This is a genomic window from Pseudomonas sp. LW8, from assembly GCF_041956865.1.
Lineage (GTDB): Bacteria > Pseudomonadota > Gammaproteobacteria > Pseudomonadales > Pseudomonadaceae > Aquipseudomonas > Aquipseudomonas siliginis.
Window position 1 is genome coordinate 635,157 of sequence record NZ_CP168138.1, and the last position, 42,344, is coordinate 677,500.

At 61.8% G+C, this 42,344-nt stretch carries 38 protein-coding genes (2 of these 38 cut by a window edge); 13 read left to right on the forward strand and 25 right to left on the reverse strand.

Going from position 1 to position 42,344, the window contains the following annotated elements:
• Both AB9L16_RS02915 and cpaB read right to left on the reverse strand, forming a co-directional pair.
• A protein-coding gene (locus AB9L16_RS02915; protein WP_024011445.1) for a type II and III secretion system protein family protein crosses the window boundary here: on the reverse strand, nucleotides 1-935 show its 5' portion. 283 nt of this gene lie to the left of the window's left edge; the window shows 935 of its 1,218 coding nt (coding positions 1-935); its start codon is at nucleotides 933-935; its stop codon lies off the left edge, out of view.
• A 20-nt stretch (nucleotides 936-955) separates the two neighbouring features.
• Nucleotides 956-1,897, reverse strand: coding sequence for a Flp pilus assembly protein CpaB (cpaB, locus tag AB9L16_RS02920; protein ID WP_375123084.1), 942 nt, complete (start codon nucleotides 1,895-1,897; stop codon nucleotides 956-958).
• Nucleotides 1,898-2,226: 329 nt separating this feature from the next.
• On the opposite strand from cpaB, the gene AB9L16_RS02925 reads away from it, so the two are divergent.
• The 3 genes from AB9L16_RS02925 (at nucleotide 2,227) to AB9L16_RS02935 (ending at nucleotide 3,590) form a co-directional block, all read left to right on the forward strand.
• Nucleotides 2,227-2,442 carry a Flp family type IVb pilin gene (locus tag AB9L16_RS02925; protein ID WP_370593582.1) on the forward strand — a complete coding sequence of 72 codons (216 nt, stop codon included), beginning with the start codon at nucleotides 2,227-2,229 and terminating at the stop codon, nucleotides 2,440-2,442.
• Nucleotides 2,443-2,512: 70 nt separating this feature from the next.
• Nucleotides 2,513-2,920 carry a response regulator gene (locus AB9L16_RS02930; protein ID WP_041480644.1) on the forward strand — a complete coding sequence of 136 codons (408 nt, stop codon included), beginning with the start codon at nucleotides 2,513-2,515 and terminating at the stop codon, nucleotides 2,918-2,920.
• Nucleotides 2,921-3,275: 355 nt separating this feature from the next.
• On the forward strand, nucleotides 3,276-3,590 hold the full coding sequence (locus AB9L16_RS02935; protein ID WP_375123085.1) for a hypothetical protein: 315 nt from the start codon (nucleotides 3,276-3,278) through the stop codon (nucleotides 3,588-3,590).
• Between the two features lie 461 nt (nucleotides 3,591-4,051).
• Here AB9L16_RS02935 and AB9L16_RS02940 read toward each other — a convergent pair whose 3' ends face one another.
• The 5 genes from AB9L16_RS02940 to AB9L16_RS02960 all read right to left on the reverse strand — a co-directional run bounded on the left by AB9L16_RS02940 (nucleotide 4,052) and on the right by AB9L16_RS02960 (nucleotide 10,814).
• Complete coding sequence (locus AB9L16_RS02940; RefSeq protein ID WP_041479635.1) at nucleotides 4,052-4,414, reverse strand: DUF6124 family protein; 363 nt, start codon at nucleotides 4,412-4,414, stop codon at nucleotides 4,052-4,054.
• A gap of 519 nt (nucleotides 4,415-4,933) precedes the next feature.
• Nucleotides 4,934-6,604 (reverse strand): ShlB/FhaC/HecB family hemolysin secretion/activation protein, encoded by a 1,671-nt coding sequence (locus AB9L16_RS02945; RefSeq protein ID WP_375123086.1) that lies wholly within the window; start codon nucleotides 6,602-6,604, stop codon nucleotides 4,934-4,936.
• Nucleotides 6,605-6,738: 134 nt separating this feature from the next.
• Nucleotides 6,739-8,301: a collagen-like triple helix repeat-containing protein gene (locus tag AB9L16_RS02950; RefSeq protein WP_375123087.1), complete on the reverse strand. Its 1,563-nt coding sequence runs from the start codon at nucleotides 8,299-8,301 to the stop codon at nucleotides 6,739-6,741.
• A gap of 303 nt (nucleotides 8,302-8,604) precedes the next feature.
• Nucleotides 8,605-9,459, reverse strand: a complete 855-nt coding sequence (locus tag AB9L16_RS02955; RefSeq protein WP_150638144.1) for a MaoC/PaaZ C-terminal domain-containing protein — start codon at nucleotides 9,457-9,459, stop codon at nucleotides 8,605-8,607.
• Between the two features lie 2 nt (nucleotides 9,460-9,461).
• Complete coding sequence (locus tag AB9L16_RS02960) at nucleotides 9,462-10,814, reverse strand: 3-oxoacyl-ACP reductase (protein ID WP_375123088.1); 1,353 nt, start codon at nucleotides 10,812-10,814, stop codon at nucleotides 9,462-9,464.
• Nucleotides 10,815-11,051: 237 nt separating this feature from the next.
• Between AB9L16_RS02960 and AB9L16_RS02965 the strand changes: the two genes are divergently transcribed.
• The 3 genes from AB9L16_RS02965 (at nucleotide 11,052) to AB9L16_RS02975 (ending at nucleotide 15,424) form a co-directional block, all read left to right on the forward strand.
• Nucleotides 11,052-12,329, forward strand: coding sequence for an acetyl-CoA C-acetyltransferase (locus tag AB9L16_RS02965; protein ID WP_236169692.1), 1,278 nt, complete (start codon nucleotides 11,052-11,054; stop codon nucleotides 12,327-12,329).
• A 430-nt stretch (nucleotides 12,330-12,759) separates the two neighbouring features.
• Nucleotides 12,760-13,656, forward strand: coding sequence for a PA4780 family RIO1-like protein kinase (locus tag AB9L16_RS02970; protein WP_016771829.1), 897 nt, complete (start codon nucleotides 12,760-12,762; stop codon nucleotides 13,654-13,656).
• 559 nt (nucleotides 13,657-14,215) lie between these two features.
• Nucleotides 14,216-15,424, forward strand: a complete 1,209-nt coding sequence (locus AB9L16_RS02975) for an MFS transporter (protein WP_375123089.1) — start codon at nucleotides 14,216-14,218, stop codon at nucleotides 15,422-15,424.
• On the opposite strand, the gene cueR is transcribed toward AB9L16_RS02975, so the two are convergent.
• The 3 genes from cueR to AB9L16_RS02990 form a co-directional block, all read right to left on the reverse strand.
• Entirely contained in the window at nucleotides 15,378-15,791 is a 414-nt protein-coding gene (gene cueR, locus AB9L16_RS02980; RefSeq protein WP_016771827.1) for a Cu(I)-responsive transcriptional regulator, read from the reverse strand. The two genes, AB9L16_RS02975 and cueR, sit on opposite strands and share 47 nt — an antisense overlap.
• Nucleotides 15,788-18,181, reverse strand: coding sequence for a copper resistance metal-translocating P1-type ATPase CueA (gene cueA / locus AB9L16_RS02985; RefSeq protein ID WP_375123090.1), 2,394 nt, complete (start codon nucleotides 18,179-18,181; stop codon nucleotides 15,788-15,790). The genes cueR and cueA overlap by 4 nt, the downstream gene beginning before the upstream one ends.
• Before the next feature lie 175 nt (nucleotides 18,182-18,356).
• On the reverse strand, nucleotides 18,357-18,740 hold the full coding sequence (locus AB9L16_RS02990; RefSeq protein WP_024011458.1) for a hypothetical protein: 384 nt from the start codon (nucleotides 18,738-18,740) through the stop codon (nucleotides 18,357-18,359).
• A 148-nt stretch (nucleotides 18,741-18,888) separates the two neighbouring features.
• Between AB9L16_RS02990 and AB9L16_RS02995 the strand changes: the two genes are divergently transcribed.
• Entirely contained in the window at nucleotides 18,889-19,086 is a 198-nt protein-coding gene (locus AB9L16_RS02995; protein ID WP_056787762.1) for a cation transporter, read from the forward strand.
• 87 nt (nucleotides 19,087-19,173) lie between these two features.
• A complete protein-coding gene (locus AB9L16_RS03000) occupies nucleotides 19,174-20,370 on the forward strand; it encodes a multidrug effflux MFS transporter (protein WP_024011460.1) in 1,197 nt (398 codons plus the stop codon).
• Nucleotides 20,371-20,387: 17 nt separating this feature from the next.
• Here AB9L16_RS03000 and AB9L16_RS03005 read toward each other — a convergent pair whose 3' ends face one another.
• From AB9L16_RS03005 to AB9L16_RS03015, 3 genes are all read right to left on the reverse strand, one after another.
• Nucleotides 20,388-20,561 carry a hypothetical protein gene (locus tag AB9L16_RS03005; RefSeq protein WP_016771823.1) on the reverse strand — a complete coding sequence of 58 codons (174 nt, stop codon included), beginning with the start codon at nucleotides 20,559-20,561 and terminating at the stop codon, nucleotides 20,388-20,390.
• A gap of 152 nt (nucleotides 20,562-20,713) precedes the next feature.
• On the reverse strand, nucleotides 20,714-21,727 hold the full coding sequence (locus AB9L16_RS03010; protein WP_252887275.1) for a zinc-binding alcohol dehydrogenase family protein: 1,014 nt from the start codon (nucleotides 21,725-21,727) through the stop codon (nucleotides 20,714-20,716).
• Between the two features lie 32 nt (nucleotides 21,728-21,759).
• Nucleotides 21,760-22,053 (reverse strand): putative quinol monooxygenase, encoded by a 294-nt coding sequence (locus AB9L16_RS03015; RefSeq protein ID WP_125917567.1) that lies wholly within the window; start codon nucleotides 22,051-22,053, stop codon nucleotides 21,760-21,762.
• A gap of 119 nt (nucleotides 22,054-22,172) precedes the next feature.
• Between AB9L16_RS03015 and AB9L16_RS03020 the strand changes: the two genes are divergently transcribed.
• From AB9L16_RS03020 to AB9L16_RS03030, 3 genes are all read left to right on the forward strand, one after another.
• Nucleotides 22,173-23,102, forward strand: coding sequence for a LysR family transcriptional regulator (locus AB9L16_RS03020; RefSeq protein WP_056787769.1), 930 nt, complete (start codon nucleotides 22,173-22,175; stop codon nucleotides 23,100-23,102).
• A 317-nt stretch (nucleotides 23,103-23,419) separates the two neighbouring features.
• Nucleotides 23,420-24,154 carry a helix-turn-helix transcriptional regulator gene (locus AB9L16_RS03025; protein WP_041479646.1) on the forward strand — a complete coding sequence of 245 codons (735 nt, stop codon included), beginning with the start codon at nucleotides 23,420-23,422 and terminating at the stop codon, nucleotides 24,152-24,154.
• Between the two features lie 127 nt (nucleotides 24,155-24,281).
• Complete coding sequence (locus AB9L16_RS03030; protein ID WP_375123091.1) at nucleotides 24,282-25,649, forward strand: MFS transporter; 1,368 nt, start codon at nucleotides 24,282-24,284, stop codon at nucleotides 25,647-25,649.
• Nucleotides 25,650-25,770: 121 nt separating this feature from the next.
• Here AB9L16_RS03030 and AB9L16_RS03035 read toward each other — a convergent pair whose 3' ends face one another.
• The 3 genes from AB9L16_RS03035 to AB9L16_RS03045 form a co-directional block, all read right to left on the reverse strand.
• A complete protein-coding gene (locus AB9L16_RS03035) occupies nucleotides 25,771-26,724 on the reverse strand; it encodes an adenosine deaminase (RefSeq protein WP_024011466.1) in 954 nt (317 codons plus the stop codon).
• A gap of 80 nt (nucleotides 26,725-26,804) precedes the next feature.
• A complete protein-coding gene (locus tag AB9L16_RS03040; RefSeq protein ID WP_375123092.1) occupies nucleotides 26,805-27,770 on the reverse strand; it encodes a 2-oxoglutarate and iron-dependent oxygenase domain-containing protein in 966 nt (321 codons plus the stop codon).
• A gap of 145 nt (nucleotides 27,771-27,915) precedes the next feature.
• A complete protein-coding gene (locus tag AB9L16_RS03045; protein ID WP_095180882.1) occupies nucleotides 27,916-28,989 on the reverse strand; it encodes a BMP family ABC transporter substrate-binding protein in 1,074 nt (357 codons plus the stop codon).
• 286 nt (nucleotides 28,990-29,275) lie between these two features.
• Between AB9L16_RS03045 and AB9L16_RS03050 the strand changes: the two genes are divergently transcribed.
• Complete coding sequence (locus tag AB9L16_RS03050) at nucleotides 29,276-30,367, forward strand: calcium:proton antiporter (RefSeq protein WP_056787779.1); 1,092 nt, start codon at nucleotides 29,276-29,278, stop codon at nucleotides 30,365-30,367.
• 124 nt (nucleotides 30,368-30,491) lie between these two features.
• On the opposite strand, the gene AB9L16_RS03055 is transcribed toward AB9L16_RS03050, so the two are convergent.
• The 9 genes from AB9L16_RS03055 to AB9L16_RS03095 form a co-directional block, all read right to left on the reverse strand.
• Nucleotides 30,492-31,850 (reverse strand): 8-oxoguanine deaminase, encoded by a 1,359-nt coding sequence (locus AB9L16_RS03055; protein WP_073471861.1) that lies wholly within the window; start codon nucleotides 31,848-31,850, stop codon nucleotides 30,492-30,494.
• Nucleotides 31,851-32,107: 257 nt separating this feature from the next.
• Nucleotides 32,108-32,794, reverse strand: a complete 687-nt coding sequence (locus tag AB9L16_RS03060; RefSeq protein WP_016771812.1) for an SDR family oxidoreductase — start codon at nucleotides 32,792-32,794, stop codon at nucleotides 32,108-32,110.
• Nucleotides 32,795-33,070: 276 nt separating this feature from the next.
• Nucleotides 33,071-33,997, reverse strand: a complete 927-nt coding sequence (locus AB9L16_RS03065) for an ABC transporter permease (RefSeq protein WP_150638115.1) — start codon at nucleotides 33,995-33,997, stop codon at nucleotides 33,071-33,073.
• On the reverse strand, nucleotides 33,997-35,103 hold the full coding sequence (locus tag AB9L16_RS03070; protein ID WP_375123093.1) for an ABC transporter permease: 1,107 nt from the start codon (nucleotides 35,101-35,103) through the stop codon (nucleotides 33,997-33,999). Before AB9L16_RS03070 ends, AB9L16_RS03065 begins: the two co-directional genes overlap by 1 nt.
• A 13-nt stretch (nucleotides 35,104-35,116) precedes the next feature.
• Nucleotides 35,117-36,664, reverse strand: coding sequence for an ABC transporter ATP-binding protein (locus AB9L16_RS03075; RefSeq protein ID WP_375123094.1), 1,548 nt, complete (start codon nucleotides 36,662-36,664; stop codon nucleotides 35,117-35,119).
• A gap of 612 nt (nucleotides 36,665-37,276) precedes the next feature.
• On the reverse strand, nucleotides 37,277-37,858 hold the full coding sequence (locus tag AB9L16_RS03080; protein ID WP_125917571.1) for a YigZ family protein: 582 nt from the start codon (nucleotides 37,856-37,858) through the stop codon (nucleotides 37,277-37,279).
• Between the two features lie 7 nt (nucleotides 37,859-37,865).
• Nucleotides 37,866-38,516 (reverse strand): TetR/AcrR family transcriptional regulator, encoded by a 651-nt coding sequence (locus tag AB9L16_RS03085; RefSeq protein WP_016771809.1) that lies wholly within the window; start codon nucleotides 38,514-38,516, stop codon nucleotides 37,866-37,868.
• A gap of 88 nt (nucleotides 38,517-38,604) precedes the next feature.
• On the reverse strand, nucleotides 38,605-39,993 hold the full coding sequence (locus AB9L16_RS03090; protein WP_041479656.1) for a uracil-xanthine permease family protein: 1,389 nt from the start codon (nucleotides 39,991-39,993) through the stop codon (nucleotides 38,605-38,607).
• Nucleotides 39,994-40,112: 119 nt separating this feature from the next.
• Nucleotides 40,113-41,033, reverse strand: coding sequence for a LysR family transcriptional regulator (locus tag AB9L16_RS03095; protein WP_056787796.1), 921 nt, complete (start codon nucleotides 41,031-41,033; stop codon nucleotides 40,113-40,115).
• 137 nt (nucleotides 41,034-41,170) lie between these two features.
• On the opposite strand from AB9L16_RS03095, the gene AB9L16_RS03100 reads away from it, so the two are divergent.
• On the forward strand, nucleotides 41,171-42,344 hold the 5' portion of the coding sequence (locus AB9L16_RS03100; protein WP_016771806.1) for an aspartate aminotransferase family protein. It continues 176 nt past the right edge of the window; the window shows 1,174 of its 1,350 coding nt (coding positions 1-1,174); it begins with the start codon at nucleotides 41,171-41,173; its stop codon lies off the right edge, out of view.

Consider the following 42,344-nt stretch of genomic DNA (forward strand, 5'->3'; position numbering starts at 1 on the left):
ACAAAACTTTCGCCATCACCCAGCGACACGCTGGTGTCGGTGCGGCGAATGGTCAGCGCCGGAACGGTGGTGCCGGCGATGTTCACCGCGTTGGCAAAATCCAGTTCGCTGACCTCCGGGGCGACCTTCAGCGCGATGCGATCGCGGCCGATGATGGTTGGCGTCAGGGTCAGGCGGATGCCGAATTCCTTGTACTCGATCGACACGCTGTCGCTGCCGGAGCTGGGCACCGGAATCGGGATTTCCCCGCCGGCCAGGAAGCTCGCACTCTGCCCGTTCAACGCCACCAGACTTGGTCGCGCCAGGGTGTAGGCGAAGCCGCTGGTTTCCAGGGCGTTGATGATCGCCATGGTCTTGCCGCCGACCCAGGAAAAATTGAACAGCGAGTTATCCACCGGCAGGCGCGGTTGCGGCACGCCGTCGATCGGTGGCAGCGTGCCGGGCGAACCGAACAGGAAATTGCCACGCGTGCCGATCAGCGACGCCGTGGCTTCCTTGAGTTTGGTGCGGCTGACTTCGACGAAGCGGATGTCGGTCTGCACCTGCGATGGCAGGGTCGGATCGTCCGACGGCACGCTGCTGGTCAGCGCCGTGGTCGCCGCACCCTGGACGAAGACCATGGCTTGCTGCGGCTGCGCCGAGCAGGCCGTCCAGACCATCAGGCTGGTTGCGCCGGGGCCGACGCCCGTGAGCAAAAAGGACGAACCGCCATTGGCATGCACGTCGGCAATTTTCGGGTCGCCCACTGCCAGCCGAGTGATTGCCACCGGTGACTGCATGTCCTGCTGGAAGCCTTCACCGATTTCGATCACCGAGGGCAGGCGCGGCAGTGCCGAGCAGTTGCCCACCGCCGCGAAGGCGCTGTCCATCGTCAATCCCAACAACAGCAAGGCCCGGAGCGCCGGTTTCAATGTCGGTCTGAGTCGACTCTGCATGCACGTGAATCCTTGCGCAGTCATGGGGTTTGTTGGCTGATCTGGTTGCCGCGAATGATTTCCACCGCAGGCCTGGGCGCCGCGCCGGCACTGGCGGTGGCAGGTGCTCTTTGGGCGCTGCCGAGGGCAAGTTGGGTGAACTGGAAAAGCTGGCTGTTGGCGCGATCCAGGTGCGCAGGGGACTGCGCTTCGCCGGCCCAGTATTTCGCCAGTCGTTGTTCTTCGCTGCTGCGTACCGCCAGGCGCAAAGTGCCGACTTGAGTGGCCAGCATCAGACGACTGAGCAGTTGTTCCGGCACCGCCAGCACCACGGTGCGTGCGGCGATGCGGCGCTGGTCCTGTTTGAGTTTTTCTTCGGCGCTGAGGCTCGGCGATGCCGGTTGGCCGTCGTTGGTCAGGCCGTACTGATCGCCGACCCCGAGCACGCGCAAGGCCGGAACGGCGATCTGCGCCGACTGCTGCAGATTGCTCGCGTCCTCGCGCAGATACAGCAGCACATCAACGTAATCGCCTGGCAGCAATTGCCCGGCACCACCGATCACTTCATCGACGGCCACGGTGAGCGCGCGCTCGTCGCGGCGAATCATCCGCGCCAGCGCGCCGCCGGCCTGGAAGCTTTCGTCATTGAGCCAGGTGCCAGCGCTGAGGTGGCGCCAAGGCGTGCGGCCGACTGCTTGTTCGATGCTGGTCATGCTGCCGGCCGGTGCGCTGCGCAGTTTTTCCACGGTTACATCGGCGGCGGTCAACGGCGTGAACGGCGGCACATCGTGGAGCAGCACCACCACCGGTTGGCGGGTCTGGTCTTCGGCAATCGCGACAGTCTGTTCAATGCTGACCGCTGGGGCGACGGGCGCCTCGGCGACCGGGGCTGGCTGACGACTGAGCACCAGCCCCCAGTAACCGACAAAAACCGCGCCGAGCAACAGCAACGCTGCTAGGCCCATGGTGACGCGACTGTTCATGACGGCTCTCCCTTTCCTGCTGCACAACCGACTGCATTTGCTTGTGAAAGGCGTACTGATTCGGCAGCTATGAACATGCAACTATTTCGCTATTTCCAAGCTAGCTGATCCAAGCAAAAGCGCCATTAGTGACAGGCAAAATAACCGTACCAAAGTGTGAGTCTGGCCGGTTAACAGCCGGAAATGGCCGAGACACGTTGGGATTAATGCTTTGTGATTAATGCGTTCTTACAGTTGTTGGGCGGGGGTTTGTTGACAATGCTCAGGTGGCACGGTGGAACCTTGCCGCGGTGGTGATGTCGGCGCCAGAGGCGCGAAGGAGTGGACCTATGTTTCGTATGACTTTTGATTATGTGATCGCCAAGGCTCGCGCGTTTGCCCGCAGTGAAGAGGGTGCTTCGGCGATCGAGTATGCGATTGTGGTGGCGATGGTGGCTGTGGTGGTTGTGGCGTTCGTCACTCCGCTTGGAGACAGGGTATTGGCGATCTTCAACAATATTCTGACCTCGCTCGATGGTACGGCTGTGACTCGGCCAACGCCCTGATCTTGTGAACACTGCACCTGGCTGATATCGCACTACACTGGATTTACCTTTCAGTATTCAGGTATTGCCTATGAACGCGTCTTCGTCGCCCCGCCAACAACTGCTTCTGGTTGATGATGAAGAAGACGCGTTGCTGGAGTTGGCGGAGTTGCTGGAGGGGGAGGGGTTTGTCTGTCATACCGCGACGTCGGTGAAGCTCGCGCTGCATCATCTGACCCGGCATCCGGATATTGCTTTGGTGATTACTGATCTGCGTATGCCGGAGGAGTCGGGCATGTCGCTGATCAGGCGGTTGCGTGAGCATACGTCGCGGGCGCATTTGCCGGTGATTGTGATGTCGGGGCATGCGGATATGGAGGATGTCAGCGATATGTTGCGGTTGCAGGTACTGGATCTGTTTCGCAAGCCGATTTATCACGTCAGGTTGTTGGAGACTCTCGATAATCTTTTTCCCAAGCCTAAGGTTCAGGGTGGGTGAACTCGGCGGCCTTTGGGCCGACCGTGTTGGTGGGGTTTTGGGTGAATATCCGTTGCTTCGGGTGCTGCGGCTGGCGGTTTCGCCTGACGGCGACTTACTTTTTTACAAGCGCCTAAAAAAGTAAGCAAAAAACGCTAGCTCCTGCGTTCGGCCCTCGCAGGCTCGGGTTCCTTCGCTCCGGGACTGATCCGGGCGCAGCGGCTCCGGTTTGCTTCGCTGCACCTCCTTCCGCTGTGTCTGGCTGCGCCAGACGGTCGCTACGCTCCCACGCCCGGATCAATCCCTCCGCTCAGCCTTCCGACGTCGCCGGTGGATCAAGATCAAGAGCACTCGAGCTTGCGCTCATTGTTGAGTGGTGCGGCTTCGCCGCGGGCAGCTGCGCTGCTTTGCTTTTGCTTTTGCTTTTGTGGGAGCGAGCCTGCTCGCGAAGGCGGCCTGGCAGCCGACCCATTTCTTCCTGATTTACATCAATCCTGTGGGAGCTGGCTTGCCAGCGAAGGCGGTCTGCCTGCCGACCTGTTTCTCACTGATGTACTCGATTCAAACTGTGGGAGCGAGCCTGCTCGCGAAGGCGGCCTGCCAGCCGACCAATTTCTTCCTGATGTACATCAATCCTGTGGGAGCGAGCCTGCTCGCGAAGGCGCCCTGCCAGCCACCAGTCTCTCACTGAACACCCGCGATCAAAACTGTAGGAGCGAGCCTGCTCGCGAAGGCGCCCTGCCAGCCACCAGTCTCTCACTGAACACCCGCGATCAAAACTGTAGGAGCGAGCCTGCTCGCGATAGCGCCCTGGCAGCCAACCCATTCCTGCCTGATGTACATGAATCCTGTGGGAGCTGGCTTGCCAGCGAAGGCGGCCTGCCAGCCGACCTGTCTCTCACTGATGTACTCGATTCAAACTGTGGGAGCGAGCCTGCTCGCGAAGGCGGCCTGCCAGCCGACCTGTTTCTCACTGAACACCCGCGATCAAAACTGTAGGAGCGAGCCTGCTCGCGATAGCGCCCTGGCAGCCAACCCATTCCTGCCTGATGTACATGAATCCTGTGGGAGCTGGCTTGCCAGCGATGGCGGCCAGTCAGCCAACAACGCTCTGCCTGACTCACCACCTGCGCAATCAACCTCTAGCTCTTGTCACTCCGGCACAAGCCTGTCCAGTACGCGGTTGACCGCCAGTTCGCCCAGCATGATCACCTGTTGTATCCCCAACAGGGAGCTGCGTTGCGGTCCATCGATAAATCCGGCGAGGTCGCTGGCCATGATGCTCGCCGAGGCCAGTGATTCGCAGGCATGCACCAGCAGGGTTTCGTTGTCCGCGGCCGGGTCGACGATGAACAGGGTGCTGGGTTTGCGCGGTGCGGCGGGGTCTTTGATGAGGCGGGGGTTGAGGTAGTAATCGATGGCGCGGTCGGCGGCTTCCTTGAGCTTTTGCGCTTCGACGAGCGGGTCGGCGAAGGTTGGATCGGCAAGGGGGGGATCGGGCGTTATCTTTTTCACGGGCTCAGTCTCCTTGTGGAGTAGGGCCGCAACCGGTTCGCGACTAAACGAAAGGGAGGCAGCTGCACGCAGGTTAGTCGACCGATGAGCCACGAAATCGGCGCGCCCGAAGGCGCCCTGCGCACAGCCACCATCAAGTGCAGGTATGCAATACCTGGCTGACAGGAACCTGTGCGTCGTGGACAAGCGGGCGACTAAACCCGACCACTGATGAGCAGTGGCAGGCAAACGATAGAACCCGCGCCCCAGGCGCACAAGCCGGCGGATTCTGGCGTAGCCGTAGGCAATGGCGCAAGGATTTGTGGGCTGTTGCGAGGTAACGGGGCGTGTGTTTAAACGGCTGGTTTAAGCGCTGCGATAAATCGGTTGAATAGCCGAACGCTTTCGCGAGCAGGCTCGTTCACACAGGGACGGCGGTTGTACTCAGCAACCATGAACACCGCCAAATCTGTGGGAGCGAGCCTGCTCGCGAAGGCGTGCGTCAGTCAAAAAAATCCTGACTGACACATCGCTCGGCCATCACAACTGATAACTGAAACTGATGCTGTAACGCGGCTTGCGATTCAACGTGTCCAGCGCTTCATCGGACATGGCCTTCGCCACTTCCAGGGCGACGTTGTAGTACTTGGCATCGCCGAACCTCAGCCCGACGGCGGTCGATGACAGGTTGTTGGCCTGCACCGGCAGTTGGTTGAACCAGCTGCGCGAGCGGTCGACAACGACGTAGGGTTGCAGGATGCGCACCCAGTTGCCGTCGCGGTTGAAGCTGTAGTTGACCTCGTAGGCCACGCCCCAACCCTTGTCGCCCGAGGCCTGGTCGTCGGGGTAGCCACGGCCGAAGTTCTGTCCGCCGAATACGGCGCGTTCGCTGTCGGGCAAGGTGTCGTCGCTCCAGTACAGCGCCGCCGAGAGCACGCCTTGCCAGTTGTCGAGAAACTTGTCGCTCTGTACGCCGGACAAGCGCACGCGGAAAAAATCCAGGTCGATGTCGTCGTAGTTGGTGTGTGCGCCGAGGCTGTCGAAGCCCTGGTAGACGCCGGCACTGAGGATGCGCAGTTGGCGGGCGTCGGCCTTGCGCCAGTCGCCTTCGAAAGCCAGGGCGCGGACGTCGGTGCGCAGTTCGGTGCTGAAGGGAAAGTTGATGCCGTCGTAGCGCGTCTTGTCGTCGACCGCATACAGGCGTGAGCCGGCGGTCAGCAGTTCGTTGGCGGAGGCGATCAAGGGCGTGCTGAAGCCGATCGAGTAGCGATCGTTCTCGCGGTGGGTACTCAGGCGTCCGCCACCGCCGACCAGCACTTCGGTGTCCGGGTCGGCGCGGTAACGCGAGGCCGAGACGTTGAGTTGCGTGCCTTCGGTATCGAGGAACTGGCTGTAGTCGAGACGGTAGTAATGCTCTTTGTCGTCACCCGGTGGGAACAGGCCGCTGAGGCTCAACTGTTCGCCCATCGAAGTCTGCGAATTGCTGCTGACACCGAGCAACGCCTGCGGGCCGTTGCGGTTGTCTTCGGTGGTGCTCAGGGTGCTGGTGAACGGTTTGCGACTGGCCTGGGCAACCAGGGTGGTCGCGCCATCGGTGGTGCCCGGTGGCGGCACTTGCGCTTGAATCGTCACGCCGGGAATGCGGCTCATCAGCGTGGTGTAGCGCTCGAAGGTCTTGCGCGTCAGCGGGCGTTCGGCCTGGATTTTCGCGGCGAGTTTATCGAGCAGGCCTTTGACCCGACCGATGTCGCCCTGCATCTGGATATCGCGCACATAGCCCTCGACCAGCACCACGCGGGCCACGCCGTCATCGAAGTTCTGTTGCGGCAGGAACGCGTAGGACAACAGATAGCCGTCCTGCTCATAGCGACGGGTGATGTTGCGCGTGGCTTCGATCAGTTCGGCAAGGCTGGCCTGACGGCCGATCAGGGGCTTGTAGATTTCCGCGAGTTCGTTGAGCGGGTAGATCGTGCCGCCTTCGATCTGCACGGTCTTCAGGTTGACCTTGGTTTCCATCAGCAGTGGCTGCGCGGCGGTCGCACCCGGGTCCGGCACTTGCAGCGGCGCCGCGCTCGGGCGATAGGCGTCGGCGGGCAGGTTGGGAACGGGCAGGTTGCGGATGGTTTCGTTGCTGTTGAGAAAGCTGGGCAAGGTGTCGGCGAGGGCAGCGGAACTGAGGCTCAGGCACAGCAGGGATGCCAGTACGCGCATAGGACACTCCATGGTCAGAACACAGCACAGGGCAGATTTTTCCTTAGAAAAAAGGCGGAAGACTCGTGGGAATCTTCCGCCCTCAACCAAGCGTAGGCGCTGTAGGTAAGGCCGTCGAATCGGCCAGGTGCAATTCAGCGTTGAGTGCCGCTCAACGCGCCGGTCAGGCCACCGAGTACCCCGCCCAGACCACCGGTTGCCGTGCCGCCGCCAGTGGCAGTGCCGCTGTTGACCAGACCACCGACCGCTGCCACGGTGCCGCCGACGTTGGTAACCAGACCGCCGACCGCTGTGGTGACCGGGTTGTTGGTTGCGGCGATCGCCCCGCCGAGATTGCCCACCGCAGCGCCGACCTGACTTGTGATACCCGCCACCGGAGTGCCGAGACCGGTAGCGGCGCCGACCTGTTGAGTGACAGTGGTCACCGCGCTGGTGACCGGATTGAGGCCGGCTCCGACTGCGGCGCCGACGCTGGCCAGCGGCGAGGTGGATGCAGTAATCGGTGTGCCCGAACCACCGAGTACGGTGTTGATCGAAGCAATCGTGTTGCCCAGCCCGCCGGCGGTGACGCCGCCGGCACTGACCACGCCGCTGGTGCTGCCGGCATTCAGACCGCTGCCGACGTTGACCACCGCACCACCGACAGTTTGCAGCAGACCGGTGCCGCCCAGCCCGCCACCGATGCCGCCACTGCCCGAGCCAGTGCCATTGGACACCAGACCACCCGCTTTGCCGACCGCCGTGCCGGTGTTGCTCAGGGCGCCGCCGAGGGTGTTGGTCAGGGCATTGCCGCTGCCTGCGTCGGTGACTTTGCCGCCAAGGCTGTTCACCGTGCCGCCCACCTTGGAGATCACCCCTTTGAGCGGATCACCCAGACCGGTGGCATCGCCGAGTTTGTCGGTGGTGCTTTCGACCATGGCGATCACCGGTACCAGGCCGCTGCCGACCTTGTCGGTCAACTGGCTGGTCGGGCCGCTGGTCATTGAGGTGTTGAGGGTGTCGCCAAGCATGGTGACTTTTTCGCCGATGCCATCGACCAGCGGCGCCACGCGGGTGACTACACCGCCAACGACAGGAACGCTGCGGGTCGCTGTGTTGAGTTTGACGCTGAGGTCCGACACGCCGTCGCCAACATCGGAAACCACGCCGCCAACCGAGGCGACGGTGGTGGTCAGGCCATTGGGGTCAGTGGCCAGTTTGCCGATGCCATCAGTGACGCCATCGCCCAAGGTGCTGACCACGTTGCCGGTGGTGTTGGCCAGGCTTTGCACGATGCCGCCAGCGACCGGAACAGTGCTCAGCGAATCGCCGATCTGGCCGACGCCATCGCCGACACCGCTGACGGTTTTGCCGACATCCTGAACAAGTGTTGTGGTCACCAGCGAAGGTGCAGCGGGATTGGTCGGGTTGGTGGGATCGGTCGGGTCTGTCGGATTGGTTGGATTGGTCGGATCGGTGCCGCCGCCGGTTCCGCCAGTACCACCGGTTCCGCCGCCAGTGCCGCCAGTGCCGGCAGTATCGCCGCCGGTCCCGCCGCCCGCGCCACCGCTGCCATCGGTGCCCGCCGTGCCGTCCGCCGTCGAGCTGCCCGAACTGCTGCGATGACCGCCACCGCCGCTGCTGCAGCCGACGAGGCCGACCGAAAGAATCAGTGCCAGCGCGATTGCCGATTTGGACCACATCACTTGAGTTTTCATGATTGAGATTCCTGCACCTGTCACAACGTTACGTTGCCTTCGATGGCTCGCCGATCTGTCGTCGGCGATGCCTCGTCCGTGGCTGTAATCTCAGTCGAGGGCAGGTTTTTCACCATTCTCAAGTTGGTATTAACCCCTTTATATAGAGGGCTCGGCGCTATGCCGAAGGACTAATACCCCGGTAATAAACGGGCAAAAAAAAGCCTTGAAATTCAAGGCTCGGTTTTTTGCAAAGCAGCGGGCAGGGCGCGGAAAAACTTAAGTGATATATACACAATTAACGGGTTTTTCCGCCCCGCCAGATCAGGCGATCGGTTGCCACTGACCGACCATATGTTCCAGGTCGCCGGCACCGATCAGACGCAACTCACCGCTGGAGCCCGCGGCACTGGCCAGCAATATCACTTCACTGGGCAGGCGCACCGGTTTGCGAAAGTGCACGGCGATTTCCAGGTTGGCTTTGGGCAGGTGATCGGAGAGTGCCGCCAGTGTCCGTGCCTTGTTCCACAGTCCATGGGCGATCGCGGTGGGAAACCCGAACAGTTTGGCGCTCGCCGCACTGAGGTGAATCGGGTTGTAGTCGCCGGAGACTTTCGCATACTGGCGACCGATATCAGCAGGTGCAGTCCAGCGCGTCACCTCAAGCAAATCCTGCGACGGCTGCCAGTCGTGAGCCAGCGCCTCGCCCTCGAGCTTTACCCCGCGACAGAGCATGCGGCTCTCGGCTTCCCACAGCGGCCCGAGCTGATCGTCGAGGGTGGTCAACAGATCGAACGTCGCGCCCTTGGCATGTGGTTGCAGGTTGTGCACACGCACGCTGACTTGCCCGCGACTGATCGCGCCCATCGGCCGCAGCACGCGGATGCGGTTGCTCAGGTGAATCAGCCCCAGCAGCGGGAACGGAAAATCCTTGGCCGTGAGCAATTGCATCTGCAAGGCAAAGGCGAGGATGTGTGGATAGGTCGGCGGCAGCAGGCCGTCATCGACGAAACCGCAGACCTTGCGATAAGCCGCCAGCCGCTTGCCGTCGATATCAACCCAGCAGCGCAGGCCGCTGTCGGGCAGTTGCGTACCGGTGATTTTGCGTCGCGTCGCTGCGCGCGAATAAAGCCCCGGCAGACTCGGTTCGCGATCCAGCGTGTGCCATTCGATGCTCATCTTTATGCCCCCAGAACACTTTGCCCACAAACCCGCAGCGCTTGGCCGGTGAACGCGCCCGTGCCCGGTTGCGCCAGCCACGCCACGGCTTCGGCGACGTCCTGCGGCAAGCCACCCTGGCCCAGCGAACTCATGCGCCGCCCGGCCTCGCGCAGGCCGAACGGAATGTGCGCGGTCATCTGGGTTTCGATAAAACCGGGGGCCACGGCGTTGATGCTGATGCCGCGTTCCAGCAGCGTTGGCGCCCATGCCTGGGCCAGACCGATCAGGCCAGCCTTGCTCGCTGCGTAGTTGGTCTGCCCGCGATTGCCGGCGATGCCGCTGATCGAGGCGAGCAGGACCACCCGTGCGTTGTCGCGCAGGGTGCCGCTGTCGAGCAGCGCCTTGGTCAGCACTTGCGGCGCGTTGAGATTGACGGCCAGCACCGCGTCCCAGAATTCCGGGGTCATGTTGGCCAGGGTTTTGTCGCGGGTGATGCCGGCGTTGTGCACGAGGATGTCGAGGCCGTCGGGCAGCTGTTCGATCAATTGCGCGGCGGCGTCATCGGCGCAGATATCGAGGGTGATCGCCCGGCCGCCGAGGCGCGCGGCAAGGGCCTCGAGGTCGGTCTTGGCCGGCGGCACATCGAGGAGGATAACCTCGGCGCCATCGCGGGCGAGGGTTTCGGCAATCGACGCGCCGATGCCGCGCGCAGCACCGGTGACCAGCGCCTTGCGCCCGGCCAGCGGTCGGGTCCAGTCGGTCACTGGCGTGGCGCACGCGGTCAGGCGAATAACCTGGCCGGAAACGAATGCACTTTTCGGCGAGAGGAAAAATCGCAGCGGGCCTTCCAATTGATCCTCGGCACCTTCGCCGACGTAGATCAACTGCAAGGTGCCACCGCCGCGCAGCTCTTTGGCCAGCGAGCGCGAGAAGCCTTCAAGTGCTCGCTGCGCACTGGAGGCGAACGGATCACCCAAGGTTTCCGGCGCGCGGCCGAGAATCACCAGGTGCGCGCTATGGTCGAGGTTCTTCATCAATGGCTGAAAGAACTCGCGCAACTGCTTGAGCTGGTCGGTGTGTTGCAGAGCGCTGGCGTCGAACACCACCGCTTTGAGTTTCGGCCCGTGGCCGGGGATCCATGCAGTGGCCAGCGAGGGCTCGGTGCCGTAGCTGTAGATCGCGTCGGTCAAGCGATTGGCAAACACGCTGATCCGTTCGGCCAGCGGCCCGCCACCGATCAACAGGGCGCCCTCTATCGGCCGCAGACGCCCCGCCTGCCAGCGTTCCAGCCGCACCGGCGACGGCAGGCCCAAGGCCCCGACCAGACGATGGCCGAAGGATGAGTTGGCGAAGTCGATATAGCGGTCAGACATGGAACGCTCTCCAGAAGTTGGGGTTCAAAGTGTGGACTGTCTACGGCAATCAATCGTTCGATCGGCGCAATAAGGCCTACGCTGGTTTAGCAGAGTAGACCACTGACCCTGTGGGAGCGGGCTTGCCCGCGATGGCGGAGTGTCAGCCGCTGAAGGGTTGGGAGTGCCGCCCCCATCGCTGGCAAGCCAGCTCCCACAGGTTTCCATGTGAATCCGCAAATTCCACAGGAGTTATCCATGACCCAGCTGCGCCGCGTCGCGATCATCGGCGGTAACCGCATCCCTTTCGCCCGCTCCAACGGGCCGTACGCCACGGCCAGCAATCAGGCGATGCTCACCGCCGCGCTGGAAGGCCTGATCGAGCGCTACAACCTGCACGGCCAGCGCATCGGCGAGGTGGTGGCAGGCGCGGTGCTTAAATTGTCACGGGATATGAACCTGACCCGCGAATGCGTGCTCGGCTCGCGCTTGTCTCCGACGACACCGGCCTATGACATCCAGCAAGCTTGCGGCACCGGTCTGGAGGCGGCGTTGCTGGTGGCGAACAAGATCGCCCTCGGCCAGATCGACTGCGGCATTGCCGGCGGCGTCGACACCACCTCCGACGCGCCGATCAGCGTCAGCGAAGGCCTGCGCAGGATTCTTCTGCAGGCCAACCGCGCCAAGAGTACCGGCGACAAACTGAAAACCCTTTTGCAGTTGCGCCCCCAGCACCTGATCCCCGAATTCCCGCGCAACGGCGAGCCACGCACTGGCCTGTCGATGGGCGAGCACTGCGAACTGATGGCGCAGACCTGGAATATCCCCCGCGAAGAACAAGATCAACTGGCCCTCGAAAGCCACCACAAACTCGCCGCTTCCTACAGCGAAGGCTGGCACAACGATCTGATGACGCCATTCCTCGGCCTGACCCGCGACAACAATCTGCGCCCGGACCTGACCCTGGAAAAACTCGCCGCGCTGAAACCGGCCTTCGAGAAAAGCGCCAAGGGCACGCTGACGGCGGGCAATTCCACGCCGCTCACCGATGGCGCTTCGGTGGTGTTGCTCGGCAGTGAAGAATGGGCCAAAGAGCGCGGTCTGCCGATTCTTGCCTACTTGCGCGACGGTGAAGCGGCGGCGGTGGATTTCGTCAACGGTGCCGAGGGCCTGCTGATGGCGCCGGTGTACGCCGTGCCACGCTTGCTGGCGCGCAATGGGCTGACGTTGCAGGATTTTGATTACTACGAAATTCACGAAGCCTTCGCCGCGCAAGTGTTGTGCACGCTCAAGGCCTGGGAGGATCCCGAATATTGCCAAACCCGCCTGGGACTCGACGCACCGCTGGGTTCGATTGATCGCAGTCGGCTTAATGTGAAAGGCAGTTCGCTGGCGGCGGGGCATCCGTTCGCCGCAACGGGCGGGCGCATTGTCGCGAATTTGGCCAAGCTGCTGGATGCGGCGGGCAAGGGGCGAGGGTTGATTTCGATCTGTGCGGCGGGCGGGCAGGGTGTCACCGCGATCATTGAACGCTGAAAAAGCCCCTCACCCTAACCCTCTCCCACAGGGAGAGGGGACTGATCGGGGGATGCTTGAAATCGACGCCGACCTGAGCGCCCTTCACCGAATCCAGAGATGCGATTCAAACCATAAGCGCTGCGGTCTGTCAGGTCGATGTATTACGGGAGACACCTCGGTCGGCCCCCTCTCCCTCTGGGAAAGGGCTGGGGTGAGGGCAACTGAAGTTCACCGACCATGTCAGATTCTGTCGCAAATGCCCTTGCCGACCGATACCAATCAATGCCACGGTCTCGGCTATGATTCGCCCGGGTCGCTGCGATTGATCCGGCACAGTGTGTGCATCCTCAAGGTTCACAGGTCGGCAACCCCTCCCCGTCGGGCGAGGATTGCCGTATAACGAGTGACATTCGCGTGTTTGGTAATAAAGGACCCACAATAAAAGCTGATGAAGACTCCAAAACGCATTGAACCCCTGATCGAGGACGGTCTGGTCGACGAAGTGCTGCGTCCACTGATGAGTGGCAAAGAGGCAGCTGTTTATGTAGTGCGCTGCGGCAATCAGTTACGTTGCGCCAAGGTCTACAAGGAGGCGAATAAACGCAGTTTCCGCCAGGCGGCCGAGTATCAGGAAGGCCGCAAGGTTCGTAACAGTCGTCAGGCGCGGGCCATGGCGAAGGGGTCCAAGTTCGGTCGCAAAGAGACCGAAGACGCCTGGCAGAACGCCGAAGTGGCGGCGCTGTTCCGTCTGGCCGGCGCCGGCGTGCGAGTGCCCAAACCCTATGACTTCCTCGACGGCGTGCTGTTGATGGAACTGGTGGCTGACGAATTCGGCGACGCTGCGCCGCGTCTGAACGATGTGGTGCTGGAGCCTGATCAGGCGCGCGAGTATCACGCGTTCCTGATTTCGCAGATCGTGCTGATGTTGTGTACCGGTCTGGTGCACGGTGACCTCTCCGAGTTCAACGTGCTGCTGACCCCGACCGGTCCGGTGATTATTGACCTGCCCCAGGCAGTCGACGCTGCGGGCAACAACCACGCGTTCAGCATGCTCGAGCGTGACGTTGGCAACATGGCTTCGTACTTCGGTCGCTTCGCGCCGGAATTGAAGAAGACCAAATATGCCAAGGAAATGTGGGCGTTGTACGAAGCCGGCACCTTGCACCCGAACAGTGTGCTGACCGGCGAGTTCGACGATCCGGAGGACCTGGCGGATGTCGGCGGGGTGCTGCGCGAAATCGAAGCGGCGCGCCTCGACGAGGAACGCAAGCAGGCCATTCGCGCGGCGGACGACGCGCCGAAAGGCAAACCCGAAGAACCGCCTCCACCGCCGTGGATGCAGTGATCGCGTGATGAAAAACCCGGCTTCGGCCGGGTTTTTTGTTTGAGTCAAAAAGCACCCTCACCCCAGCCCTCTCCCGGAGGGAGAGGGGGCCGACCGAGGTGTCTTTAGCCATACATCGACCTGAAAAAACCGAGTCGATTATGGATTCAAAGAAAAACGTTCAGGTCGGTGTATCTCCCAAATATCCCCCAATCGGTCCCCTCTCCCGGAGGGAGAGGGGGCCGACCGAGGTGTCTTTAGCCATACATCGACCTGAAAAAACCGAGTCGATTATGGATTCAAAGAAAAACGTTCAGGTCGGTGTATTTCCCAAATATCCCCCAATCGGTCCCTCTCCCGGAGGGAGAGGGGGCCGACCGAGGTGTCTTTAGCCATACATCGACCTGAAAAAACCGAGTCGATTATGGATTCAACGGAAAACGTTCAGGTCGGTGTATTTCCCAAATATCCCCCAATCGGTCCCCTCTCCCTTTGGGAGAGGGCTAGGGTGAGGGGGCTTTCGGATCCTGGCTTATTCGCGTCTACTGTCCAGCGCTCCAACCACACTCAAGGACTGAATGTGACCACCCCACGCAACACCCACCTGATCGTAACCGCCCGGCTGATCTCCGATTTCGGCGCCTTCCTCAACATGGTCGCGCTGTCCACCTACGTTTACCTGTTAAGCAACAGCGCCATGAGCGTCGGGATTTTCCTTGTCAGCCGCGTCGGTGGCGGAATTTTTGCCAGCCTGATCGGCACACGCTTCTACCGGTGCTGGCACGGCCGCGCGCCGCTGATTGCGTTCGATCTGTTGCGTGCGGCACTGCTGGGACTGCTGTTGATCACACCGGCGAGTCAGCAGGCATGGCTGTTGCCGTTCATTGCCTTCGGCCTCGGCTTGGGCAATTCGATGTTCGCCATCGGCCTCAACAGCCAGTTGCCGCGTTTGATCGCACCGGCGCAGTTGCTCAAGGCCAACGCCTGGATCACTTCAGCCTCTTCAGCCGCCATGGTCGGCGGCAGTCTGGTGTCGGGGTTGCTGGTGGCTGCTTTCGGTTTTGAAACGGTCTTCGCCCTCAACGCGCTGACCTATTTGCTTGCGGCGCTGCTGATCGTGCCGCTGCGTTTCGAAAAAAACGATGTCAGCGAACAGCCGGAGCGCGGTGAATGGTTTGCGCTACGGCAGGGCCTGCGTTCGGCGCCAGTGGTCGCGGCCATGCTCGCGGTGACCATGGCCGACACCTTGGGCAGCGCCGCGCATAACGTCGGCTTCCCGATCATTTCGAAACTGCTCACGCCGGAGGCGGCGAGTACGACCTTGGGCCTGGCGCTTGCGGTATGGGCCAGCGGCAAACTGCTCGGCGCACGCATCGCCAGTCACCTCAAGGGCTCGGAGAACAGCCACCTCGAAAGAAGATTTTTCTGTGGCGTGGCGCTGATGTCCTGCGGTTTCATTCTGATGTTCCAGCAGCACGGCCTCTACGGTCTGCTGCTGTTCGCCTTGCCGGCCGGGCTTGGCGACGGGGTTTCCGAAGTCAGCCTGATGTCACGTTTGCAACGGGAACCTGCGGCGTTGCGCCTGCCGATTTTCAGCGTGCTGACCTTGCTGCAGATGACCGGTTTCGGTATCGGCATGCTGGTCGCTGCGCCGTTCTATGCGTGGTGGACGCCGGGGGCCGTGGTCATGCTGTTCCACGGCATTCCCCTGGGTACGTTGTGCGTGGTGACGCTGTTGCGGATCAGGCGCGGGCGGGTTGCGCGCAGCAGCCCGACGCCAGTTCCTTGAGGATCGGGCAGTCCGGGCGATGGTCGCCGCTGCAATGCTCGACCAGATCCTGCAGGGTGTCACGCAACTCGCCGAGCTCGCGGATCTTCTGATTCAGCTCGTCGATGTGCTGGCGCGCCAGGGCCTTCACGTCGGCGCTGGCGCGCTGGCGATCCTGCCAGAGGGTCAGCAGCTTGCCGACCTCTTCCAGGGAAAAGCCCAGATCCCGCGAGCGCTTGATGAACGCCAGCGTGTGCAGGTCATCGCTGCCGTATACGCGGTAGCCGCTGTCGGTGCGATTGGCCGCTTTGAGCAGGCCGATCGACTCGTAATAACGAATCATTTTTGCGCTCAGGCCACTCTGCCGGGCTGCTTGGCCGATGTTCATCGGTGTTCCTCCAGGTCCTTGGGCTTCCAGGTTTTCAACAGTAGCGCATTGCTCACCACGCTGACGCTCGACAGCGCCATCGCCGCGCCGGCCAGCACCGGATTGAGGAAACCGAATACCGCCAGCGGAATGCCGATCAGGTTGTAGACAAAGGCCCAGAACAGGTTCTGGCGAATCTTTGCGTAGGTCTTGCGGCTGATCTCCAGCGCCGCCGGCACCAGTCGCGGATCGCCGCGCATCAAGGTGATGCCGGCCGCGTGCATGGCGACGTCGGTGCCGCCGCCCATGGCGATGCCGATGTCGGCAGCGGCGAGGGCCGGGGCGTCGTTGATGCCATCGCCGACCATGGCGACTACGCTGGTTTTCTTCAGCTCGGCGACGGTCGCGGCCTTGTCGGCCGGCAGCACTTCGGCGTGGACATTTTGGATGCCCAGAGCCTCGGCCACCACCCGTGCGCTGCCGCGATTGTCGCCGGTCAGCAGGTGGCTCTGGATATCCCGCGCGGCGAGTTGTTGCACCGCTTGCAGTGCGCCGGGTTTCAGCGTGTCACCGAAGGCGAACAGACCCAGCACCTTCGGCTCAGGACTTTGTTCGATCAGCCACGACAGTGTCCGACCTTCGCGTTCCCACGCTTCGGCGGATGTGCTCAATTCACCGGCATTCAAGGCGCTTTCGTCGAGCATCCGCCGGTTGCCCAGCGCCAGGCGCCGGCCATCCAGCGTGCCGGCAATGCCGCGCCCGGTCAGCGCCTGGCTGTTGCTGACATCGGGCACGTTCAAGCCGCGTTCGGCGGCGGCATCCAGCACGGCTTTGGCCAACGGATGCTCGCTGCCGCGCTGCAAGGCACCGGCCAGTGTCAGCAGATTGTTTTCGTCACCATCGACCGCGCTGAAGTGCGCGATACGCGGCGTACCCGAGGTCAGCGTGCCGGTCTTGTCGAACACCACACTGCTGACTTCATGGGCGCGCTCCAGTGCTTCGGCGTCCTTGATCAGAATGCCGTGGCGTGCGGCGACGCCGGTGCCGGCCATGATCGCCGTCGGGGTGGCGAGGCCGAGGGCGCACGGGCAGGCAATCACCAGCACGGCGACGGCATTGATCACCGCGGTTTCCAGCGGTGCGCCGTACAGCCACCAGCCGATCAGCGTGGCCAGGGCGATCAGCAACACGGTCGGCACGAAAATCTGGCTGACCTTGTCCACCAATTTCTGGATCGGCGCTTTCGCCGCTTGCGCGTCTTCGACCAGACGAATGATCCGCGCCAGCACGGTTTCCGCGCCGAGCGCCTGGGTGCGCACCAGCAAACGACCCTCGCCGTTGATCGCGCCGCCGGTGACCTTGTCGCCCGGTTGTTTTGGCACTGGCAGGCTTTCGCCACTGATCAGCGCTTCGTCGGCGTGGCTCTGGCCTTCAACGACTTCGCCATCCACCGGGAAGCGTTCGCCGGGTTTGACCAGCACCAGATCGTCGAGGCGCAGGGCGCTGATCGCGACGTCTTGCTCACGCCCGTCGATGACTTGAATCGCCCGCTCCGGCCGCAACGCTTCGAGGGCGCGGATGGCGCTGGCGGTCTGGCGTTTGGCGCGGCTTTCGAGATATTTGCCGAGCAACACCAAAGCGATGACCACCGCCGAGGCCTCGAAATACAGATGCGGCATGCGTCCGGCGGCGCTGGCCCATTCATAGACACTCAGGCCATAACCGGCGCTGGTGCCGAGGGCGACGAGCAGGTCCATGTTGCCGGCACCGGCGCGCACGGCTTTCCACGCCGCCACATAAAAGCGTGCGCCGAAGATGAATTGCACCGGTGTGGCGAGGGCGAATTGCGCCCAGGCCGGGAGCATCCAATGAATGCCGAACGGCTGCAGCAACATCGGCAACACCAGCGGCAGAGCGAGGGCGATCGCGCAGATCAATGCCCAGCGCTCGCGATGCAGGCGTTTTTGCTGGTCATCGGACTGTGGCCGTTCAGCTTGCCAGACGCTGGCCGAGTAACCGGCCTTGCTCACCGCGTCGAGCAGGGTTTGCGTATCGACCTGGCCGAGCAATTCGATGTGCGCACGTTCGTTGGCCAGATTGACGCTGACGCTGCTCACGCTTGGGACTTTGCTCAGGGCGCGTTCGACGCGACCGACGCAGGACGCGCAGGTCATGCCGTCGATGCTCAATTCGACGGTTTGCCGGGGCACGCTGTAACCGGCGCGCTCCACGGCTTGCATCAGCGCCGGCAGGCTGTCGCCGGGCGCCTGCACCCGGGCCTGTTCGGTGGCGAGGTTGACACTGACGGCACTGGCGCCGCTGACCTTGCGCAGCGCCCGCTCGACACGCCCGGCGCAACTGGCACAGGTCATGCCGGCAATCGGCAGATCGAAAGTGGTGGATTCGGACATCGGTCGCGCTCCCTGTAGTGGACGTCTACAGGATCAACCTTGCCATGCGGGCAAGGTCAAGCACCATTCTTGTGGGAGCGAGCCTGCTCGCGAATGCGGTGCATCATTCAGCAATCATGTTGGCTGACCCGGCGCTTTCGCGAGCAGGCTCGCTCCCACAGGTCGAGGCGGTTGCTCAGTAACCGAGGCCGGCCGGCTTCAGGTACACGCCTTCGGCATTCATTGCCAAGCGGAACTTCAGCACATCCCCGGCGTGCAGCACGACTTCCTGCGAACCCGGTGCGAGCATGCCGGGATTGCAACCCGGTGCCTGGCCCGGCAGCAGTTTCAAGCGCAGCGAAACCTTGCCCGGCGGCAAGTTGAACGACGTGCTCTGCTCCTGGAACAGGCGCGCCGAGAGCTGGTCCTGGATGTACACGCCGATTTCGCACGAGGTCGCCACTTCGAGGCGCTCGCGGGAAATGATCAGTACCGCGTAATCCTCGCCGGCGGCTTGCACCTGCGGGACGGCGGCGAAAAGGCTGAGCAAGCCAAACAGGCCCAAAGCTGACCAGCGCATGGCTGAATCTCCTGAATTTCAGTCATTGATACACGCAGCTTGGCCGAGCGCGGCGCCGATTGCCAGCCCGGCAGTTTTTCGCAGAACTTGACCTTGCCATCGTGGCAAGCTCGAGACTGCCGGCAACCTCACTCAAAGGAGTCTTCCCATGCAAGTGTTCAACGTTCAAGGCATGTCCTGCGGTCATTGCGTCAAAGCCATTACCACTGCGGTGCAGGCGCTGGATCCGGCAGCCAGCGTGCGGGTCGATCTGGCGGCCAAGGAAGTCGGCGTCGAAAGTGCGCTGAGTGCCGATCAGGTCATCGAAGCGATCCGCGAAGAGGGTTATGAGGTGAAGCTCGTCTGAAATTGATCGTTAGCGAGCTATCGGAATGTTCAAGGCGTCCGGGCGCGGCTAGACTGTCGGGCTGCGACTTGCCCACCTGGATGCCTGATGAATTTCCGCACGATTTTGATACTCGGCGCCTTGAGCGCCTTCGGTCCTTTGGCGATCGACTTCTATTTGCCTGCCTTCCCGGCCATGGCGCTGGCGTTCGGCACCGATGAGCAGCATGTCCAGCTGACGCTGGCGGCGTACTTCCTCGGTCTGTCGCTGGGCCAACTGGCTTACGGGCCGATTTCCGATCGTTTCGGCCGGCGACTTCCGCTGCTCAGCGGCGTTGCTCTGTTCACCCTGGCGTCATTGGCCTGCGCCTACGCGCCGAGCCTGGAATGGCTGATCGGCGCGCGTTTCGTCCAGGCACTCGGTGGCTGTGCGGGGATGGTGATTTCCCGCGCGGTGGTTGCCGACAAGTGCGACGCGGTGGGCTCGGCGAAGGTGTTTTCCCAATTGATGCTGGTGATGGGCCTGGCGCCGATTCTGGCGCCGATGCTCGGTGGGCTGCTGGTCAATACCACGGGTTGGCAGTCGATCTTTCTGGTGCTCACCGGGTTCAGTGCGGCGGCGGGTCTGGCGGTGGCGTTGGGGCTGCCGGAAAGCATGCCGGCCCATGTGCCGCGCCAGCCGTTGTCCGGTGCGTTGCGCCAGTACGCGCGACTGGTCAAGGATTCGGTCTACCTCGGCCACGCCCTGACCGGCGGCATCGCGATCGCCGGCATGTTCGCCTACATCGCTGGCTCACCGTTTGTGTTCATCAAGCTCTACGGTGTACCCGCCGAGCATTTTGGCTGGCTGTTCGGCACCAACGCGGCGGGGTTCATTCTGGTGGCGCAGGTCAATGCGCGTCTGCTGGCCAAGCGTGGCCCGGCGTTCTTGCTGGTGCGCGCGGTGTGGGTGTATTTCCTCGCCGGGCTGACGCTGTTGGCGGTCAGCGCGATGCGTCCAGAGGCGTTGTGGCCGTTGCTGATTCCGCTGTTCATCTGCATTGCCAGCCTCGGCTGCATCATTCCCAACGCCTCAGCTTGCGCAATGAACGGTCAGGGCGCCCGTGCCGGCAGTGCATCGGCAATGCTCGGTTGCCTGCAATTCAGCATCGCCGCCGGTGCCGCCGCGTTGGTGGGGGTGTTGCACGATGGCAGCGCCGTGCCGATGGCGATGGTCATCAGCCTGTGCGGTTTGCTGGTGGTGAGCGTCGCGCTGCTCACCCGGCGTTTGCAGAATGCCCGGGCGTTGGCGCAAGCCCAGGTCTGAACGCTCGACTTTGGAGCTCAGCCGGCGGCGCGCTGCTGGCTGGGTTCGGGGATTCGGTGGGGCGCGCAGAGTCGCGCTTCGAGGGTGCGAGTGAAGGCCAGAGCCTCGGCTTCACTGCGAAAGGTTACGACGTGCTGGTCCAGGCGCACCTGCCATTGAGACTTTGCCACTTCTTTTATCAGGATCTTCATTGCTGACCTCCCTTGCGTAAAAGATGTATCGCAGAGGCTTCGATTGTAGACCTCGATACCCGCGTAATTGTGACAAGGGTCAAGCAACCGACTGACGGCAAAAAGCCCCGCAACCGCTCTGGCATCACGAGCGGTTGCGGGGCTTTATTTTTTTAGAAACCTTCTAAAACAATTTTCCCCTTGGCCTTGCCGCTTTCCAGCAGCTCATGGGCACGTCGCAGGTTGGCTGCGTTGATCACACCGAAGTGCTCGCCCAAAGTCGTCTTCAAAGTGCCGGCGTCGATCAGTTCGGCGACGCGGTTGAGCAGCTTGTGCTGTTCGATCATGTCCGGCGTTTCGAACAGCGAGCGGGTGTACATGAACTCCCAGTGCAGCGACAGGCTCTTGCGCTTGAGCAGGCTGATGTCGAGGGACTTCGGATCGTCGATCAGCGCCAGCTTGCCTTGCGGCGCGAGGGCTTCGACCAGTTGCGCCAGATGCTGATCGGTCTGGGTCAGGCTGGCGACGTGGGTCACGCTGTCGATGCCGGCGCGCTTCAATTCTTCGCTCAGTGGCTGGCTGTGATCGATGACCAGATCGGCACCGAGTTCGCTGACCCAGTCACGGGTCTGTGGGCGGGAAGCGGTGCCGATCACCTTCAGGCCGGTCAACTGCTTGGCCAATTGGGTAAGGATCGAGCCCACTCCGCCCGCCGCGCCAACGATCAGCAGGCTCTGACCCTCATCATTGCTGCCTTCGCTGATTTGCAGGCGCTCGAAGAGCAATTCCCACGCAGTGATGGCGGTCAGCGGTAGCGCGGCGGCTTCGGCAAAACCGAGGGACTTGGGCATGTGACCGACGATGCGCTCATCGACCACGTGCAACTCGCTGTTGCCACCGGCCCGGGCAATCGAACCGGCGTAAAACACCTTGTCGCCCGCCTTGAACAGGGTGACTTCGCTGCCGACAGCCTTGACCACACCGGCAACGTCCCAGCCCAGCACTTTCGCCGCGCCGTTTTCCGGCGCCATGTTCTGCCGCACTTTGGTGTCGACCGGGTTGACCGAGATGGCTTTGACTTCCACCAAGAGGTCGCGCGGGCCGGCGACCGGTTCTGGCAGTTCAATGTCTTGCAGGGACTTGGCGTCGCTGATCGGCAGGGAAGCGTAATAGGCAATGGCTTTCATAAATGGCTCCGTACAGTTGATAGAAGAAGGATTCAGGCAATCTTGCCGAGGCGTTTGAGCTGGAAGTGTTCGATGGTGTGGCCGGCGCTGGCCTGAAACTTCTGAAAATGCGCGCTGGCGTTGTGCGCCTCAAGAATCTCGTCACTGGCCCACTGTTCGATGACATAAAAAACCTGCGGATCGGCAAGGTCGCGGTGCAGGTCGTACTGGCCACAACCGGGCTCGGCGCGGCTCGGTTCGACGAGGGCGCGCAGCGCCTGTTCGAGAACGTCCTGCTGACCGGGTTTGGCGGTCAGGGTGGCGATAGCGGTAAAGGGCTGGGACATGCGCGGACTCCAGAATCGGGATGAATTCGATGGAGGCCATCATTGGCTATTTCTCTGCGCGATAAAACCGGCTAAAAGAGCAGTCTCTTTCAATATTTTTTTGATAATCGAGGCTGCGCATGCTGCGTTTTGATGACCTGCAGTTGTTTGTCCGCGCGGCGGATCTGGGCAGCCTGTCGGCGGCGGCACGGGTGATGGACATGTCTGCGGCGGTGGCCAGCGCAGCGTTGAAGCGCATAGAGCAGCAACTCGGTGCGCGGCTGCTGGCGCGTTCGACCCGCAGCCTGCGCCTGACCGCCGAGGGCGAAGGCTTCCTTGAGTATGCCCGCGCCGCCCTGAGCAATCTCGACGAAGGGCGTCGCCTGCTCGCCAGCGGTCAGGACCAGGTCAGCGGAATTCTGCAGTTGTCGGCGCCCTCGGACTTCGGTCGCAATCTGCTGCTGCCGTGGCTCGACGCGTTCCAGCGTGAACACCCGAAATTGACGGTGCGCCTGCTGCTTGGCGACCGCATCGCCGACCTGTTCCGGCAACCGGTGGACATCGCCCTGCGCTACGGCGAGCCGGAGGATTCCAGCCTGATCGCCTTGCCCATCGCCCCACACAATCGCCGGGTGTTGTGCGCATCCCCCGATTACCTGGCCCGGCAGGGCGAGCCGCGCCATCTCGAGCAATTGGCCCAGCACAATTGCCTTTTGTACATGCTCGGCAGCCGCGTCCACGACCACTGGAGTTTTCACGATGGCAAGCGCGAAGTCGGCCTGACCGTCAGCGGCGACCGCTTCAGCGATGACGCCGACGTCGTGCGGCTATGGGCGTTGGCCGGTGCCGGTATTGCCTACAAATCCTGGCTCGACGTCGGCGCCGATGTGCTCGCCGGACGCCTCAAAGTGCTGATGCCGGAACTGCTCTGTGAGCGCGCACCGCTGAATCTGTTGTGCGCCCATCGCGCACAGTTGAGTAAGCCGGTGAACCTTCTGAGAGAGATGCTCGCCAGCCGATGCGCCGAATTGAGTAGCCAATTTCCCGGTTTCCTCAAAGTTGATCATTAGTCGCAGGCAATTAGAGAAATTTCTGTCAGGAACAATCGCCACCTGCCCAGGCCCAGGCGCAGGACGTCTGGCTTAACCCGCTTATACTAGCGCCCGCCTCATGCCTGCACTGACACCCGGCGCGCAGACCCCGTAACGCGTTGCCGGCTTTTGGTGACGGTTGCTACTTCTGCTGCCAGGTTGTGTGCCGGAGCAGCTGGTGTCGGTGGCATCCCTTGCCACCGATCCCGGGCGATTTTCGCGTGTTGGCCGATGCCCCATAACCGGCCAGGATGTCTCCGAGCGGTAGACGATACGATTCAACAGGGAGTGAACATATGGAACATGCACCGTGCATCAGCCAGATCGCGACATTGCTGGCCGACCCCAAGCGCAGCGCGATGATGTGGGCGTTGATGGATGGCTCGGCCCGGCAAGCCGAAGAGCTGGCGCTGCTGGCCGGGCTCTCGCCGTCGTCGGCCAGTGCGCATCTGGGACGCCTGTCCGCAGGGGGGCTGTTGAACATCGAAATGCGTGGGCGCAAACGCTTCTTTCGCCTGGCGGCGCCGGAAATCGGCGCGGCAATCGAAGCACTGGCCAGCGCCACCATTGCCAGCGCGCCACGGCAAATCCCTGATGCGCTGAAACGCACGACTCCCATGGTCAGGCCGCAGGCGGCGCCGTCTTCGCTGTTGCGCGCGCGGTTCTGCGACGATCATCTGGGCGGCACCCTGGCGGCCGACCTGTATCAGCGCCTGCTCGACGCCGGCTGGATCGAACAGCTTGAGCAGCGGGTGGTGGTGACGCACAAGGGCTCCACCCGACTGGCGCAGCGCGGCGTGTTCATCCAGGCCCTGGCCCACCGCAACGTGCAGGTCGCCTGCGCCTGCCCGGACTGGAGCGAGCGCCGTCCGCACATGGGCGGCTCACTGGGCGCGGCGCTGTTGCAGTTATTCATGCAGTCCGGCTGGCTGACCTTGCCCAACGATTCCCGCGCCTTGCAGTTGACCGCGACGGGCCAGCGCGAAATCCATCGCTTTGCCAAGGAAACCGAGCTGGAAACAGCGTTCTAGAGCGTTGCTCGGCGATGAGCTGAAGGCTGACGTCGTCCACGGCTGTGAACAGGTCGCATCCAGTACGACCTCTGCATGACCATCGCGCACACTCGATCCGGGGATTTTCCGGATGGGGGAGCACAACATGAATACACAACGCTTTAGTGCGGCTGAACGCCTGGAACGGCTGCCGCTCAGCGGCTATCACCGCGTCATTTTCATCATCATCGCCTTGGCGTTTTTCTTCGATTCCATGGATCTGGCGATGATGACTTTCCTGCTCGGCTCGATCAAAGCCGAGTTCGGCCTGAGCAGTGCGCAAGCGGGGTTGCTGGCCAGCTCGAGCTTTTTCGGCATGGTGCTCGGGGCGTCGTTGTCTGGGATGCTCGCCGACCGCTTCGGGCGCAAACCGGTGTTTCAGTGGAGCATCGTGCTGTGGGGCGTGGCCAGTTACCTGTGTTCGACGGCGCAAACGGTGGAGACGCTGACGCTGTTTCGCATCCTGCTCGGAATTGGCATGGGCATGGAGTTTCCCATCGCACAGTCGATGCTCTCGGAGCTGATTCCAGCACAACGGCGCGGGCGCTACATCGCCCTGATGGACGGCTTCTGGCCGCTGGGGTTTGTCGCAGCGGGCGTGCTCTCGTACTTCCTGCTGCCGCTGATTGGCTGGCGCGATATCTTCCTGGTACTGGCGGTGCCGGCGGTGTTCGTTCTGGCGATCCGCTTTTTCATCCCTGAGTCGCCGCGCTGGCTGGAACAGGCCGGGCGCGACGCAGACGCGGACAAGGTGTTGAACGGCATCGAAGCGCGAGTGCGTGCTTCGCTGGGCGGTGCAGACTTGCCGGAGCCGGTTCGTTTGCCACGCACGGTGACGCCACCGGGTAATTTCTTCTCGGCACTCAAGCAGATCTGGTCGCCGCAATATCGCCAGCGTACAACGATGATCTGGAGTCTGTGGTTCTTCGCATTGCTGGGTTTTTACGGGCTGACTTCCTGGCTCAGTGCATTGCTGCAGCAGTCGGGTTTCGCCGTGACGCAGTCGGTGTACTACACGGTGCTGATCTCGCTCGGCGGGATTCCCGGCTTCCTCATGGCGGCGTGGCTGGTCGAGCGTTGGGGGCGCAAACCGGTGTGCATCGTCACCCTGCTGGGCGGCGGGGTGATGGCGTTTCTGTATGGGCAGAGTGCGGTGTTCGGCGGCAACGTGGCGTTGCTGATCGGCACTGGGCTGTTGATGCAGTTTTTCCTGTTCGGCATGTGGGCGGTGCTCTACACCTACACGCCGGAGCTGTACCCGACGTCCGCACGGGCAACCGGCTCGGGATTCGCCTCGGCCATCGGCCGCGTCGGCTCTCTGCTCGGGCCATTGGTGACCGGGCTGGTGTTCCCGATTACCGGGCAGGGCGGGGTGTTCGCGCTGGGCGCGGCGTGCTTCGCGATCGCGGCGGGCGTGGTGTGGTTGTTCGGGATGGAGACGCGGGGCAAGACCCTGGAAGAGCTTACCGAGTGAACATCGATATGAATGTGGGAGCGAGCCTGCTCGCGAAAGCGGTGTGTCATTCAACGTAAATGTTGACTGACTCTCCCTCTTCGCGAGCAGGCTCGCTCCCACATTGGTTTTGCGGTGTTGCTTACGGTTTTACCAACCGCGCATCCAGGCTGTTCTGCGCCAGGCGCTTGGCCTGATCCTGGGTCATGCCCAGATGCTCGTGCAGCGCATGGAAGTTCTCGGTCACGTACCCACCGAAATACGCCGGGTCATCGGAGTTGACCGTGACCTTAACGCCGCGCTCGAGCATGTCGAGGATGTTGTGCTGTGACATGTGATCGAACACGCAGAGCTTGGTGTTCGACAGCGGGCACACAGTCAGCGGGATCTGCTCGTCGATGATCCGCTGCATCAGGCGCTCGTCTTCGATGGCGCGCACGCCATGGTCGATGCGCTGGATTTTCAGCAGGTCGATGGCTTCCCAGATGTACTCCGGCGGGCCTTCTTCACCGGCGTGGGCGACGGTGAGGAAGCCTTCGTCGCGGGCGCGATCGAAGACGCGTTTGAATTTGCTCGGCGGGTGGCCCATCTCGGAACTGTCGAGCCCGACCGCGACAAACGCATCACGGAACGGCAGCGCCTGATCGAGGGTTTTCTGTGCTTCGTCTTCGCTGAGGTGGCGCAGGAAGCTGAGGATCAAACCGCTGCTGATGCCCAGTTGCGTCTCGCCATCCTTGAGTGCGGCGGCGATGCCGTTGAGCACCACTTCGAACGGGATGCCCCGGTCGGTGTGGGTCTGCGGATCGAAGAACGGTTCGGTGTGGATCACGTTCTGCGCTTTGCAGCGCAGCAGGTAGGCCCAGGTCAGGTCGTAGAAATCCTGCGAGGTGCGCAGCACATCGGCGCCCTGGTAATACAGGTCGAGAAATTCCTGCAGATTGTTGAAGGCGTAGGCCTTGCGCAGGGTTTCGACGTCGCTCCACGGCAGGGCGATCTTGTTGCGTTCGGCCAGGGCGAACAGCAGTTCAGGCTCCAGCGAACCTTCCAGATGCAGGTGCAGTTCGGCTTTGGGCAGGGCGTTGAGCCAGTCGTACATAGTCTTTTCTCATCAGGTGCAATGCCGGCATTCTACAGAGGCTGGCCGCAACAATTGGCAAAACCTGACCAGGTGATCGATCAAACCGCCTCTTGCTCACGTCGATACGCGTAGGTATCGGCGAAACGCGACAGCAGGAATTCGGCGCAGGTGGTGGTCGGATATTTCGCCGGATGCTGCGCGTCCTGGCAGCCTGGCAGGCATTCGATGCGCGTGTCCGGGTGCGGTTCGGCGAAGAACGGCATCGAATAGCGATCCACGCCCAGCGGGCTGATCACCCGGTGCGGCGTCGAGCGATAACGGTCGTTGCTCCAGCGCGCCATCATGTCGCCGAGGTTGACCACGAACGTGCCGTCAATCGGTGGCGCGTCGATCCATTCACCTTTGACGTTCTTCACCTGCAAACCGCCGGCGCTGTCCTGATAGAGCAGGGTGATGCAGCCGTAATCGGTATGGGCGCCGGCACCTTGTTGCTCGGCGGAGCTGGCGGTGTGACGCGGTGGGTAATGGATCATGCGCAACACGCTGACCGGTTCGACCAAACGCGTATCGAAGAAGTCGCGCTCGATGCCCAGCGCAACGGTCATCGCTCGAAGCAGGGTTTGCGCCAGCGCCTGCATGTCGAGGTAATGCTGCTCCATCAGCGTTTCCCAGCCGGGTTGCGCCGGGTGCCGATTGGGGCCGCGCAAGGGTTTTTCCGCGAGCACCTCGGGATGCTCGTCCGGCAGGTGCAGGCCCATGTCGAAGGTTTCCTTCAGATCGCTGGGTTTGTCCGGGTCCAGTTGCTCTGTGGCAATCGCACCGTAGCCGCGATGATGGCGGGTCTGGGTGATGTCGATCTTGAGTTTTTCTGCGGCTGGCAGGGCAAAGAAGCGCTGGGCGTGATCGAGCAGGGCGTCGATACGTTGCGCCGAGATCGGATGGCCCTTGATGTAGAAAAAGCCCCATTCGCGGCAGGCTTGGTCGATCTGCTCGGCCACGGCGGGCCAGGCATTTTCATCGGTGCTGTAGAGCGGGCTGATGTCGATGATGGGAAGCTGATCCATACACAATCCTTGAATACGCTGTGTTTCCAATGTGGGAGCGAGCCTGCTCGCGAAGAAGGAGTGTCAGACAACATTTTTGTTTAATGACACACCGCTTTCGCGAGCAGGCTCGCTCCCACAGGGTTTTGTGTGGTGAATCGGGGGACTACTTCGGCATCTCGGCCTTCATGCCCTCAACGTAATAATTCATCGATGCCAGTTCCGCGTTGGTGGCGCTCACGCCCGCCGGGATTTTTTCTACACCGGCCTGATCCTTGATCGGCCCGGTAAACGGCTGCAATGCGCCGCTCTTGATGTCGGCGATCAACTGCTCGGCTTCGGCTTTCACCGGCGCCGGCACCAGATCGCTGATCGGCAGTTCCACCGTGCCTTCCTTCAACCCGCCCCAGTAATCCTGGGATTTCCAGGTGTGATCGATCACGCTCTGCGTCGCCTGAATGTAGTGCGGCGCCCAGTCGTTGACGATAGAGGTCAGCACCGCTTTCGGGCCGAAGTGGGCCATGTCCGAGGCGTAGCCCACGGCATACACGCCGCGCCGTTCGGCAGCCTGGATCGGCGCCGGGCTGTCGGTGTGCTGGAACACCACGTCGACGCCTTGATCGATCAGCGCGTTGGCGGCGTCGGCTTCCTTACCCGGATCGAACCAGGAGTTGACCCACACCACTTTGATTTCGGTGCCAGGGTTGTACTTGTTCAAGGCCAACTGGATGGCGTTGATGTCGCGGATCACTTCCGGAATCGGGAACGAGGCGACGTAGCCGATCTTCTTGGTCTTGGTCATTTTCGCTGCGAGGAAACCGCCGACGTAACGGCCCTCGTAAGTGCGCGCCAGGTAAGTGCCGAGGTTCTTCTCCTGCTTGTAGCCGGTGGCGTGTTCGAACGTCACCTTGGGAAATTGTTTGGCGACTTTCACCGTCGGGTTCATGTAGCCGAAAGAGGTGGTGAAAATCAGGTCGTATTTGTCCTTGGCCATGTTGCGGATCACCCGCTCGGCGTCGGCGCCCTCGGCGACGTTTTCCACGTAGTTGGTGGTGATCTGCGTGCCGAGTTTTTCCGCCAGGGCCTTGCGCCCCTGTTCGTGCTGATACGTCCAGCCGTGGTCACCGATCGGGCCGATGTAGACGAAACCGACCTTCAGCGGATCGGCAGCGCTGGCGCTCAGGCTGATTCCCAGACCGATGGCGGCGTACAGCAGTTTGTGCAGCGGACGTATTGGCATGAACCCGAACTCCATTTTGTTGTGTGTGCTCAGGGCCAATGCAAATTGCTGACCAACAGGACAACAAACTCATTTGAAAACGCGGTGCGGCCTTCGCGAGCAGGCTCGCTCCCACAGGGACGCATTTCAATGTGGGAGCGAGCCTGCTCGCGAAGAGGCCGGCAAGGCCAATAAAAGTGCATGCCTGAATCCAGCTGCCATCGCGTGGTGCGTAAAGATGTAACGAAACGTTAGCGGCGCGCGGCAGTCAGTAGCTTCATCAGCTCTTTTCGGCAAAAGGCCCGTCATGCTCTCGATCCTCAAACAAGAAAGCTTCCTGCTGCTGGCAGTCCTTGCCGCGTGCGTCGCTTATCCACTGGAACACTGGCTGCTGCACAGCGGCCAGATCGTCGCGCTGGGCGGCGGTCTGCTGCTGATTGCCTTCATCGTCGCCGCGTCAATGCGCGTCGCTCATCACGCCGAACTGCTGGCGGAAAAAGTCGGTGATCCCTACGGCACGATGATCCTCACACTCTCGGCAGTGCTGGTCGAAGTGGTGATCCTGGCGATCATGATGAGCAACGAAGCCTCGGCAACACTGGTGCGCGACACGATTTATTCAGCGGTGATGCTCGACATCAACGGCATCCTCGGCCTCGCCGCTTTGATGGGCGGGATCAAACACGGCGAACAGTCCTACAACGACGATTCGGCGCGCAGCTACAGCGTCATGATCCTCACCGCGATGGGGGTGTCGATGGTGGTCCCGGAGTTCATTCCCGAGGCCAACTGGAAGATGTATTCGGCGTTCACCATCGGCGCAATGATGGTGCTCTACGCGCTGTTCCTGCGCATGCAGGTCGGCCCGCACAGTTACTTTTTCAGCTACAGCTACCCGGACAAACGTCGCAAGAAAGAGCCGGTCGAGCAGGAGCCGAAACCGGTCAGCCTGGCGCTGTCGATCGGCATTCTGGTGTCGGGGGTGGTGATCATCGGCGCACTGGCCGAGGTGATGTCCAAGACCCTCGATCTGGGCCTGGAAGGCACGGGCGCGCCGCCGGTAATCACGGCGATTCTGGTGGCAGCGATTTCCGCCGCGCCGGAGATTCTCACCGCATTACGAGCGGCGCTGGCCAATCGCATGCAGTCGGTGGTCAACATTGCGATGGGGGCGTCACTGTCGACGGTGATTCTGACCGTGCCGGTGATGGAAGCGATGGCGCTGTACACCGGCCAGCCGTTTCAAATGGCGATGACCCCGGTGCAAACGGTGATGATCTTCATCACCCTGATCGTCAGCGCAATCAACCTCAATGACGGCGAGACCAACGCCATTGAGGGCATGACGCACTTTGTGCTGTTTGCGACCTTTATCATGCTGTCGCTACTGGGCCTTTAGGGCTGGCTGATACCCATGTGGGAGCGAGCCTGCTCGCGAAAGCGGTGTGTCATCCAACAAACATGTTGTCTGACACTCCCTCTTCGCGAGCAGGCTCGCTCCCACAGTTTTGAACGGCGGTGACTCAGGTGCCGGCAATCAACTGCCGAGCCGCTTGGCTGTGATCGGCGATCAGACCTTTCAGGTCCAGCCCTTCAACCTGCCCATCGACCACACGCCACTTGCCGCCAATCATCACCCGATCCGCCCGATCGGCGCCGCACAGCAGCAACGCCGAAATCGGATCATGACTACCGGAGAAGCGCAGTTCATCGAGCTTGAACAACGCCAGATCCGCCTGTTTGCCCACGGCGATTTCGCCGATGTCAGTGCGACCGAGCAGGCTCGCCGAACCCTTGGTCGCCCAGCCCAGCACGCGCTCCGGGGTGATCTTTTCGGCGCCGTAGCGCAGGCGCTGGATGTACAGCGCCTGACGCGCTTCGAGGATCATGTTCGAGGCATCGTTGGACGCCGAGCCGTCGACGCCTAGACCGAACAGCGCGCCAGCGTCGGTCAGCTCGATGCTCGGGCAGATGCCGGACGCCAGGCGCATGTTCGAGCTTGGGCAGTGGCAGATGCCTGTGCCGGCCTGGCCGAGGCGGGCGATTTCGTCGGGGTTGAAATGGATGCCGTGGGCCAGCCAGGTTCGCGGGCCGAGCCAGCCGACGCTGTCCAGATAATCGACTGTGCGCAGACCGAAACGCTGCAGGCAGAAGTCTTCTTCATCGAGGGTTTCAGCGAGGTGGGTGTGCAGACGCACATCGAGTTTGTTCGCCAGATCAGCGCTGGCCGACATGATTTCCGGGGTCACCGAAAATGGCGAACATGGCGCCAGAGCGATCTGGATCTGCGCGCCGTCGCCACGCTCGTGATACTCGTGAATCAGCCGCTGACTGTCGTCGAGAATCACCTGACCTTCCTGCACCGTTTGTTGCGGAGGCAGACCGCCGTCCTTCTCGCCAAGGCTCATCGAGCCGCGCGTGAGCATGGCGCGCATGCCCAGTTCGCGCACCGTTTCGACCTGCACGTCGATGGCGTTTTCCAGACCGTCCGGGAACAGATAGTGATGGTCGGCAGCCGTGGTGCAACCCGAGAGCAGCAATTCGGCCAGCGCCACTTTGGTGGCGAGGGCGAGTTTTTCCGGGGTCAGCCGCGCCCATACCGGGTACAGGGTTTTCAGCCACGGGAACAGCGGCTGATTGACCACCGGCGCCCAGGCGCGGGTCAGGGTTTGATAGAAGTGATGGTGGGTGTTGATCAGGCCCGGCAGGATCACATGCTCGCGGGCATCGAACACTTCATTGCACGGCGCCGACGGCTGCTGACCGGCAGCGAGGACTTCGACGATGACACCGTCTTGCACGACAAGGCCGCCACGGGCATCAAGCTCGTTGGAAGTGAAAATGGCGAGGGGATTTTTTAACCAGGTACGGGTCGCAGGCATTGTGGCCGGCTCCTCTGAAAGTTGGGTTCAGGGTTGCCAGCTCAGTGTTGCCCTGTCTGCTGATCCAGGGTCGCCGCGAAGGACGAGGCGCGCAGTTTCAAACAAATCGCCCCATCGGGCAAGCGCCACCCGACCATTCACCATCATCCCCCTGTGGGAGCGAGCCTGCTCGCGAAGGCGTCATGTCAGTCGATACAGATTTACCTGACAGATCGTATTCGCGAGCAGGCTCGCTCCCACATCGGGATTATCAGTGCTTACCAGGGAATGGTTTCACCCTTGTAATTGACGAAGTGATGCCCGCCCTTGCCGGTAAACGCATTGACCTGATCGATCAGCCCGCGGGTGCTGGTCTCGACGTCGAGATCGGCGCCTTCGCCGCCCATGTCGGTCTTCACCCAGCCCGGGTGCAGCGAAAGTACGGTCAGTTTCTGCTCGCCCAGTTGCGTGACGAAACTGTTGGTCATCGAATTCAGCGCCGCTTTGCTCGCCTTGTACAACGCCAGCTCCGGCGCGTCGGGCATGGTCACGCTGCCGAGCACCGAACTCATGAACGCCAGCACGCCGCTGCCGTCGCGGATCTGCCCGACGAAACGCTGGGCCAGATTGATCGGCGCCACCGCGTTGGTGAAAAACAGTTGCCCGACCTCGGCCAATGTCGCGCCGCCCGGCGTCTGCACGTCCGGGCCTTTGACCCCGGCGTTGACGAACAACAGATCGAAGGTTTCGCCCTTGAGTTTCTGGCTCAGAGCGATCACCGCTTGCTGATCGTCCATGTCGAGCTTCTCGATGCGCACGTCACCCAGCGCTTGCAGCGCCTCGGCCTTCTGCGGATTGCGCACCGTCGCGGTCACTTGCCAGCCATCGCCCAGCAGGGTCTTCACCAGACCGAGGCCCAAGCCGCGGGAGGCGCCGATGATCAGTGCGTTTTTTGCCTGAGACATGATGGGTTTCCTTGAAAGTCAGCATTCAGGATTCAATGGACACGCCTGACCGCGCCACAGTTGCAGCGCTTGGCGAAAACAGGCTTTGATCCCGGAGCATACTCCAGGCGTCTTGAGTTTCTCGAGGGTGTTTGATCAGAAATAGTTGTGGGTCGTGCTCCAGATGTTGCCGGTGCGGAGGCCTTCGCGAGCAGGCTCGCTCCCACATATGCCCGTGTTCACTCAGATCTCCTGTGGGAGCGAGCCTGCTCGCGAAGAGGCCCGCTCTGACATCAACTAATGTCCCGATTGCCACGGCTGCCCCAACGAAACCGGCGCATACAACCGAGTGCGTACGGCATCGCGGGACAGCAACACCAGCACCAAGATCGTCGCCAAATACGGCAGCATCGCCAGCAGGCTCGAAGGTATCGCCAGTCCCAATCCCTGTGCCACCAGGTGCAGGATGCTGGCGAGGCCAAACAGATACGCCCCGAGCAACAACCGCCACACCCGCCAACTGGCAAACACCACCAGCGCCAGGGCAATCCAGCCGCGCCCGGCGGTCATGTTTTCCGCCCACATCGGCGTGTAGGCCAGCGACAGATAGGCCCCGGCCAGCCCGGCCATTGCTCCGCCGAACAACACCGCCAAGGTGCGTACGGTCAGCACCGGCAAGCCCATTGCGCTGGCCGCATCCGGGTTTTCACCGACCGCCTGAATGATCAGGCCGACACGACTTTTGATGATTACCCACGCCACCAAGGCAAATAGCGCGAACGACAGATACACCAGCAGATCCTGGGCAAACAGCATCCGCCCGATCAGCGGGATCTCACTCAGATACGGAATCGCCAGAGGCTCGAAACCCGCCAGCGGCTTACCCACCCATGCCGCGCCGACAAACGTCGAAAGCCCGACACCAAAGATCGTCAGCGCCAACCCAGTGGCCACCTGATTGGCGTTGAACACCAGCGCGACCAGGGCAAACAGTGACGACAACAACATCCCGGCCAACATCGCCAACAGCACACCCAGCCACAGGTTGCCGCTGTTCAGCGCGACGATAAAACCGATCACCGCACCGAACAGCATCATGCCTTCCTGGCCGAGGTTGAGGACGCCGCTTTTCTCGCAGATCAACTCACCCAATGCCACCAGCAACAGCGGCGTGCCGCAGCGGACCATCGCGTAGAAAATATTGCTCAACAGATCGATATCCATCACAGCGCTCCGGCGGTTACGGCAGGGGGCGAGGCGCGCCGGGTCCAGCGCAGTTTCAGACGTGGCCGATAGAGAATCAGCACGTCACAGGCGAGCAGGAAAAACAGCATCATGCCCTGGAACAATTGGGTGATCGCTTGCGGCAGATTGAGCGACATCTGCGCGCTCTCGCCGCCGATGTACAGCAGCGCCATGAGCAGACTGGAGAACAGAATGCCGAGCGGATTCAACCGTCCCAGAAACGCCACGGTGATCGCCGCGTAGCCATAGCCCGGCGACACCTGCGGCACCAGTTGGCCGATCGGCCCGGTCACTTCGCAGACCCCGGCGAGTCCGGCCAGAGCACCGCTGATCAACAGCGCCAGCCAGATCAGGCGCTTCTCGCGAAAGCCGACAAAACCTGCCGCACGTTTGTCCAGCCCGAGCACTTTGATCTGGAAGCCGATAAAGCTTTTCTGCAACAACACCCACACCGCAACCAGCGCGAGCAGGGCGAAATACACGCCGGCATGCACGCGGCCGTCCTCCAGCAGCAGCGGCAAACGACTGGCGTCGCCGAACATCGCCGACTCCGGGAAATTGAAGCCCGCTGGATCCTTCAACGGCCCGTGCACGCAGAACAGCAGCAGGTTCAGCGCGATGTAGTTGAGCATGATGCTGGTGAGGATTTCGTTGGCGTTGAAGCGCGTGCGCAGCCATGCGGTGAGCCCGGCCCATGCGGCGCCGGCCAGCGTGCCGGTCAGCAGAATCAGCACCAGCGCCCAGCGACTTTGCATGTCGATAACGTTCACTGCCAGAGCACTGCCGGCCAACGCGCCAAGTAGAAGTTGGCCTTCGGCGCCGATGTTCCAGATCCGCGCCTGATAGGCGACGGCCAGGCCGAGTGCGCAGAGCAGAATCGGCAGCGCCTTGACCAGCAATTCGGACACTCCATACAAATCGCTGACGGGCGCGATCAGCAGTGTGTGCAAGGTTTGCAATGGGTCGTGGCCCAGCGCGATGAACAACAGCGAGCCGCAGCCGAGGGTCAGCGCCGCCGCCAATAACGGCGAGCACCACAGCATCAGGCGCGATTGCTGGCCACGGGGTTCGAGAGAAAGCAGCATGGTTGGAACTCCGTTAAACCGAGGCGGCGCGAGGTGAGTGATCGAACTGGCCGGCCATCCACGCGCCGACATCGCTCAGCTGTGTAAGGCCGGTGTCTTGCAGTGCCGACAGACGCCCGCCGCACAGCGCGCCGAGGCGATCGCTGATCTGGAACAGCTCATCGAGGTCTTCGGAAATCACCAGAATCGCCGCGCCGGCATCGCGCAGGGCAATCAAGGCGCGATGGATGGTGGCGGCGGCACCGACGTCGACGCCCCATGTCGGGTGCGCGGCGATCAGCAGTTTCGGTTGCTGAAGAATTTCCCGGCCGAGGATGAATTTCTGCAAGTTGCCGCCGGACAGGCTGCGCGCAGCGGTTTGCGTGTCCGGGGTCTTCACGCCGAAACGCTGGATGATCTGCTGCGCGAGGGTTTCGACTTTGCCGCGTTGGATCAACCCGCGGCTCACCAGTCCTTGCTGGAAAGCACTGAGCAGGGCGTTATCGGCCAGACTCAACTCCGGCACCGCGCCGTGGCCAAGGCGTTCGGCCGGCACGAAGGCCAGACCGAGTTTGCGCCGCGCGTCCGGGCGCAGGTCAGCGACGTTTCGCTCGGCGAAGCGCAGGGTCGCCGCTTGCGCCCGGGGCAAGGTTTGTTCGCCACTGAGCAGGGCGAGCAGCTCATCCTGACCATTGCCCGCGACCCCGGCGATGCCGACGATTTCACCGCTGCGCACTTGCAGGTCGATGTCTGTCAGCGAGCAGCCGAATGGATCCGGGTTGTGCCAGCTCAAACCCTGCACCTGCAGAAACGCCGGGCCACCGCTGACCTTCGGATACTCGCCAATCAATCCCGCCGCTTCGCCGACCATCAGTTGTGCCAGTTGCTGATCCGTACATTGCGCCGGCAGGCAATGCCCGGCTACCCGACCGCCGCGCAGCACCGTGGCGCTGTGGCACAAGGCCCGCACTTCACCGAGCTTGTGGCTGATAAACAGAATGCTGCAGCCCTCGTCGGCAAGGCGCCGCAGGGTGATGAACAATTCGTCCGCCTCTTGCGGCGTCAGCACCGAGGTCGGCTCGTCGAGAATCAACAGGCGGATGTCCTGCATCAGGCAACGGATGATTTCCACCCGCTGCCGCTCGCCGATCGACAGGCTGTGGACAAGTCGCTCCGGCTCCAGCGCCATGCCGTAACGTCGCGATACTTCGCGAATCTTCGGCTCCAGTTGCTTTGGCGTGCCGGCCGCCGCGCCCATCGCCAGGGCAATGTTCTGCGCGACGCTGAGGGTTTCGAACAGGGAGAAATGCTGGAACACCATGCCAATGCCCAACTGCCGTGCCTGTGCCGGGTTGCGGATCTGCACGCGCTGCCCCTGCCAGAGCATTTCACCGCTGTCGCACTGGGTAACCCCGTAGATGATTTTCATCAACGTACTTTTGCCTGCGCCGTTTTCACCGAGCAGGGCATGGATTTCACCCGGCGCGATGCTCAGGTCGATGGCGTCGTTGGCCAGACAACCGGGGTAGCGTTTGCTGATCTGGCGCAGTTGCAGGCGCGGCGGGGAAGGGGCGATGGACATGACAGGCTCGACTGACTTGGAGTTGTGCCTGTGGATAAAGCAATTTCCTGGCCATTGAGTCAGGAACGCTTGCGGAGCCAGTCCGTATGTGCCGACAGCAGCGCATCGGCGGGCGTTTTGTCTTTCTATCGAGCACCAATTCAGCGCAAAGCCATTGAACAGGCTCCAGTTTTGCTCGTGTTACGTTGGTTAAAAAACGAGCAATCACTTGGGGCCTAGGCAGATCCAGCGACAGCGACGGTCATGAACGGCTTATCCACAGGTTGTTCCACAGTAATTGTGCGCAAGCGCCGAGGTCGGGCATAAGCACTGCGATGCTTTCTTCTAATGGTGATAAACGATGTTAACTATCTGTTTTTACGCTGATTTTTCGTTTCGTCGGATCAATTGAACGAAAAGTGAACAAATCGCGCAAAGCCGCATGACAGAAGGGTTACAGCGGTATGTGCTCAGGTTATCCACAGTCGGGTGCACAGCCGATGTGGGCAAGTCGGCAGAAAATGGAATGCATGTAATGCCCCAAAAAGATCGCAGCGTTCCGCAGCTCCTACAGGTGGAATGCGATCACCCTGTAGGAGCTGCCGAAGGCTGCGATCTTTTGATCTTCTACTCTCAACGCTGCAACAAAATCCGCCCCCGGCTCAGATCCGCCAACTGACTTTGCAGCACTTCGATCTGCGCTTCTCCTACCGCCAATTTCAACTCAACCCCATTGGCCGTGAAGTTTTCCTCCACCACCAATCCACCGAGATCCGCCACGCGCAACTTCACCAGCGCCAACTCGGCAAATCCGCAGGCGCAACTCAGCGGCACGCGGCTGATCAGCTCGATTTTTTCCGCCGCTTGCAGGCACTTGTTGGCGCCACCGCCGTAGGCCCGGGCCAGGCCGCCGGTGCCCAGTTGAATGCCGCCGTACCAGCGGATCACCAGCACCGCGACCTGATCGCAGTCCTGCGCCTCGATCGCCGCCAGAATAGGGCGGCCGGCAGTGCCGCCCGGCTCGCCGTCGTCAGTGCTGCGGTATTGCGCGCCGAGTTTCCACGCCCAGCAATTGTGCGTGGCATTCAAATCGCTGTGCTGCTCGAAAAATGCCTGCGCGTCGGCGGGGCTGCTGATCGGCGTCGCCAGAGTGATGAAGCGGCTTTTGCGAATCTCTTCGCGGTACTCGCAAAAACCGCTGAGGGTGAAAGGCATAAACGTCTTATAGAGAAGGAGTGAGGCCGCAGCCTTTGAGAATGATGCGGATCAGGTTGTTGCCGGCGTCTTCCATGTCCTGCTTGGTCAACTTGCTGCGCCCGGTGACGCGGCAGATCTGCGTGGCGAAGTCGGCGTAATGCTGGGTGCTGCCCCACAGCAGGAAGATCAGGTGCACCGGATCGACCGGATCCATCTTGCCCGCATCGATCCACGCCTGAAACACCGCCGCGCGCCCGGTGAACCAGGTGCGGTAATCCTGATTGAAATATTCGCTCAGGCATTCGCCGCCGCTGATCACTTCCATGGCGAAGATTCGCGAAGCCTGTGGCTGGCGCCGGGAGAATTCCATCTTCGCGCGGATGTAGCGGGTCAGCGCTTCGGCCGGGTCATCCTCGGCAGTGAGGGTGTTGAAGGTGCTGTCCCACAACTCGATGATGTTGCTCAGCACTGCCACATACAAACCGAGCTTGTTGGTGAAGTAGTAATGCAGGTTGGCCTTGGGCAGCCCGGCATTCTGCGCGATGGTGTTCATGCTGGTGCCTTTGAACCCGTGACGGGCGAACTCGTCTTCGGCGGCTTTGAGAATGGTCTCTTCGTTCTTCTGACGAATGCGGCTGGCGGGTTTGCCGCCGTGGGCTGGGACTTCAAAGGTCATAGGCACTTCCGGGATTGTCTGTGGGTGCAACCAGTTGCGTTGATAGCGCACCCACAGGCATCCGACAAGTCCTTGCGCGGAAAAACAGTTACGCCTGTTCGATCTTGTTCAATGACGCGGGGCTTTTTGTCTCAGCGGTTTTGCCTTCCGGCAACAAAAGACACAGGACGATTGCCGTCAGCCCGCCGCTGGTGATCGCCGAGTCGAACAGGTTCTGCACCAGTTTCGGCAACAGGTGCAGCAGGTTCGGTTGCGCGGCGATGCCAAGGCCGACGCCGAACGAAGTGGCGATGATCAACATGCTGCGCCGGTCCAGCGGTGACTGCGCGAGAATGCGTACGCCCGCCGCCGCCACTGCGCCGAACATCACCAGCGTCGCACCGCCGAGCACCGGTTTCGGGATCTGTTGCAGCACCGCACCGATCATCGGGAACAGGCCGAGGCAGAACAGGATCGCGCCGATGTACAGACCGACGTAGCGGCTGGCAACGCCGGTCAATTGGATCACGCCGTTGTTCTGCGCGAACGTCGTGTTGGGGAAGGCGCTGAAGGTCGCCGCGATCATGCAGCTCACGCCATCGCCAAGCACGCCACCGCGCAAGCGGCTTATATAAGAAGGGCCGCTGATCGGTTGGCGGGCGAGCATGCAGTTGGCGGTGAGGTCGCCGACGGTTTCGATGGTGCTGATCAGGTAAATCAGAGCGACCGGCAGGAAAGCGGTCCAGTCGAAGTTGAATCCGAACTTGAATGGCGTAGGAAAACTCACCAGTGGCAAGTCAGGCAACGGCTGCGGGACCAGTTTCCCGCTGAACCACGCCGCGAGGCTGCCGAGCACCAGTCCGATGATGATCGCCGACAGTCGTACCCACGGCGTGTTCGAGCGGTTGAGCAGAATGATCGTCAGCAGCACAAACACGCCCAAGGCCAGATTGCCTGGCGCGCCGAAGTCCGGCGCGTTGAAGCCGCCACCCAGATCGGTGATGCCGACCTTGATCAGGCTGATGCCGATCAGCGTGATGACAATGCCGGTCACCAGCGGTGTGACCACTCGGCGCAACTGACCGATGAAACGGCTGAGCACGATCTGCACGATTGCGCCGAAAAAGCACACGCCGAAAATCATCGCCAGAATATCTTCCGGGCTGCCGCCGCGCTGCTTGACCAGAAACCCGGCCGACAGCACCGCACCGAGAAACGCGAAACTGGTGCCTTGCAGACAGATCATCCCCGCGCCGATGCCGAACGGTCGCCGCGCCTGGATAAAAGTGCCGACGCCCGAGACCATCAGCGCCATGCTGATCAGGTACGGTAGATGCGCGGTCAGCCCGAGCGCGGAACCGATCACCAGTGGCGGGGTGATGATGCCGACGAAACTGGCGAGCACGTGTTGCAGTGCGGCGAGAATGGCGGCGAGTGGTTTGGGGCGATCGTTGAGGCCGTAGATCAGTTCACTGGACGAATCGGAATCTGGCTGCATGGTTTTGGCTTCTTGTTGAAGGACGAGTCAGCCCTTCACTGCAAAAACCTGTCCACTTGCTCAGGTTATTCCTGGATTCTGTCGATGAGGCCCTGCCGGGCTGGGCTCTGCGCGCTTATCTATCGCGTCGCGGCCAGACTCTCCAGGAAACTTTCCAGCACCAAATGAGGGCGCCGCCCCTTGCGCGTGACCGATGCCAGACTCAAATCGTAAAAACGCGTGCCGGCCTTGAGCGCACGCAAACGCCCCTGCTGCACCCAAAGGCTGGCGTAGTGATCCGGCAGATAACCGATGTAGCGCCCGGTCAGAATCAGAAATGCCATGCCCTCACGGTCAGAGGCACTGGCAGTGCAATTGAGCGCCTGATAGTGCGCCTGAATCTCCGCCGGCAAACGAAAGGTCGGCGCAATCGCGTCCTGACTGTCGAGGCGTTGATCATCGAGTTGCTTGTCGTCGACGTAAAACAGCGGATGACCCACCGCGCAATACAGCAGCGAACGCTCGCTGTATAACGGCTGATATTCCAGTCCCGACAAGGCGCTGGCCTGCGGCACCACGCCAACGTGCAGGCGCCCGTCGAGCACACCTTGTTCAACTTCGTTCGGCGCAATCATGCGGATCTGGATCTGCACGTCCGGCCCGCGCTCCTTCAACTGCGCGAGGGCATGGGTGATGCGCATGTGCGGCAGGGTGACGAGGTTGTCGGTGAGGCCGATGATCAGCTCGCCGCGCAGGTGTTGGTGCAGGCCGTTGACCTCGGTGCGAAAACTCTCCAGTGCACTCAACAGCTGTAGTGCCGACTGGTACACCTCACGGCCTTCCTCGGTCAGGGAAAATCCGGCCCGGCCACGCTGACACAAGCGCAAGCCGAGGCGCTGTTCCAGATCGCTCATCTGCTGGCTGATCGCCGAACGCCCGATGCCGAGCACGGTTTCCGCTGCGGAGAAGCCGCCACATTCCACGACACTGCGAAAAATCCGCAACAAACGGATATCAAAGTCACTGACCTGGGCCAATGGATCGGCGCGGCGGCTGCTCATTTTTTGTTCTCTTTGTTTAGCAATGATCTAACTGAAGGTTAGAAGAGTTGGATTTCACCGACTTTATCGCCGTGGCAATTTAGCTGCAACAACGCTTTCCATCTCCCTGACGCTTATGCCCTGCGAGGTTTTGCCCGATGAACATGCCTGAAAACGCGCCGTCGCCACTGGCCAGTCAACTGAAGCTGGACGCGCACTGGATGCCGTACACCGCCAACCGCAACTTTCAGCGCGACCCGCGTCTGATCGTCGGCGCTGAAGGCAGCTGGCTGTTCGACGACAAGGGCCGCAAGATCTACGACTCGCTGTCCGGTCTGTGGACCTGCGGCGCCGGGCACACCCGCAAGGAAATTCAGGAAGCCGTTGCGAAACAGCTGGGCACTCTCGATTACTCACCGGGTTTCCAGTACGGCCATCCGTTGTCGTTCCAACTGGCAGAGAAAATCACTGAACTGACCCCGGGCAATCTGAACCACGTGTTCTTCACCGACTCTGGTTCCGAGTGCGCCGATACTGCGGTGAAAATGGTCCGTGCCTACTGGCGCCTGAAAGGCCAGGCGACCAAGACCAAGATGATCGGCCGCGCCCGTGGCTACCACGGTGTGAACATCGCCGGCACCAGCCTCGGTGGCGTCAACGGCAACCGCAAACTGTTTGGTCAGGCGATGATGGATGTCGATCACCTGCCGCACACGCTGCTGGCGAGCAATGCGTTTTCCCGCGGCATGCCGGAGCAGGGCGGTATTGCTTTGGCCGATGAGCTGCTGAAGTTGATCGAGCTGCACGACGCTTCCAATATCGCTGCGGTGTTCGTTGAACCGATGGCCGGGTCCGCCGGGGTACTGGTTCCGCCACAGGGTTACCTCAAGCGTTTGCGCGAAATCTGCGATCAGCACAACATCCTGCTGGTGTTCGATGAAGTGATCACCGGTTTCGGCCGCACCGGTTCGATGTTCGGCGCCGAGAGCTTCGGCGTAACCCCGGACCTGATGTGTATCGCCAAGCAAGTCACCAACGGCGCGATCCCGATGGGCGCGGTGATTGCCAGCTCCGAGATCTACCAGACCTTCATGAACCAGCCGACGCCGGAATATGCCGTGGAATTCCCCCATGGCTACACCTATTCGGCACACCCGGTGGCCTGTGCCGCTGGCCTTGCCGCACTCGACCTGCTGCAAAAGGAAAACCTGGTGCAGAGCGTCGCCGAAGTCGCGCCGCATTTCGAAAACGCGCTGCACGGCTTGAAAGGCTCGAAGAACGTCATCGACATCCGCAACTACGGCTTGGCCGGCGCGATCCAGATTGCCGGGC

Excerpts from the sequence above, each read along its gene's own strand:
- cpaB (WP_375123084.1), bottom strand. The coding sequence starts at position 1,897 with ATGAACAGTCGCGTCACCATGGGCCTAGCAGCGTTGCTGTTGCTCGGC.
- AB9L16_RS02925 (WP_370593582.1), top strand. The coding sequence starts at position 2,227 with ATGTTTCGTATGACTTTTGATTATGTGATCGCCAAGGCTCGCGCGTTT.
- AB9L16_RS02930 (WP_041480644.1), top strand. The coding sequence starts at position 2,513 with ATGAACGCGTCTTCGTCGCCCCGCCAACAACTGCTTCTGGTTGATGAT.
- AB9L16_RS02945 (WP_375123086.1), bottom strand. The coding sequence starts at position 6,604 with ATGCGCGTACTGGCATCCCTGCTGTGCCTGAGCCTCAGTTCCGCTGCC.
- AB9L16_RS02950 (WP_375123087.1), bottom strand. The coding sequence starts at position 8,301 with ATGAAAACTCAAGTGATGTGGTCCAAATCGGCAATCGCGCTGGCACTG.
- AB9L16_RS02955 (WP_150638144.1), bottom strand. The coding sequence starts at position 9,459 with ATGAGCATCGAATGGCACACGCTGGATCGCGAACCGAGTCTGCCGGGG.
- AB9L16_RS02960 (WP_375123088.1), bottom strand. The coding sequence starts at position 10,814 with ATGTCTGACCGCTATATCGACTTCGCCAACTCATCCTTCGGCCATCGT.
- AB9L16_RS02965 (WP_236169692.1), top strand. The coding sequence starts at position 11,052 with ATGACCCAGCTGCGCCGCGTCGCGATCATCGGCGGTAACCGCATCCCT.
- AB9L16_RS02970 (WP_016771829.1), top strand. The coding sequence starts at position 12,760 with ATGAAGACTCCAAAACGCATTGAACCCCTGATCGAGGACGGTCTGGTC.
- cueR (WP_016771827.1), bottom strand. The coding sequence starts at position 15,791 with ATGAACATCGGCCAAGCAGCCCGGCAGAGTGGCCTGAGCGCAAAAATG.
- cueA (WP_375123090.1), bottom strand. The coding sequence starts at position 18,181 with ATGTCCGAATCCACCACTTTCGATCTGCCGATTGCCGGCATGACCTGT.
- AB9L16_RS02990 (WP_024011458.1), bottom strand. The coding sequence starts at position 18,740 with ATGCGCTGGTCAGCTTTGGGCCTGTTTGGCTTGCTCAGCCTTTTCGCC.
- AB9L16_RS02995 (WP_056787762.1), top strand. The coding sequence starts at position 18,889 with ATGCAAGTGTTCAACGTTCAAGGCATGTCCTGCGGTCATTGCGTCAAA.
- AB9L16_RS03000 (WP_024011460.1), top strand. The coding sequence starts at position 19,174 with ATGAATTTCCGCACGATTTTGATACTCGGCGCCTTGAGCGCCTTCGGT.
- AB9L16_RS03005 (WP_016771823.1), bottom strand. The coding sequence starts at position 20,561 with ATGAAGATCCTGATAAAAGAAGTGGCAAAGTCTCAATGGCAGGTGCGC.
- AB9L16_RS03010 (WP_252887275.1), bottom strand. The coding sequence starts at position 21,727 with ATGAAAGCCATTGCCTATTACGCTTCCCTGCCGATCAGCGACGCCAAG.
- AB9L16_RS03015 (WP_125917567.1), bottom strand. The coding sequence starts at position 22,053 with ATGTCCCAGCCCTTTACCGCTATCGCCACCCTGACCGCCAAACCCGGT.
- AB9L16_RS03020 (WP_056787769.1), top strand. The coding sequence starts at position 22,173 with ATGCTGCGTTTTGATGACCTGCAGTTGTTTGTCCGCGCGGCGGATCTG.
- AB9L16_RS03025 (WP_041479646.1), top strand. The coding sequence starts at position 23,420 with ATGGAACATGCACCGTGCATCAGCCAGATCGCGACATTGCTGGCCGAC.
- AB9L16_RS03030 (WP_375123091.1), top strand. The coding sequence starts at position 24,282 with ATGAATACACAACGCTTTAGTGCGGCTGAACGCCTGGAACGGCTGCCG.
- AB9L16_RS03035 (WP_024011466.1), bottom strand. The coding sequence starts at position 26,724 with ATGTACGACTGGCTCAACGCCCTGCCCAAAGCCGAACTGCACCTGCAT.
- AB9L16_RS03040 (WP_375123092.1), bottom strand. The coding sequence starts at position 27,770 with ATGGATCAGCTTCCCATCATCGACATCAGCCCGCTCTACAGCACCGAT.
- AB9L16_RS03045 (WP_095180882.1), bottom strand. The coding sequence starts at position 28,989 with ATGCCAATACGTCCGCTGCACAAACTGCTGTACGCCGCCATCGGTCTG.
- AB9L16_RS03050 (WP_056787779.1), top strand. The coding sequence starts at position 29,276 with ATGCTCTCGATCCTCAAACAAGAAAGCTTCCTGCTGCTGGCAGTCCTT.
- AB9L16_RS03055 (WP_073471861.1), bottom strand. The coding sequence starts at position 31,850 with ATGCCTGCGACCCGTACCTGGTTAAAAAATCCCCTCGCCATTTTCACT.
- AB9L16_RS03060 (WP_016771812.1), bottom strand. The coding sequence starts at position 32,794 with ATGTCTCAGGCAAAAAACGCACTGATCATCGGCGCCTCCCGCGGCTTG.
- AB9L16_RS03065 (WP_150638115.1), bottom strand. The coding sequence starts at position 33,997 with ATGGATATCGATCTGTTGAGCAATATTTTCTACGCGATGGTCCGCTGC.
- AB9L16_RS03070 (WP_375123093.1), bottom strand. The coding sequence starts at position 35,103 with ATGCTGCTTTCTCTCGAACCCCGTGGCCAGCAATCGCGCCTGATGCTG.
- AB9L16_RS03075 (WP_375123094.1), bottom strand. The coding sequence starts at position 36,664 with ATGTCCATCGCCCCTTCCCCGCCGCGCCTGCAACTGCGCCAGATCAGC.
- AB9L16_RS03080 (WP_125917571.1), bottom strand. The coding sequence starts at position 37,858 with ATGCCTTTCACCCTCAGCGGTTTTTGCGAGTACCGCGAAGAGATTCGC.
- AB9L16_RS03085 (WP_016771809.1), bottom strand. The coding sequence starts at position 38,516 with ATGACCTTTGAAGTCCCAGCCCACGGCGGCAAACCCGCCAGCCGCATT.
- AB9L16_RS03090 (WP_041479656.1), bottom strand. The coding sequence starts at position 39,993 with ATGCAGCCAGATTCCGATTCGTCCAGTGAACTGATCTACGGCCTCAAC.
- AB9L16_RS03095 (WP_056787796.1), bottom strand. The coding sequence starts at position 41,033 with ATGAGCAGCCGCCGCGCCGATCCATTGGCCCAGGTCAGTGACTTTGAT.